The following is a 56,052-nucleotide window of genomic DNA, read 5'->3' on the forward strand; positions in this document are numbered from 1 at the left end:
CCGCGCTACCGCGGTGGCGTGACCCGCTCGGCCACCGAGTGGAACACGCTGTGCCGGGGCAACCTGGATCGCATGGTCACCGACACCCGGCTGCTGCTGATCGAGGGCATCAAGCTGGCGCAGAAGACCTTCACCGCCGCCAAGCAGGCGCTGGGCTGGGCGGTGGACGAACTGGACCAGTTCGTGATCCACCAGGTCAGCCAGCCGCACACCCAGGCCTTCATCAAGAACTTCGGCATCGACCCGAAGAAGGTGATGACCATCTTCGGCGAGCACGGCAACATCGGCCCGGCCAGCGTGCCGATCGTGTTGAGCAAGCTGCGCGACCTGGGCCGCCTGAAGAAGGGCGACCGGATCGCGCTGATGGGCATCGGCTCGGGCTTGAACTGCTCGATGGCCGAGGTGGTCTGGTAGTCGAGCAGGACAAGACGCCGGCCAGGACGTGTTAAATAAATTGGATTTTTAGTACGCGTTTTTGCATCATGTTCGTTCTTCGAACATGAGTGACGCAGCCATGGAAGACGCCTCACGGTTCAAGGCCGAGATCCCCTACAACGATCTCCCGTTGCTGCCTCCGGCGGGGGATATCGAGACGCGGGCGCTGCTCAAGGCCTGCATCGGAGCGCGTACGGCTTTGGCCGAACTGAAACAAGCCACAGCGCTGCTGCCGAATCCCACGGTGTTGATCAACACGATTCCGATCCTTGAGGCACAGGCAAGTTCGGAGATCGAAAACATCGTCACAACGACAGACGAGCTGTTTCGTTTTGCCGACGATCAGGACAAGGCGCAAAAGCCTGCCACCAAGGAAGCCTTGCGCTACCGCAGTGCGCTCTACGAAGGTTTCCAGTCGTTGCGGCAGCGCCCGCTGTGCACGGATACGGCGGTCGTCGTCTGCAGCCGCATCAAGGCGGTGCAGATGCAGATCCGCCGCGTCCCGGGCACGGCGTTGGCCAACGACCAGAGCCAGCAGATCATCTACACCCCGCCGCTGGGTGAAACGCTGCTGCGCGACAAGCTGGCCAACTGGGAACGCTTCATCCATGAATACACCGACATCGATCCATTGATCCGCATGGCGGTCGCGCACTATCAGTTCGAGGCCATCCATCCTTTTACCGATGGCAACGGCCGCACCGGACGCGTGCTCAACTTGCTGATGCTCATCGAGCAGGGCTTGCTCGACCTGCCGGTGCTGTATCTGTCGCGCTACATCATCCGGCACCGCAGCGACTACTACCGCCTGCTGCTGGAGGTGACGCTGCACGGTCGCTGGGTCGAGTGGATCCAGTACATGCTCAGTGCCGTGGCCGAAACGGCGGTGTGGACCACGGCCAAGATCCAAGCGATCCGCGGACTAGAGGCACAAGCCCGCGACTACATCCGCAGTCATGCGCCAAAAGCCTACAGTCGAGAGCTATTGGAGGTGATATTCAACCAGCCCTACTGCCGTATCCAAAACGTCGTGGACTTGGTGAGCGTGACCCGGCAGACCGGAGCCCGCCACTTGAAGGAGTTGGTGGAGATCGGCGTTCTGCAGGAGCAACGCATGGGCAAGGAGAAGCTGTTCCTGCACCCGACATTTCTACGGCTGCTGTCCAGCGACGACAATCGACTGCCTGCATACCGTAGGCCCGTGCGGAACATGGAATCGAGCACATGACCAACAAGTACGACCAGCTCGACCGCCAGACCTTGATCGGTCTGCTGCAGCGGCGCGATGCCGAGCGCCAGTTGGGGCTGGTGTGGGAACGCGATGAGATCGAGGTTGACCAGGCGCTCAACGACGATTTCGTGGCGCTGTCGCTGGACGCCGACCTCAGCCATGGCGCTGCGCCGTGGGAAAACCTGATCATCGAGGGCGACAACTACGACGCCTTGCGTGCCCTGCGCATGACCCACAAGGGCGCGATCCGTTGCATCTACATCGATCCGCCGTACAACACGGGCAACAAGGATTTCGTCTACAACGATCGTTTCGTCGACAAGACCCACCGGTTCCGGCATTCGCTGTGGTTGGAATTCATGTACCGGCGTTTACAGCTGGCCAAAGAGCTGCTGGCCGACGACGGGGTGATCTTCGTCAGCATCGACGACAACGAGTTGTTCCGCTTGGGGATGTTGATGGATCGGGTGTTTGGAGCGAATGAGAGGCTGGCTTGTTTTACTTGGCAGACCGATGGGAATTTCGACAACCAAGCCAAGATCAAGATTGCACATGAGTATGTATTGGCTTATGCGAAGGATTCCGATCTTTTCAAAATGCCGGCTGTCGTTGATCCTAATGTTCCAGATACGAGTAAGCTCTTCCGCTCGGAAATTAGAAATACAATCGTTAAGAATGGGCCCAAAAACCCTGTTTCGGAAATTTTGCTTCCAAAGGGTTTTCCGGCCAATTTTGAGGAGGGCGTAATAGAGGCTCGTAATGACGGACGTTGGCCAAAGATCAAAACAGACATCCGTGTGCTAAATGGATGTACCCAATCAGAAGCTGTAATGAAAAGCGGGTGGGCCAACAAGGGGCTTTGTCAAGAATTCATCGCGAACGGATTCAGGAGTGTCAAAGACTCTAAGGGTCAAGAGACTCGTTTTGAGTTAACTGCGACTGGGGCAATTGAGAACGTCAAAGTCCGTAGTGCTTCTCATGTTGTTTCTGTTTTGCGCAATATGGGGAACACGCAGTTCGATAGTTCCGTTCTTGCGGACATGGGTATCCAATTCACATATCCGAAGCCTGTCACTCTGATTCAATATCTTCTTTCGATAATAGATGACGATGCAATCACCGTGTTAGATTTTTTCGCTGGCTCTGGTACGACAGCCCATGCCGTTACCAAGCTCAACGCTGAAGACGGCGGCCAGCGTAAATTCATCATGGTCAGCAGCACCGAAGCCACGGAAGACGCGCCGGATAAGAATCTGTGTCGCGATGTCTGCGCGCAGCGCGTGCGTCGAGTGCTCAGTGGCTATACCAGCGCTAAGGGGCAGGAAGTGACTGGCCTGGGCGGTGGCTTCGCATACCTGCGCGCCAAGCGCATTCCCAAGCACCGTATGGCGCTGAAGCTGGACCACGCCGAGGTCTGGAGCGCGTTGCAGCTGCTGCACGGATTGCCGCTGTCGCCCTGGACGGGTGACGGTTTTGCCGGCGACGGCGAGCTGGCCTATCTGGCGGACTTCCATGCCGCGCACGTGCAGCGCCTGCGCGATTGGTTGCAGACACGTGTCGCCATGCCCCACGCGGTTTATACCTGGTCGCCGCAGCGGCTGGCCGGCTTACTGGGCGACGCCGCAGCCGAGCTGGCGCTGCTTCCCCTGCCGCAACACCTGCGCGAACGCTTCGGACGTTGACATGCCCATGCCTCTGAAAGATTTCCAGTGTCTGCTCTGCGACGGCATCGTCGCCCAGTTCGGCCAGGTGCGCGCGCTGTACCGGCAGATCGCCGCCGCCGCACCGGAGCGCATTGACGAGGCGCGGCGCAAGGATGCGGTGATCGTGCTGCAGGCGCCGACCGGTGCCGGCAAGACCCGCATGGCAATCGAGGTCCTGCGCCGCGTCTCGACCGAAGAGAAGGTGCTGTGGTTCTGGTTCGCTCCGTTCACCGGCCTGGTGGAGCAATCGCGCGATGCATTGGTCAAGCAGGCTCCGCAGTTGGCATTGTTCGACCTGGAGGTGGACCGTCAGTTGGATGCTGTGCTTGGCGGCGGCGTGTTCGTGGTCACCTGGGCCTCGTTGGCGGCGCGCAACGCCGAGAGCCGCCGCGCTCGCCAGCGTGGCGACGAGGGTCTGTCGATCGACGAGGTAATTGCCCTGGCACGGGATGCGGGATTGCGTATTGGCTGTGTGGTGGATGAAGCGCACCATGGCTTCCAGCGCGCGGCGCAGGCACGGACGTTCTTCTGCGATGTGCTCAAGCCCGATTACGCCCTGTTGATGACCGCCACGCCGCGCGACGCCGACATGGCTGCGTTCGCGCGGGCCACCGGCTACTTCGTCGGCGAGTCGGCGGATTGGGCCTCGGTCAGCCGTGGCGACGCGGTTGATGCCGGTCTGCTCAAGCGCGGAGTGCGCATGGTGCGTTTCATCGCTCGCGATGGCGATACCGCCCAACTGGTGGACTTCGAGCATCTTGCCCTGCGCGAATGCGCACAGACCCACCGCGCCATCCTCAGCAGCTTGGCCGAGGCCGGCGTGGCGCTGACGCCGTTGATGTTGGTGCAGGTGCCCGACGGCAAGGCGGCGCAGGAGGCGGCACGGGCCTATCTGGTCGAGCAACTCGGATTCGACGCGACGGCGGTACGCCTCCATACGGCCGACGAGCCGGATCCGGACCTGTTGTCCTTGGCACAGGATCCGACCGTGGAAGTGCTGATCTTCAAGATGGCGGTGGCCTTGGGTTTCGATGCGCCCCGTGCATTCACCCTGGCCGCACTACGCGGTGCGCGCGATGTGGCGTTCGGCGTGCAGGTGATCGGCCGTATCGTGCGCCGGCATGCGCTGTTGCAGGTGCGGACGGATTTGCCTCCGTTGCTGGAGCATGGGTATGTCTTCCTTGCCAATTCCGAGTCGCAGGAAGGTCTGCTGGAGGCTGGCGCGCAGATCAATACGCTTACCACGCAAGCTCCCGAACTGGGGACGCAGACAGTGGTCACCATGATCGGCGATGGTGCAGCCTTGCAGGTGGTGCGCAGCGGCGAACCGCTGAGCTTGCTGGTGTCGAGTGCCGGCGTGCAGGTGGTGAAGGGTGACGCGGCAAGTGCCGCGGTCGATCAGGCGGCAACCGCGGGCGAGGTGGTGGACATGCTGGCCGGCACGCCGTTTGCCGGAATGACGGGGGCTGCCCAGGCGGCGCTGGAGTTGTTCGGTGGCGAAGGGGCCTGGCCCGCACGGGCCACACCCGTGGCAGACGCGTTTGTCCTTGCCCAGGACAGCATGTATCGATATCCGCGTCGTGCCGATGCTCCAGATCGCTTGCGCGGGGAACAATTGCCTCCGGTCGCGGTAGATTTCGAGGCCCAATTGGTTGCGTACGTCGATTTCTCGGCAGAGGTATTGGCCGACCGCCTGCGCGGGCGAGTGCAGGTGCAACGTCGTGACACCGACTTGTTTGCGGGCGACAGGGTGGCCGACGACGGCACCGACCTATGGGCCACGCTGTCGCCCGAAGCGGTAGCCGACAAGGCAGAGCAGATTCGTCTGCGCTTGGTGGACGCCAATGATCGTGAGTTGTCTATCCGACTGCTGGACAGATTCATTCGTGCCATTGAAGCGTCTGGTTCCGAGATCCCCGACAGCGAAGAGCTGCAGATGCGGCAATTGGACCTTTTGCTGGTTCGGCGCCCGGGGCTGTTGCGCGATGCCTTCAAGCGCCTGCGCATGAGCCAGGTCATGGACGTGGATGTGCCGCTGCTCGCCGAGTTGGTTAGTGCTCAACCGCTTCGTCGCGCAGATCGTGCACTCTATGGCGTCTATCCTGCTGGCCTGAATCAAGACGAATTGGCCATCGCGGAGCGGTTGGATAGCAGCGACCAAGTGAAATGGTGGCACCGCAATCTCCCCAAAACGGGTGTCGGCCTGTACCGCTGGGACGAGGGAAATGGCTTCTACCCGGATTTCGTGGTCTGTCTGGCACAGCGCGCAGCTCCGGGGATCGCGTTATTGGAATTGAAAGGTGAACACCTGTGGGGTGCTCCAACAGAAGTGGACAAAAGTCTGGCTGTGCACCGGGACTATGGTCCAGTGTTCATGGTCGGGCGTAAGCGCGGCGAGCGCGACTTCTTCTACCTGCGGGAGCTGGGCGGACGCCTGCAGAGTGCAGGTTCCTTCGATTTGGATCGGATGCGATTTACATGAACTACCCCGGCTACCCCTTCACCCCGCAGCGCTTCCAGGTCCGCCCGGGGGTGAACATGTCCTACCTCGACGAAGGCCCGCGCGACGGCGAGGTGGTGGTGATGCTGCACGGCAATCCGTCGTGGAGTTACCTGTGGCGGCATCTGGTGAGCGGCCTGGCGGACCGCTACCGCTGCATCGTGCCCGATCACATCGGCATGGGCCTGTCGGACAAGCCGGACGACGCGCCGGGCGCGCAGCCGGGCTACGACTACACGCTGCAGTCGCGCGTGGACGATCTCGATGCGTTGCTGCGGCACCTGGGCATCGATGGGCCGGTGACGCTGGTGGTGCACGACTGGGGCGGCATGATCGGCTTCGGGTGGGCGCTGTCGCACCACGCGCAGGTCAAGCGGCTGGTGATCACCAACACCGCCGCGTTCCCGTTGCCGGCGGCCAAGCCGATGCCGTGGCAGATCGCGATGGGCCGGCACTGGGGTCCGGGCGAGTGGTTCATCCGCACCTTCAACGCGTTTTCTTCCGGGGCGTCGTGGCTGGGCGTGTCGCGGCGCATGCCCGCCGACGTGCGCCGCGCCTACGTCGCGCCCTACGATAGCTGGGCCAACCGCATCTCCACGATCCGCTTCATGCAGGACATCCCGCTGTCGCCGGCCGACAAGGCCTGGTCGCTGCTGGAGCGCTCGGCGCAGGCGCTACCGTCGTTCGCCGACCGCCCCGCGTTCATCGGCTGGGGGCTGCGCGACATCTGCTTCGACCACCACTTCCTCGCGGGCTTCCGCCAGGCGTTGCCGCAGGCCGAGGTGATGGCGTTCGAGGATGCCAACCACTACGTGCTCGAAGACAAGCACGAGGTGCTGGTGCCGGCGATCCGCCGCTTCCTGGACGCGCATCCGCTCTAGGCGCAGGCGTGTGGCCGCCGCGCGGCCGCGGCGTGCGACGGCTCAGGCTTCGTCCGGCAGCGGATTGCGTTCGGCGTCGCCGACGCCGGCCCAATCGCTTTCGGTCAGCGCATGCAGCCCATGCGCCAGCCGCGACTTGTCGCACTGCGCGCTGCGCTCGCCGAATTCCAGCGAGGCCGGCACCGCGGCGCACACCGACGGACGCCGGTCGTGGATGGTGCAGCGGCTGTAGCGGCCGATGTCCGCGTCCAGCGCCACGCAGCGCGGCTGCGCCTGCGAAGTACCGCGCATCACTCGCTCGTGGGTGCGCAAGGGTTCGGTGAGCTCGAACGGCACCCTGCCGCCCAGTGCGGGATCGGCCTCGCTCCAGTGGAAACTGACGCGGAAGTAGGCGCAGCAGGCGCCGCAGGTGAGGCAGGGATGTGCCATGGCAGCCGGGCCTTGCGCGGCGAAAGAGCGGTGGGGGCGCGGCATTCTGACCGAACCGCGCCGCGCCGCAAGCGCGCGCCCGTTCAGGTGCGCGGTCGCGAGGCGACGTGGCGCCGCCAGGGCGCCGGTCGCGCCGAACGCAGGCCGGCCCCGGCAGGCGCTGGCGCATCGGCGATAATCCGGCGATGACCACGCCCACCTCCTGCAACATCGCCGCGACGCTGCCGCGGCTGGCGCGCGAGCGCCCCGACCAGATCGCCATCCGCTGTCCGGGCCGCCGTGGCGCCCACGGCTTTGCCGCCTACGACGTGACCTTGAGCTACGCGCAACTGGACGCGCGCAGCGACGCGATCGCCGCCGGGCTCGGCGGCTACGGCATCGGCCGCGGCACGCGCACGGTGGTGATGGTGCGTCCATCGCCGGAGTTCTTCCTGCTGATGTTCGCGCTGTTCAAGGCCGGCGCGGTGCCGGTGCTGGTGGACCCGGGCATCGACAAGCGCGCGCTCAAGCAATGCCTGGACGAGGCGCAGCCGGAAGCCTTCATCGGCATTCCGCTGGCGCAGCTGGCGCGGCGCCTGCTCGGCTGGGCGCGCTCGGCGAAACGGATCGTCACCGTGGGCCGGCGCTGGGCCTGGGGCGGCACCACGCTGGAGCGGATCGAGCGTGCTGGCCACGGCGCCGGCAGCCAACTGGCGGCGACCGCGGCCGACGATGTCGCCGCGATCCTGTTCACCAGCGGCTCCACCGGCGTGCCCAAGGGCGTGGTCTACCGCCATCGCCACTTCGTCGGCCAGATCGAGCTGATGCGCAACGCGTTCGACATGCAGCCCGGCGGCATCGACCTGCCGACCTTCCCGCCGTTCGCGCTGTTCGATCCGGCGCTGGGGCTGACCTCGGTGATCCCGGAGATGGATCCGACCCGTCCGGCCAACGCCGATCCGGGCAAGCTGCACGACGCGATCGACCGCTTCGGCGTGACCCAGCTGTTCGGCTCGCCGGCGCTGATGCGGGTGCTGGCCGACTACGGGCGGCCGTTGCCGAACGTGCGCTGCGCGACCTCGGCCGGCGCGCCGGTGCCGCCGGAGATCGTGGCCAGGATCTGCAGCCTGCTGCCGGAGGACGGCAAGTTGTGGACGCCCTACGGCGCCACCGAGTGCCTGCCGGTGGCGGCGATCGAGGGGCGCGAACTGCAGGGCACGCGCGCGGCGACCGAAGCCGGCGCCGGCACCTGCGTCGGCGCGGTGGTGGCGCCGAACGTGGTGCGGATCATCGCCATCGACGACGCGGCGATCCCCGACTGGTCGGGTGTGCGCGAACTGCCGGCGGGCACGGTCGGCGAGATCACCGTGGTCGGGCCGACCACCACCGACAGCTATTTCAACCGCGACGCCGCCACCCGCATCGCCAAGATCCGCGAGCGCCTGGACGACGGCAGCGAGCGCATCGTGCACCGCATGGGCGACGTCGGCTACTTCGACGCACAGGGCCGGCTGTGGTTCTGCGGGCGCAAGACCCAGCGCGTGGAAACCGCGCACGGGCCGCTGTACACCGAGCAGGTCGAGCCGATCTTCAACACCCTCCCGTGGTTGCGCCGCAGCGCGCTGGTCGGGGTCGGCGCGGCGGGCGCGCAGCGGCCGGTGCTGTGCTACGAACTGCAGCCGGGCACGGCGCCGCCGGCGACGGCACTGGCCGAGCTGCGCGCGCTGGCGCAGGCCCACGCGCACACCGCGGCCATCGCCGATTTCCTGCGCCATCCCGGGTTCCCGGTGGATATCCGCCACAACGCCAAGATCGGCCGCGAGAAGCTGGCGCTGTGGGCCAGGGACCAGGTGCGCTGAGGCGATCGCGATGCGCGGGCGCTACCGGCTGGACGATCTGCGCATCGACGTGCAGCGGCAGCGGGTCGAGCGCGACGGTGTCGCGCTGGAACTGGGCGGTTTGAGTTTTCGCCTGCTGCACTACCTGCTGCGGCAGGGGCAGCGCGTGGTCGACTTCGACGAACTGATCGCGCAGGTGTGGGCGCCGGCGCTGGTCAACGAGGAAACCGTGACCCAGCGCGTGCGCCTGCTGCGCCAGGCGCTGGGCGATACCTCGCGGCAGCCGCGCTATGTGCGCTCGGTCCGCGGCCAGGGCTATCAGTTGTGCGCGCCGGTGCACGACGAGGACGACGAGGACGACGCAGAGCCGCCGGTGCCCCCGCCGAGGCGGCCGTGGCGCGGCGCGGCGATCGCCGCCGGCGTCGTCATCGGGGTCGGGGCGCTCTGCGCGCTGGCGTGGGCATGGCATGCGCCGTCGCACACAGCCTCGACCCCGCCGCTGCTGCAACGCGCCGAGTACTACGCCAGCATCGGCCAGCGCGACGACAACGAACGCGCGATCGCACTGTACCGGCAGCGCCTGCAGCAGGCGCCGGACGAGGCGCGCACGCTGCTTGGCCTCAGTCGCGCCTACAGCGCACGGGTCTGCCAGTACGGCGCCGACGTGCGGGACGCAGTGCTTGGGCAGCGCCTGGCCACGCAAGTGCTCGCGGCGCAGCCGCGGCTGGCGGCCGCGCATGCCGCGCTCGGTTACGCGCACGATTGCCGCGGCGACTATGCGTCGGCGCTGGTCGCCTACGAGCACGCGTTGCAACTGGATCCGCGGGCCGATGCGGTGCGCGGTTCGGCCGCCTATCTCTACGAGCGCAAGGGCCAGCTGGCGCGGGCGCTGGCCGCCAACCTGCAGGTGCGCGATCCGGCACGGGTGCGCTTCCTGCCGATCCAGGTCGCCAGCAATCTCGACCTGCTTGGCTACGTCAGCGCCGCCGAGGCGCGCTATCGCGACAGCTTCCAGCTGTATCCGGACAGCGCCTTCTCCAACCTGGCCTGGCCCAGCTTCCTGTTCGCGCACGGCCGCATCGCCGAGGCGCAGGCGGCGCTGGACGAGGCGTTGCGGCGCGGCACCGACTACGCCGGCCTGTGGCTGCTGCAGGCGGAACTGGCGCTGGCGCAGGACGATCCGGCGCGTGCGCGGCAGGCAAGCCTGCAGGCGCTGCGGCTGCGCCCGCACAGCAGTCTGGCGCAGACCGTGGCATGGACGCTGGACGCGCAACCGCGGCCGGCGCCGGCGGCGCTGCGCGCGCGGGCGCAGGACCTGCTGCGCGGCCTCGCGCGCGGCGCCGATCCGATGGATGGGCTGGACGCGGCGCTGTCGCTGCAACTGGCCGGCGACCCGGCCGCGGCGGTGGAGGCGGTGCGCCTTGCGCAGGCGGCCGGCTACCGCGATGCCGGCTACCTGCGGGTATCGCCGCTGTTGGCGCCGCTGCGCGCGCAGCCCGGCTTCGCCGCCGTGTTGGCACGCAACGCCGCCGCCATCGCCGGCGAACGCGCGCAGGTGCGCCGCGCCGGCCTGTTGCCGAAGGAAGCCGGCGCGGCTACGGCAGCGCCTTGAGCACGTAGTCGGCGAGCAGCGCCTGCGACTGCGGATGCATCTTCGGCGTGTTGTACGCGCTGCGGGTGATCACCACCACCAGGCGTTCCTCGGGCAGCACGAACACGTAGTTGCCGCCGTTGCCGGACATCGCCCACACCCCCCGTTCCACGCCGCGCACCGGGAACCGGAAGCGCCACAGCAGATAGCCGTAGTCCGCGTCCTCGCGCGCTTGCGCGTGCACCGTGGTCATCGCCCGCACCCAATCCGCCGGCAATACCTGCTGCCCATGCCAGCGGCCCTGGTCCAGCAGCAACTGGCCGAACTTGGCCAGGTCGCGGCTGCGGTAGCGGGTGCCGCCGCCGCCCATGCCCACGCCCTCGGCGGAGCGGCCCCAGTGGACGTCGGTGATACCGAGCGGCCGCTCCAGCGCCTGCGCAGCGAAGTCTTCCAGGCGCTGCCCGGTGGCTTTCTCCAGCAGCGCGCCGAGCAGGAAGCTGCCGGCGGTGCAGTAGGAAAAAGCGCGGCCGTACGGGCTGTCCTCGGGGCGGCGCATCCACGGCGCGTAGCCCTTGATCGGCAGGTCCAGCGCGAACTGGGTCCAGTCGGCGCTGACGTACATGCGTTCCTCGTTGCCGCTGGAGAAGGCGTTGTCGTCGTCGCATTCCAGTTGCGAACTCATCGTCAGCAGGTCCTCGACGGTGAGCGCGCGCTTGCGCGGATCCGGCTGTTGCCAATGGCGGTCGCCGAAGTATTTGTAGACCCTGGCCTGCGTGCCGGGCAGGCGGCCGCGGTCGATCGCCGCGCCGACCAGCAGCGCGGTGATGCTCTTGGTCGCCGAGCGGGTGTCGTGCAGGGTCTGCCGGTCGGCGCCGCCGAAATAGCGTTCGTAGACCAGCGCGCCGTCGCGCGCGACCAGCACGCTGCTGGTGCCCGGCGCCTTGCCCTCGGCGATGGCCCGCGCCAGGGCCTCCAGCACGGCGATGTTCCAGCCTGTGGCCCTGGCGCCGGCGGTCGGCCAGCCGTCGTCCAGCGCCGGCGGCGCGTCGGCGTTGATGCCGGGTGGGACGGCGGCAGCGGCGTGACCAATCGCCACGAGGAAGGCCAGCAGGGGGCACAGCAGGGACGGGACGCGGGGCATGGTCGGACTCCGGATCGGGATGGTCCGCCTACAGCGCCAGCATCGCGCCTGAAGTGCCTGATGGAACGATGAAGAATGATGAAGTCGCATCGGATCAAGGGCTTGCGCCGCGCTTCGGCACGCCGCGCGCGCGCCCGGATCGCGTTCGCGCGCGGCCCCGGCTATCGTGTGCGCCCCAGTGCGATCGGTGCGGCGCGATGAAGATAGTGGTGACGGGCGGTGGTGGGTTCCTTGGCCAGGCGCTGTGCCGCGGGCTGGTCGCGCGCGGGCACGAGGTGCTCAGCTACAACCGCGGCCACTATCCCGAACTGCAGGCGCTGGGCGTGGCCCAGGTGCGCGGCGACCTGACCGATGCGCAGGCGCTGTACCACGCCGTGGCGGGGGCCGGGGCGGTGTTCCACAACGCGGCCAAGGCCGGCGCCTGGGGCAGCTACGACAGCTACTACCAGCCCAACGTGGTGGGCACCGAGAACGTGCTCGCCGCCTGCCGCGCGCATGGGGTCGGTCGCCTGGTCTACACCTCCACGCCGAGCGTGACCCACCGCGCCACCCATCCGGTCGAAGGCCTGGGCGCCGAGCAGGTGCCGTATGGCGAGAACTTCCAGGCGCCGTACGCGGCGACCAAGGCCATCGCCGAGCGCGCGGTGCTGGCCGCCAACGACGCGCAGCTGGCCGTGGTGGCGCTGCGGCCGCGGCTGATCTGGGGGCCGGGCGACAACCAGATCCTGCCCAAGCTGGTCGCGCGCGCGCGGGCCGGGCGCGTGCGCCTGGTCGGCAGCGGCGACAACCTGGTGGATTCCACCTTCATCGACAACGCCGCGCAGGCGCACTTCGATGCGTTCGAGCATCTGCATGTCGGCGCGGCCTGCGCCGGCAAGGCGTACTTCATTTCCAACGGCGAGCCGCTGCCGATGCGCGACCTGCTGAACCGGCTGCTGGCCGCGGTCGGCGCGCCGCCGGTGACCAAGCACCTGTCGTTCAAGGCCGCCTATCGCATCGGCGCGACCTGCGAGACGCTGTGGCCGCTGCTGCGCCTGCGCGGCGAACCGCCGCTGACCCGCTTCCTGGCCGAGCAACTGTGCACGCCGCACTGGTACAGCATGGAACCGGCGCGCCGCGACTTCGGTTACGTGCCGCAGGTCTCGATCGCGCAGGGCTTGCAGCGGCTGGCGTCATCATGGGGCCGCGACACTGCCGTCACTTCCTGACGACCCGCGGTTTCCGAAGATGGCTGCGCGCCGATTCGGCACGACAACTTTCGGACCTTGCCATGCTGCATTACGCCATCATCTTCTTCGTCATCGCCATCATCGCCGCCGTGCTGGGTTTCAGCGGCATCGCCGGTGCGGCGACCAACATCGCCTGGATCCTGTTCGTGGTGTTCCTGATCCTCGCGGTGATCTCGATGTTCCGTCGCGGCAAGGTGTAGTTCACCGCCCGCGCTGCATCCCGAACGGCCCGCGGCCCCGGTGTTTTCCGGGGCCGTGGGCCGTTCGCTTTCGCGCGTTCCGTGAGGAGCCGGCGCCGGACGCGGGCGTTACTCGCCCGGCGCCGACAGCGCCACCGCGCTGCGCAGCGCCGCATCCTGCGCATGACGTTCCAGGGCCAGTTCGACCAGGCGCGTGATCAGTGCGCGATAACTCAGCCCGCTGGCCTGCCACAGCTTCGGATACATGCTGATGCGGGTGAAGCCGGGCAGGGTGTTGAGTTCGTTGATCACGATGCGGCCGTCCGCGCACAGGAACACGTCCACCCGCGCCAGGCCGGCGCATTCCAATACCCGATAGGCGCGCAAGGCGACCGCGCGGATGCGCTCCTGGGTGGCGCCGTCGATCGCCGCGGGCACCACCACCTCGGCGCCGCTCTCGCTGATGTACTTGGTCTCGTAGGAATAGAAGGCGTCGTGCACCACCACCTCGCCGCACACGCTGGCCTGCGGTGTGTCGTTGCCGAGCACCGCGCATTCGATCTCGCGTCCTTCGATCGCCGATTCCACCAGGGCCTTGTGGTCGTACGCCAGGGCCAACCTCAGCGCGGCATCGAAGCCGGCCGCGTCGTGCACCTTGCTCACGCCCACCGAGGAGCCCTGGTTGGCCGGCTTGACGAACAGCGGCAACCCGAGCTGCTTCGCCAAAACGGCGAAATCGGCCTGCGCCGCATCGGCGCGGCGGATGCAGGCGAACGGCGCGACCTCCAGCCCGGCGTCGCGCAACAGGCGCTTGGCCACGTCCTTGTCCATCGCCAGCGCCGAGCCCAGCACGCCGGAGCCGACGAACGGCAGCCCGGCCATGCGCAGCAGGCCCTGCAGCGAGCCGTCCTCGCCGAGCGTGCCGTGCACGATCGGGAACGCCACGTCGAGTCGTTCCAGCGCCTGCGCCGGCTGCAGCGCGCGCAGCGGCTGCGACGCATCGCCGGGGATCACGGCCACGCCGCGGCCGCTGGGATGCAACGCGATCCGCGCCGGGTCGTCAGCGTGCAGCAGGAAGCCGTCGCGGTCGCTGGCGTGCCAGTGGCCCTGCTTGTCGATGCCGATCAGGGTGGCGTCGAACCGGTCCGGGTCGAGCGCATCGACGATGTTGCGCGCCGATTGCAGGGACACCTCGTGTTCGGCCGACTTGCCGCCGAAGATGATACCGACGCGGATCTTGCGCATGCCTGTCCTCGCCCTCCTGGCGTGACGGTGGGGCGCCTAGCATGCCGCTTTTCCCCAGCGCGGCCCAGTCCGCGGATCCGTCGCATGGCGCCGTGCCGCAGCCTTGTAGAATGCGCCCATGTCGCCCTCTCCCCTCGATGCCCTCAAGCCCCTGGCCGGCCGTGCGCTGGAAGCGGCGCTCAACCGCGCGCTGGCGCTGGATCCCGACACCCGCGACGCCTTGCGCGGCCTGGACGGCCAGCGCGTGGCGCTGACCCTGGAGGCGCCGGCGCTGGCCTTGCAGATCCGCGTGGACGGCACGCGCCTGCAGGTCGGGCCGGTGGATGCGGCGCAGGAGCCTGACCTGGCGGTGCGCAGCACCCTGGGCGGGCTGTTCGCGCAATTGCCGTTCCTGGCCCAGGCGCGGCGCGGCGCCACGCCCGGCGGGCGGGTGCGCGTGTCCGGCGATGCCGAACTGGCGCGGCGTCTGCAGCAGTTGGCGGCGCGCTTCGATCCGGACTGGCAGCGGCCGTTCACCCAGGTGTTCGGCGATGTGCTCGGCGTGCAGTTCGCCAATGCGGCGCGGTCGGCGCTGCAGCAAGCGCAGCGCAGCGCGCAGGACCTGGCGCAGAGCGCGGCCGAATTCGTCACCGAGGAATCGCGCGACGTGGTCGCGCGCGCCGAGCTGGAGGCGTTCTACGACGACGTGGACGCGATCCGCGACGACGTCGAGCGGTTGGCTGCGCGGGTGACGCGCTTGCAGCCGGGGCGCGGCGCATGAAGGCGATGTTCCGTGCCAGCCGCATCGGCCGGGTGATCCTGCGCTATCGCCTGGACGATCTGCTCGACGGCACCCCGGCCGAGCGCTGGCTGCGCCTGGCCAAGCCGTTCGTGCCGCGCGCCAGCCCCGATATCGCCGCGCAGTCGCGCGGCGCGCGGCTGCGCCTGGCGCTGCAGGACCTGGGGCCGATCTTCGTCAAGTTCGGGCAGATTCTGTCCACCCGCCGCGACCTGATGCCGCCGGACGTGGCCGAGGAGCTGACCCTGCTGCAGGACCGGGTGCGCCCATTCGATGGCGAGGCCGCGCGGCGCATCGTCGAGCAGGCGTTGGGGCGGCCGATCGCGGCGGCCTTCGCCAGCTTCGATACCGAGCCGCTGGCCTCGGCCTCGATCGCGCAGGTGCACGCGGCGACGCTGCATGACGGCCGCGAAGTGGTGGTCAAGGTGCTGCGCCCGGACATCGAGCGGCAGATCGACGCCGACATCGCATTGCTGAAATCGGCCGCCGCGCTGGTCGAACGCACCCATCCGCGCGCCGACAAGATCCGCCCGCGCGAGGTGGTGGCCGAGATCGAGACCACCCTGGCCGCGGAACTGGACCTGCAGCGCGAAGGCGCCAACGCCAGCGTGCTGCGCCGCTTCTGGCTGCACTCGGACGACCTGTACGTGCCGGAGGTGATCTGGACCCACACCGCCGAGCGCGCGCTGACCCTGGAGCGGGTGCGCGGCATCCCCTCCGACGACATCGCCTCGCTCGACGCCGCCGGCATCGACCGCAAGGCGCTGGCGGCCAAGGGCGTGCGCGTGTTCTACACCCAGGTGTTCCGCGACAACTTCTTCCACGCCGACGCGCACGCCGGCAACATCTGGGTCGACAGCGACCCGGCGCGGCGCATCAATCCGCGCTTCATCGCGCTGGACTTCGGCATCATGGGCCAGCTCTCGCAGGAAGATCAGTACTACCTGGCCGAGAACTTCATGGCCATCTTCAACAAGGATTACCGGCGCATGGCAGAGTTGCACGTGGAGGCGGGCTGGATGCCGTCCAACGTGCGCATCGACGAGCTGGAGGCGGCTGCGCGCTCGGTGTGCGAGCCGTACTTCACCCGGCCGCTGTCGCAGATCTCGCTGGCCGAGGTGCTGATCAAGCTGTTCCGCGTGGCCCAGCGCTACCAGCTGACCCTGCAGCCGCAGCTGATCCTGCTGCAGAAGACCCTGCTCAACATCGAAGGCGTGGGCCGCCAGCTCGATCCGGAACTGGACATCTGGGCGGTGGCGCGGCCGGTGCTCGAGCGCATCCTGCTGGAGCGCTACAGCCCGCAGCGCGCGCTGCACGAGCTGCGCAAGCGACTGCCGGAAATCATGACCCATGCGCCGGACATGCCGCGCCTGGTGCACGGCTGGCTGCGCCAGCAGGTCGAGGGCCGCCACGAACTGTCGATGCGCTCGCGCGACCTGTTCGAACTCAACGCGATCCTGCTGCGCATGCAGCGGCGCGTCGTCACCGCGATCACCGGCGTGGGACTGCTCACCGTCGGCACGCTGCTGTATGCGCTCGACGCCGGTGGGCCGCAGTTGGGCGGGGTGTCGCTGTGGGCGTGGATCAGCGGCGGCGTCGGCGCGATGAGCCTGCTGTCGGCGTGGTGGCGGCGCTGACGATGGCCGCGCCCGGGCACGGGCCGCTGCACGCGGTGCGCGCCGAACTGGCGGCGCTGGGGCCGCGCCACGACGCGCAGCAGCCGGATCGCGCGCAGCGCCTGCTCAACATCACGCCCGACACCGGCGCCTTGCTGGCGGTGCTGGTGCGCGCCGGCGCCGCGCGGCGTGTCCTGGAGATCGGCACGTCCAACGGCTATTCCACGCTGTGGCTGGTCGAGGCGGCGCGCGCGATCGGCGGCGCGGTGGTCAGCATCGAGTACGCGGCGCACAAAGTGGCGCTGGCCCGACAGACCTTCGCCCGCGCCGGCGTGCAGGAGACGATCGAACTGGTGCAGGCCGATGCGGGGACGTGGCTGGCCGAAGTCGGCAGCGATGCCTTCGATCTGCTGTTCCTGGACGCCGAGCGCAGCCTGTATTGCGCCTGGTGGCCGCAGCTGCGCCGCGTGCTGCGCCCGGGCGGCCTGCTGGTGGTCGACAACGCCACCTCGCATGCGGCGGAGATGGCACCGTTCGCCGCGCTGCTGCAGGCCGATCCCGGCTTCACCTGCGCCACGGTCCCGGTCGGCAACGGCGAGCTGCTGGCAGTCAAGGACGGCTGAGCTGGGAATCGCGCGATGCGGCGGTGCACGCCGCGTCGCCGCCGCGCCGAGCGAAGGCCGCTGCGACGTGCAAGCGATTGCCACGTGTTCGGCACGCTATGCCCGCGCGGACGCAGGCACGCATTGTGGCCAGGGGACGCGGCGCGGATAATCCCGCGGTGAGTATTTCCCCAGATTCCCTGAGTATCCTCCACCAGGATCCGTTCCTGGCCGTGGTCGACAAGCCGGCCGGGCTGATGGCCCATGACAGCAAGCTGGCCCGCGGCGAGGACGACTTCCTTGCCGACCGGCTGCGCGCGCAACTGGGCCGTCCGATCTTCCTGGTGCACCGGCTCGACCGCGCCACCAGCGGCTGCCTGCTGCTGGCCTTCGACCGCGACACCGCCAGCGCGCTGGGCAAGGCGCTGATGGGCGGCGAGGTGGACAAGGACTATCTGGCGATCTGCCGCGGCTGGCCGGCCGAGGAACGCTTCGTGGTCGACCACGACCTGGACGGCGGCCCCGGCAAGCCGCTGAAGAAACCGGCGCAGACCCGCTTCGAGCGCCTGGCCTGCGGCGAGCTGCCGGTGCCTTCGGGCGCGTTCGCCACCTCGCGCTACGCGCTGTTGCGCTGCAGCCCGGTGACCGGGCGCTTCCGCCAGATCCGGCGCCACCTCAAGCACCTGTCGCACCACCTGATCGGCGACACCAGCCACGGCGACGGCCGCCACAACCGCATCTTCCGCATGCAGGGCGTGCATCGCATGCTGCTGCATGCCGAGCGCCTGGCGTTCCCGCATCCGGACGGCCGCCGGATCGAGGTATGCGCGCCGCTGGATGCCGAGTTCGCGCGCGCGTTCGGCCTGTTCGGCTGGGACCCCGGCGTCACGCGCCGGGGGTGACGCCCTGCCGGGTCAGCGCGCCGGCGGCGAGGGCGGCACGTCGACCGCGGGGGCTTCCCTGGGCGCGGCGGGGCTGGATTCGCGGATGATCCGGTCCAGGTCGCGGTCCAGGTCGGCCATGGCCGGCTGCAGCAGCTTCTGCAGCGCGATCATCACGTTCTGCATCAGCGCCGGGGTCTTGTCGAGCAGGCTCTGGCCGGCCGGGCTCTCGTAGAACTCGGCCATCGCCAGCACGTCCTGCTTGGAGAAGGACTGCTTGTACAGGTCCACGTACAGCGGCCGCAGCTTCGACCACGACAGCACGTCGCGCACGGTCTGGCGGCTGCGCTCCTGGATGCGGCGTAGCTGATCGGCTTCGGCGGGGGTGACCTGGCGGCCGCGGAACGCCTCGTCGAACTGCTTCTGCTGCATCGCCTCCATTTGCGGCAGCATGCCGTCGATCATGCTCTGCGCGCGCGAGGCGGCCAGCAGGCGATTGACGTCGGCATCGCTGGGCGGCTCGGCCAGCGCCGCGCCGGCGGTCAGGCCGAGCAGCAGCACCAGGGCGAGCCGGCGTAGGCGGGAAAGGGATCGGATCGGGTTCATCGCGCGTCCTGCAGGAGATATGAACGTAGCTGGGGTGTGTCGCCACTCCCGGAGTATGCCGCGTTGGGTCTGGGAGGCGCCACGGCGGCGTTGCACGGCGCAGCGCCTGGGGCCGTCAGGTCAAGCCGCGCGGGGTCGGTGTGGCGCCGGCCAGGCCCAACCCGAAGGGCCGCGGTTGCGCGCCCGTGGCGGCGTCATCCCTCGGGCGTGGACGGAGGTCCACGTCCTTGTTCTTCCTTGCCACAGGTGCGCGCAACCGCGGCGCGGCATGCTCGGGGAGTGGGGACACGCCCTAGATACGGCAATCGCGCCGCGCCGCCGCGCTCCGGCCGGTCGGCGCCGCGGGCGTACCGGCCGCGCAGGTCGCTCCCCGCCTGCGCCCCCGGGTCGCCGCCGCCGCCCAGAGCGCACCGATCGCGCGCGGCGCCTGTGTCCAAGCCGTCGCGACGGATGCCCTACAATCCGCGCATGAGTAACGGGGCCATCCACATCTCGAGCAGCCTGTCGATTCCGGAAAGCGAAATCGTCGAGCGGTTCGTGCGCGCCAGCGGCGCCGGCGGACAGAACGTCAACAAGGTGTCCACCGCGGTGGAGCTGCGCTTCGACCTGGCCGGCTCGCCGTCGCTGCCCGAGCCAGTGCGGGCGCGCCTGCTGGCGCGGCGCGACCGCCGCATCACCGCCGAGGGCGTGCTGGTGATCGACGCGCAGCGCTTTCGCACCCAGGACCGCAACCGCGACGACGCACGGCAGCGCCTGGCCGAGTTCATCGCCGCCGGGTTGTCGGTGCCCAAGCGGCGTATCGCCACCAAACCCTCGCACGGCGCCAAGCTGCGGCGTCTGGACGCCAAGCGCGAGCGCAGCCAGATCAAACGAGGCCGCTCGCCCGGCCGTTGGGAGTGACCTTTGAGCGAACGCGATTACCGCCTGCCTGCTGCGCCCCCGAACATGCCGATGGTCAAGCCCAGCCGCTTCATGCGCTGGCTGGGCCGCACCGCGTTGCGCCTGACCGGCTGGCGGGTGGTGGGTGAGTTCCCGGACGTGCCGAAGCTGGTGATGATCGTCGCCCCGCACTCGTCCAATTGGGACGGGTTCCTGGGCTTCGCGGTCAAGTTCGCGGTCGGCTTCGAGGTGCGCGTGCTCGGCAAGACCCAGCTGTTCTGGTGGCCGCTGGGGCCGCTGCTGCGCAGGCTCGGCGGCATCCCGCTGGACCGCAAGTCCCCGCGAGGGGTGGTCGAGCAGGCGGTGGCGCTGATCCGCGCCGCGCCGCGCATGTGGTACGTGATCACCCCCGAGGGCACGCGCAAGCGGGTGGAGAAGTGGAAGGCGGGCTTCTGGAAGATCGCCCATGGCGCCGAGGTTCCGATCTTCCCGGTGTACTTCGACTACCCCAGCCGCACCGTCGGCCTGGGCGCGCTGTTCCACACCAGCGACGACATGCAGGCCGACATCGCCGCGATCCGCGCCTGGTACCGGCCGTGGCGCGGCAAGCATCGCGATACGTTGTGAGCCGGCCGGGGTACGCGTGCGGCTTCGTGTAGGAGCGGCTTCAGCCGCGACAGAACCTCATCCTTGAACATCCTGTCGCGGCTGAAGCCGCTCCTACAGGGGCGCGCGGGCATGTGGGCAAGATGGTGTGGGAGCGACGTCAGTCGCGACGGGCTTTACCGGTAGAGCCCCGTCGCGACTGACGTCGCTCCCACACGTTTCTCTTCGATCTGGAACAGGCCAAACGCGCGCCGCGACCGATGCCTGCACCGATCGCCGCGCGCGCTACAACGCGCTACCGCCGAACTTGTGCGTGTACTGCAGATACAGGCTGCGGCCCACGGTGTCGAACCAGGACACGTCGTAGTACGGATAGCCGGTATAGCTGCGGTCCCGCGGCGGCATCTTGTCGAACAGGTTGGTCGCCGCCAGCGACAGCTGCGCGTGGTCGCTGAAGCGGTACTGCACCGAGGCGTTGTAGCGGTAGGTGGCGCCGATCCATGGGCTGTCGCCGCTGTCCGGATCGAAGCTCTGGTCGTAGGAATCGGAGCTGGGCAGGCGCCCCAGCCGCTCGCCATGCAGCGTCGCCGACCAGGCGTTGCGTTCCCACGACACGCTGGCGCTGGCCTTGGTACGCGGGATGTCGTAGCCGCTGTTGACCGCGAACTCGTCCACCATCGCCTCGCCGGCATACACCTGGATGTCGTGGCGGCGCACCCAGGTGTAGCTACCGCCGAAGCGGAAGGTGCCGATGCCGGTGTCCAGCCGGTAATGCGCGCTCAGGTCGATACCGCTGGTGCTCTCGCGGGCGATGTTGATCGGGTTGACCAGCACCCCGTACAGGTCGCCGTCGGCACTGCGGGTGACCCGCGCCAGCGCCTGCTGGCAGGTGGTCGAGGCCGCGTCCAGTTCGCCCAGCCGGCAGGCGGATTCGTCGCGCAGCACCTGGTCCACGCGCAGGTCCTGCACCTGGTCGCGCATGTCGATGTCGAAGTAGTCCACCGACAGGTCCAGTTCCGGCAGCGGCGACCACACGAAGCCGGCGGTCCACGAGGTGCTGGTTTCCGGATCCAGTTTGCGGTTGCCGCTGCGGCCGCGGATGATCGCTTCCTCGTTGTAGCTGCAGTCGGCGATCGCCACGCCCGGTTCTTCGGTGGCGCAACGGTAGTAGTCCACGCCGGCGGTCTCGTCGTTGCCGGGGCCGGCGTAGACGTAGTGCAGGTCCGGCGCGCGGAAGGCGGTGCCGTAGGAGCCGCGCAGCAGCAGCGTGTCCAGCGGCCGCCATTCCAGCCCGCCGCTGTAGGTGAACTTGCCCAGGCTGCGGCCGGAGAAGCGGTACTGGTCGTAGCGCCCGGCCAGGCTCAGCGACACGGTGGACAGCACCGGCAGGCGCAGTTCGCTGGCCAGCGCCCAGCGGTTGCGGCTGCCGTGGCCGTCGGAGTCCTTCCAACTGTAGTAGTAGTACTGCGTGGCCAGCGGATCCGGGCGCAGGTCGTAGCCCTGGTTGCCGAATTCGGCGGTGGCCGACAGGCCCGCGTCGCCGCCGGGCAGGGCGAACAGGCTGGTGTTGGTCACGGTGAACGCGGCGGTGTCGGTGCGCGAGCGCGGCTGGTACACCGTGCGCTGGGCGATGCTGTCGTACTCGGCGCGGCTCAGCGGCGTGTACAGGCGTTGCGGGTCGGCGTTGAAGATCGGCAGCCCGGAATCCTCGTCCACGCCCAGCTGCGGGCCGAGGAACAGCGCGTTGGCGCGGTCGGCGACGATCTGCGGCCAGCTGATCGTGGCCTGGTACTGCGAATGGCTGAGGCTGGCCTCGTAGTCCCAGTCGCCGCCCAGCTTGCCCTTGAAGCCGGTGGTCAGGCTGAAGGTCTTCTGCCGGGTACGGATGGTGCCGGCATTGAGGCCGCCCATTTCCTCCGGGCTGAACTGGCGTCCCCAGGCCTCGATCTGGTCGGTGGCCTGGTTGTAGAAATAGCCTTCCTCGTTGCCGTCCGGCGCCATGTAGCCCCATTGGGTGACGTCGCGGAACAGCGACAGCTCGTGGTAGCCCACCTGCAGGTCGGCGAACCATTGCGTGCCGCCGTCGAAGGCGTAGTTCAGCGAGGCGACGGCGTTGATGCCGCGGCGCTTGTTGAGGATGGTGCCGTAGCCGATGGAGGCGGCGCTGCCGCAGAACTCGCCATAGCCGGGACGCGAGGCATAGCCGGTGCTGCCGCGGTTGAGGCCGGAGACCGCGGCGCAGGTGTCGGCGCCCGGGTCCAGGTAGTTGTCGTCGTAGTCGGTGCGCAGGAAGGTGCGGCGCGGCACCTGCGCGCGCGGCGTCGGCCCGTCCAGGGTGCTGTCCTGGCGGCTGCGTTCGTAGGCCCACAACGGATTCTGCGCCACCACCTCGGCGCCGAACACGGCATTGAACGCACCGCGCGAGACGCCGCTGCTGATGCTGAGGTTGAAGCTCTCGCCGCCGCCGCTGACGTCGCCGAAGCGGTAGTCCACGGTGGTGCCGTCGGCCTGCTGCTTGAGGATGAAGTTGACCACGCCGGAGATCGCGTCCGAGCCGTAGATCGCCGAGGCGCTGCCGGTCAGGATCTCGATGCGGTCGATCATGCCCAGCGGGATGTTGGAGATGTCGGTGAAGTTGCTGCGACCCTTGAACGGCATCGGGAAGTCGGCGATGCGGCGGCCGTTGACCAGCACCAGGGTGTGGTTGGGGCCGAGCCCGCGCAGGTCCACCTGCTGCGCGCCGGGCGAGAAGTCGGCGCCGCTGGCCGACTGCGGGCTCTGCGTCTCGCCGCCGTTCTGGGTCATCGCGCGCAGCACGTCCGGCACCGAGGTGAAGCCGTTGGCCTTGATCTGCTCGGCGCTGATCACGCTGATCGGCGCCGGGCCTTCCACCTGCGCGCGCGGAATGCGCGAGCCGGTGACCTGCAGGGTCTGCAGTTCGGCGACCGGGGTGGCCGGCGCGGCGGCGGGCCGTACCTCGTTGACCGGCTGCGCGCGCGGCGTCGCTGGTGCCTGGCGTTGCACCAACCAGGCGCCGGACGCGTCGCGCTGGGCGACGAAGCCGCTGCCCTGCAGCACGCGCTGCAGCGCCTGCGCGGTGTCCAGCCGGCCCTGCGCGCCGGCGCTGCGCGCGCCGTCGAGCTGGTCGGCGCGGTAGATCAGCTGCGCGCCGGACTGCCGCGCCAGCGCCTCCAGCGCCGCGCGCAGCGGGCCGGCGGGAACGTTCACCTGGCTGGCGGTGGCCTGGCCGTCGGCGGCGGGTTGCGCCTGCGCGGCGCAGGCGGTCGCACAGGCCATGCTCAGCAGCAGGACACGCATCGGATGTCGCATCGGTTGTTCTCCCCTAGCACAGGCGCAGGGCACGCCCCCGCTAGTCAGGACGAACGACGCGCGCAAATCCCCCCTCGCCGTGTCCGGACCGGAACGAGGTCGATCATCGAAGAGCGGAGGCCGAGGGATGCAGAGGGCGTCGGCAAGGAGCGTCGCGCATGGCTCAGCGGCTGTGCAGCAGTACCCGGTCGCCGCGGCGCTCGGCGCGGATCGGGAAGCCCTGCTCGAGCAGGCGCACGAACGCCTCGGCGTTGGACCAGCGGAAATTGCCGCCCACGCGCAGCGCGCCGGCCTGCGCATCGGCCACCTGCAGCTTGACCGTGTTGTAGCGGTTGAACTCGGCCACCGCCGCCTGCAGCGGGGTGTCGTCGAAGGTCAGGTAGCCGCTGCGCCAGTCCAGCAGGCGTTCGGCCTCGGCCACGGCCACGCGCCGCACCAGCACCCCGTGCGGGCCGGCCAGGGCGACGCTGCCGGCCGGCAGCAGGGTCGGCGGCGCCTGCGGATGCGTCGCCGATTCCAGCCGCACCGTGCCTTCGGTGACCACCACGCGCAGCGCCTCGGCATCGCGGCGCACCGCGAAACGGGTGCCGACCGCGACCACCCGGCGCGCGCCGTCGGCGACCACGAACGGCCGCGCCGGATCCTTGCTGACCTCGAAGAACGCCTCGCCGCGCTGCAGGTCGATCCGCCGCTGCGTGCGCGACAGCGCCACCGCGATGCGGCTGTCGCTGCTCAACGTGGCGCGCGAGCCATCGGCCAGCGCCAGCGGGCGCAGGCTGCCGGTGGCGCTGGCGTAGGCGACCGGCGCCACCGCGAGGGTGTGGCGCCAGCCCAGGCCCAGCACGCCGCCGAGCAACAGCAGCGCGGCCAGCGCCGCGGGCCAGCGGCGGCGCGCGCGTGCCGGCGGCCGCGGCGCGAAGCGCAGCCGGGCCGGATCGAGCGCCGCCTCGGGGCCGTCGCTGTCCGCCATGCTGGCGCGCGCCTCGCCGTCGGCACCGGCCAACCCGCGCCAACTGCCGCGCGCCGGAATCCGGCCGTCGCGCTGGCCGGCGCCCAGCGCCTGCAGCCGCGCGCTTTCCTGCCAGGCCGCCTGCAGCCGCAGGAAGGCCACCCGGTGCGCGGTGGCCGCGCCCAGCCAGGCGTCCAGCCGCGCCTGCTGCCGCGGCGACCAGTCGCCGCGGTCGCGGCGCGCCAGCCAGGCCGCCGCGCGCAGTTCAATCCGCCTGCTGTCCATCCTGCGCTCGTGCCTGCCGCGGCGCCGCGGACGCCTGCGCGCCGTCGTCGCCATGAAAATGATCGGCCAGCAGGCGCATGCCCTTGGCCACGTGCTTTTCCACGGTCTTCTCGCTGATGCCCAGGCGCATGGCCACCTCCCGTTGCGACAGTTCCTCCACCCGCCGCAGCCAGATCACGCGGCGGCAACGGTCGGGCAGGCGGTCGAAGGCGGCCGCCAGCCGTCCCAGGACCTGCCGCCCGCCGCACCAGCGTTCCGGCGACAGCTCGTCTACCAGGACGTGCATCGACTCCAAATCACCCACTGCCTCGATCGACACCACCCGGCTGCGGCGCAGCCGGTCGGTCATCAGGTGCCGCGCGGTGGCGAACAGGAACGACTTGGGCTGGCTCGGCCGCGCCTTGCCGGCGGCCTCGTAGACCCGCACGTAGATCTCCTGGCGCAGGTCGTGCCATTCGTCGCGATGCGGCCAGCAGCGCCGCAGGTAGCCGCTCAACGCCTGCTCGTGGACGAGGATCTCGTGGACGAACCAATCGTCGAGGGAAGCGGACATGCATCCCACATTAGCCGATCGCCCGCCGGAGTGGCAGCGCCCGCGCGCGGCGACCGCCGCCTCTCGTGGGAGCGACTTCAGTCGCGACGCGGCCCCCCCCAGGCCGCCGACAGTGCGAGCCCAGTGCAGGAGTCTGGACACGCGTCGGCTGCACTCCGACGCCAATTGCAGCGCTCTGCCGCAAAAGCAAACCGTCGGGGATCTGCGATGGCGCCGATGCCGCGACTGCATGCGTGCCCTGGCATCGCGGCGATGGCGTTGCGCCGGGCGAAACTCCGCAGCGTTGGCCTGCGCGGTCCCTGCAGGCAGTCGTGGATCGCGACGCAGGCGGTCCGCAGGTGCTGCCATGGCCGCAGCGAACGCCGCCGGGGCGACCAGGGCTTCCGCGGCATCGCGAGGCGGACCCGGCGTGCGCGTGCGCGAGTGCCGCCGATCGGACTAGCCTTTGTGGCCGATCTTCAGGCGTCATGCTCTGGAGGGCAGCGGTTCCCGCCGTGGCTCGCCCCGACCACGCCGCGTCGGCGTGGCTGCCGCGCGGAGGGAAACCGCGCCGCCGTTCGTCCCCTTTTGTGCAACCGGCCGCCAGGCTCGGTTCCCGTCCGCCCTTCGAGGAGATCCGCATGACCCGTTTCGTCGGCACGTTCCGGCCCTGGATGGTGGCGCTGCTGGGCCTGTGCCTGGCCGTGCCCGCCGCCGCGCGCGACTACCGCCAGTACATGATCGGCGACCCGGCCGCGCCCACGCCCGGCCCGGTCGCGCCGGGGCTGCTGCTGATGGGCGGCGGCGACCGCAACTACGACGCGCTGCGCTGGTTCATGGCCAAGGCCGGCCACGGCCACGTGGTGGTGCTGCGCGCCTCGCAGGCCAACGAAGTGGCCGAGGAGTTCTACCGCGACGTCGGCGGCGTGGCCTCGGTGGAGACCTTCGTGTTCAGCGGCCGCGGCGCCTCCAGCGACCCGGCGTTGTTGCGCAGCCTGGCCCGCGCCGACGGCATCTTCATCGCCGGCGGCGACCAGTCGCGCTACGTGCGCTACTGGAAGGGCACGCCGGTGGCGGCGGCGCTGGACGCGCACGTGCGCGCCGGCAAGCCGCTGGGCGGCACCAGCGCCGGCCTGGCGATGCTGGGCGAGTACCTGTACGGATCGATGGACGGCGGCAGCATCACCAGCCCGGCGGCGTTGGCCGATCCGCTGGGGCCGGCCACCACCATCGAGACCGACTTCCTGCATCTGGACCTGCTCAAGCGGGTCGTCACCGACACCCACTTCAAGGAGCGCGACCGGCTCGGCCGCCTGTTCGCGTTCCGCGCCAAGGCGGCGACGCTGGCGCCGAAGGGCGCGCCGCTGATCGGCCTGGGCGTGGACGAGAGCGCGGCGTTGGCGGTGGAGGGCGACGGCACCGCCCGCGTCTACGCCACCGACCCGCATGCCGGCGCCACCGTGGTCGCCGGTCCGCTGCAGCCCACGCCGCCGGGGCAGCCGCTGCAGGCCGCGCGCATCGAGACGGTCGGCGTCGGCCCCGGCTCGACCTTGCACCTGCCCGACGGCCGCGTCGACGCGCCGGTGTTCCACCGCTACTACGCGGTGCGCGATGGGCAGATGCGCGAGATTCCCGCCACCACCCTGGTGATCCATGGCGGCGCCGGCGTCGAGCGCGCCAGCAGCAGCGCCGCCGACCTGGCCGAGGCGCGCGCGGCGATGGAAACCGCGCTGCGCACCGGACAGGCGCTGCTGGCGCAGGGCAAGCCGGCCACGGACGCGGTCGCCGCGGCGATCGCGGTGCTGGAGGATTCGCCGCAGTTCAACGCCGGCAAGGGCGCGGTGTTCACCCACGACGGCCGCAACGAACTGGACGCGGCGATCATGGACGGCGCCAGCGGCAAGGCCGGCGCGGTGGCTGGCGTGCACCGGGTGAAGAACCCGATCCGGCTGGCGCGCGCGGTGATGGACCAGTCCGAGCATGTGATGCTGGTCGGCGACGGCGCCGAGGTGTTCGCGCGCCAGCATGGCGTGACCCTGGTCGATCCGTCGTACTTCCGCACCGAGAAGCGCTGGAAGCAGCTGCAGCAGGCGCTGAAGGAAGAGGCCGGCAAGCAGGCGCATGCGGACCTGGAGACCGCCAAGCACTTCGGCACGGTTGGCGCGCTGGCGCTGGACCTGCAGGGCAACCTGGCGGCCGGCACCTCCACCGGCGGCATGACCAACAAACGCTACGGCCGCGTCGGCGACTCGCCGATCATCGGCGCCGGCACCTACGCCGACAGCCGCTGCGCGGTCTCCGGCACCGGCTGGGGCGAGTACTACATCCGCGCGGTGGCGGCCTACGACATCTGCGCGCGGGTCAAGTACGCCGGGCAGAGCCTGGCGCAGGCGGCCGAGACGGTGATCGACCAGCAGATCCCCAAGGCCGGCGGCGACGGCGGCGCGATCGCGCTGGCCGCCGACGGCAGCGTCGCCTTCCCGTTCAACACCGAAGGCATGTACCGCGGCTGGATCGGCGCCGACGGCGTGCCGCACGTGGCGATCTTCAAGGACGAGGCGCTGCCGCTGCCCGGGGCGCCGTAACTGGCGCGGGCACGTTCCTGTCGCGGCTGAAGCCGCTCCTACACGGGCGCCGGGTGCCCTGTAGGAGCGGCTTCAGCCGCGACAGCATCCGTCCGCAAAGCGCCCGCCCCGGCCGCCACGACGCGCGGCGCCATGTCCGTGCCGTACCCACCCCAGATCCAATGGCACATGCCTGCCCGGCGCAAACCGGGTAGCGTGCGCGGCTGCCCCGCCACCATGTCCTTCGTCAGGAGTTCCACCCCATGTCGCGTACTGTCGTTCTGGCCGCCGCCATCAGCTTGGCGCTGGCCGCCTGTTCCGGTAAGGAGTCCACCCCCGTGCCCGCCGCCCCCGCCGCCTCGCAGAGCCCCGCTCACGCCGCCGCCAACCCGCTGCTGAGCGCCAGCACGCTGCCGTTCCAGGCGCCGCCGTTCGACAAGATCAAGGACGCCGACTACCTGCCCGCGTTCGAAGAAGGCATGAAGCAGCACCTGGCCGAGATCCGCAAGATCGCCGACAACGCCGAGCCGGCCACCTTCGCCAACACCATCGAGGCGATGGAGCGCAGCGGCGAAACCCTGAACCGGGTCCAGCGCATCTTCTTCGGCCTGGTCCAGGCCGATACCAACGACGAGCGGCAGAAGATTCAGGAAACGGTGGCGCCGAAGCTGGCCGCGCACCAGGACGAGATCAGCCTGGATCCCAAGCTGTTCGCGCGGATCAAGACCATCTACGACCAGCGCGACACGCTGAACCTGGAGCCGGAGCAGAAGCGCCTGGTCGAGCGCGACTACGAAGAGTTCGTGCGCGCCGGCGCGCAGCTGTCCGACGCCGACAAGGCGACGCTGCGCAAGCTCAACGTCGAGGAAACCACGCTGGCCACCCAGTTCCACACCAAGCTGGTCGCGGCCACCGCCGCCGGCGCGGTGGTGGTGGACGACAAGGCCAAGCTCGACGGCCTGTCCGAGGGCGACGTCGCCTCGGCCGCGCAGGACGCGGCGGCGCGCAAGCTCGACGGCAAGTACCTGCTCGCGTTGCAGAACACCACCCAGCAGCCGGTGCTGGCCTCGCTGAAGGACCGCGACCTGCGCACCCAGGTGATGGCGGCCTCGCAGTCGCGCGCCGAGAAGGGCGACGCCAACGACACCCGCCAGACCATCCAGCGCCTGGCCCAGCTGCGCGCGCAGAAGGCCAAGCTGCTCGGCTTCGACAGCTATGCCGCTTACAGCCTGGGCGACCAGATGGCCAAGACCCCGGACGCGGCGCTGAAGCTGCTCACCGACACCGTGCCGGCCGCCACCGCCAAGGCGCGCGCCGAGGCGGCCGAGATGCAGAAGGTGATCGATGCCCAGAAGGGCGGCTTCAAGCTCGCTTCGTCGGATTGGGACTTCTACGCCGAGCAGGTGCGCAAGGCCAAGTACGACCTGGACGAGTCGCAGATCAAGCCGTACTTCGAACTGGACAACGTGCTCAAGAACGGCGTGTTCTACGCCGCCACCGAGCTGTACGGCATCACCTTCAAGGAACGCACCGACATTCCGACCTACAACCCGGACATGAAGGTGTACGAGGTGTTCGACCAGGACGGCACCTCGATGGCGCTGTTCTACACCGACTACTACAAGCGCGACAGCAAGTCGGGCGGCGCGTGGATGGACGTGTTCGTCGAACAGGACGGCCTGACCGGCGCCAAACCGGTGGTCTACAACGTCTGCAACTTCACCAAACCCGCGCCCGGCCAGCCGGCGCTGCTCAGCTTCGACGACGTTACCACCATGTTCCACGAGTTCGGCCATGCGCTGCACGGCATGTTCTCCAAGGTGAAGTACCCCTCGATCGCCGGCACCGCCACCTCGCGCGACTTCGTCGAGTTCCCGTCGCAGTTCAACGAGCACTGGGCCTCGGATCCCAAGGTGTTCGCGCACTACGCCAAGCATTACCAGACCGGCGCGCCGATGCCGGCCGAGCTGGTGGAGAAGATCAAGAAGGCGCGCACCTTCAACCAGGGCTATGCGACCACCGAGTACCTGTCGGCGGCGCTGCTCGACCTGGCCTGGCACACCCTGCCGGCCGATGCGCCGCTGCAAGACGTGGACAAGTTCGAGGCCGACGCGCTGAAGAAGTTCAAGGTGGACGTGGCCGAAGTGCCGCCGCGCTACCGCACCACCTACTTCGACCACATCTGGGGCGGCGGCTACTCGGCCGGCTACTACGCCTACTTCTGGGCGGAAGTGCTCGACGACGACGCCTTCGAATGGTTCAAGGAGAACGGCGGCCTGTCGCGCAAGAACGGCGACACCTTCCGCGCCAAGATCCTCTCGCGCGGCAACACCGTCGACCTGGCCACCCTGTACCGCGATTTCCGCGGCAAGGATCCCAGCGTCGAACCGCTGCTGGAAAATCGTGGGCTGAAGAACTGAGCTCACTTCGCTGCAGGCGGTGATTGAGAACGGGATGGCCATGCGGCCATCCCTTTTTTTGTTGAAAGCATCTGGCATCCGGTCGTGCTTCTGAGCTTCCTGCACGTCAGTGAATGGCGCTCCTGTGCGCCCTCTGGCGGCCATGATTTTTGAGCTGCCTACAGGGCAACGAATAGCCGCGCGTAGTTGGCATGCAAGCGATGCAGTTCCTGAGCTGCCTACACGGCATTGAACGCGCAGTGTCCGGTCGCAGATTAGGGGTGCGGTTTCTTAGCTGCCTACACGGCAGTGAACTTGGCGGGCGGGGGGTGTGATCTGGCTCCGGTTTTCCGAGGTGCGCTCCCGCTGGCTATGCAACTGTCCGTTGCTCAGCAAGCGGTCGAGTGCTTTGGGCGGAGCGGCGATGCATTCAGCGTGTGCCACGCCCGCACCACATCGGTCAAGGTCAAGCGGCGTCCGGCAATGAGCGCTTGCACCGAACGCAGCAACACCGCCTCACGCAGCGCATGTAGGCGGCCAAGTGATTCGGACAGACACTTCTGCAATACTCCGCTGGCGCGCTTGGTCGTCAGTCCTTTTTGGTTTCGCCACCTCGAAGACTGTGCCATGCGCGCGCTCACTTCCGGCCTGAAACCACGTAAGGCGCTGACCTCGCGATGTAAGACGCGGGGATACCCCGGACTCTGACCCCCAATTGTTAGAACTGAAACGAAAGCCGGTAGGTTGGTGGCGGACATTCAGCCACAAGGAGGCCCAGCTTGCGCTTGCTGATTCGCAGTGTGTTTTCTCTGGCGGTATCGTTGGGCTTGCTTGCCTGTGCGCAGACCCCAGCGGATGCCAAACGCCCTCAGGAGAAGAGCATGGACGAACGCCCAGCCAGTGCTGCAGAGCTGCGCGCCGAGCAGGACAAGGCTGCGGCGAGTGCGGATCGCGCAGCCGATGAGGCTAGTGCGGTGGCTAATCCAGTCATTGGCGCTACGGGTGCCTTTGCCCCTTTGCCGCAAGGTCCTGAGTTAACGCCGAGCGCCTTGCTCCAAGTCGTTCTTCAGGTGGCGAGGTCCCTACAGTCCCAGCCCGATATGACGCCGGAAAACGTCGCCAAGATCATGAGGATGGAACTCCAGCCAGATACCGAGGGCCGGCGGATCGGCGCTCAAGGGCCGCTCGGGTCAGGTCGGTACGAGATCGCTGTTTGGAAGCCCTACGCCCGCCACCCTGGACATACCATCGAGATCAGGGTTCGCCCGTCGGAGGCTTGCGTGCTCGCATTCAAGCCACTGCACGACCAGTTGATTGCAGCGGGGTTCGGTGTCAGCAAGAGCGCTCCGAGCTTCAAGCCCGAGGTCTACTTCGATCGAGCGGTCGCCGGCAATCTAGGCTTGTATGTCATCGCTCGCACGGACCAGCGCGAGGAGCCCCGCTGCGTCTCCCTGTTGACTCTGGAAATGGAGCCGCGCGATGGCTGACCAGCGCGATATCGACAGGCTACTGAATGGTCTGGAAAAGCAGCCGGGACTTCCGCCAGGAGCGGTTAGCGACGTCCGGGAGGCGATTGCTACTTCTCCCTACCTCACTTCGGTCATGACCCAGGCCATCGACTTGGGGACGTTGCGCCGACTGGAAGTGTCCAACGAACCTAACGAAAGCGGGCATTACGACGCCAAAACAGGCACTGTCAGCATTAATACAGCGATTTTCGAGCCGACATATCGCCAGCGCCGGTTGGACATGATCGCGGGGACGGTGGGGCATGAAACCGGGCACGCCTTGATGGCGCCCTCGGCCGAACGCGCGTTGCACGCATTCGCCTTCAAGCTCGACTCTGCGCTCAAAGAGGCAGCGCAATACGGGGATCCGGTCGTCGAGGCAACGCCTATGTCGAGGGAATACATGGCGTCTGGAAGGCAGAACGAGGCCTTGGCCGAGTTAATAAGCATGAATGCCGTGGTCAGCCGCGTCACCACGACAACCGGAGAGGTCAACCGGAGTGAGCTGCTACGCCGCTTGGAGCCTACAACGGCATGTGTAAAGGATGGCGAGCTTGCGCCGGGCATACACCTGGATCCCCGTGGTCTGCAGCGGGTCGAGAACGGGATCAGCAGTCCCGCCATCGAAGCGGTCGCCATCTGCCATTTCGATAAAAGCGACAGAAGCCTTGGAGCGCAGGGTACGTCCAATTATTCGGGCTACTACGCAGCCTATACGGTCAGTGCCGGCGCACAGATATGGCGCGAGCGCGCTGCTTCCGCGGCCCACACCATGCCACAGCTGGGTTACGACTTGGCGGAACTCGGCGTTGACAAGCCGCAACTGGAGGCGGCCGGGCTCGACCTGGGGGGCGAGAACAAGACGTTCGGTTTCGTGGATGCATCCCACGGTCGCCAGGAACAAGTCGAAGTGCGTCAACTCGGGCGGCCCCGCCAAAGACCGGAGATAGCGCCCGCGGTTCCTTCGCCGGCTTCACCTGTTTTGGCGGACCAGTCCGAACATGCTGACCACGGCACCTATCGGCGGATTCATGAGTGGGTGCGGGGGACAGGGAACTGGAACGACGAAGAGAGCCGCAACGTGACCGCTGCACTTTATAAGCAGCAGGCTGAGGATCCTTTGGTAAAACGGGTAGACCGGATCACCGGCGCGCTGGGCAAGGACGGGACTGAGAGCGTGTTGGCGATGTATGCGCCGTTTGGCGACAAGTTGCCATTCTTCCATGCCCGTGTGGATGGACGGGAAGCGGCGCAACAGCCGGCCGAGCAGAGTCTTGTCCAGGCCGAGCAGATCAAGGTGGAGCAGGTCCGCCAGCAGCAGGTGGAGATGAGGCAACAGCAGACTGCGCAGCAGGTGGGCCCAAGCCGGCCTCTGTGATAGCCGCTTGTCAGCGTGGTTGCGGCGCGGGAAAGTGCACTCTGACCCTGATGCATCGACCCTGATGCATCCCTGGAAAATCGTGGGCTGAAGAACTGAGCGCACTTCGCTGCAGGCGGTGATTGAGAACGGGATGGCCATGGCCGTCCCGTTTTTCGTTGCGGCGGAGGTCAAGCAGTCCGTGCTGCGCAGAAGATCCTAGCGCTCCGACAGATCGGTCGCCACGTGCGGTGCGCGCGTCATGCGTCCAGCCACCTACCGACAATCTCCAGGCTCCAGCCTCCAAGCGGCTCCGCGGGCGAACGATGGTCTGGGGGCGAGGCGAAACACAGGCGGATGCCGGCTGGATGCACTGTGGGAGGGGCTTCAGCCCCCGACAGCCGCCCTAGTCAACGGTGCGTCCGTGTCCGCGGACTGATGGCCAATCGCCACCCATGCCTTCCGTCACTGGCGAGCCACGCGACCATGCGCGCACTGTCGTGCTGGCATCGCCACGATGCATTCCTGCCCGACTTCCCCAGGTGCCGCATGACCTCGATCGCTCCGCAAGACTCCCGCCTGCAACGCGCCGTGCGCTGGACGCGCAAGGAACTGCTGCCGATCGCGGTGATGCTGTTGCTGCTCACCGCCGCACGGTCCTCGTTCGCCAATCACTACGTGGTCCCGAGCGGCTCGATGCAGCCGACCCTGCAGCCTGGCGACCGCGTTGCGGTCGACATGAGCGCCTACGGCCTGCGCGTGCCGTTCACCGATTGGCGCGTGCTCGAGCGCGGCCACCCGCAGCGCGGCGATGTGGCGGTGTTCGACTCGCCACGCGACGGCACCCGCCTGATCAAGCGCGTGGTGGCGGTGGCCGGCGACCGCGTGGACATGCGCGATGGCCACCTGTGGATCAACGGCCAGCCGTTGCAGATCGGCCACGAGGGCGACAAGGAGCTGTTCGGCGACCGCATCGCGCAGCTGGACCTGGACGACGGCGGCGGCCCGGATCTGTACGACGTGCGCGTGCCGCCCGGCAAGCTGCTGGCGGTCGGCGACCATCGCGGCGATAGCCTGGACGGCCGCTTTTTCGGCTTCGTCGATGCCGACAGCGTCTACGGCAAGGCGCTGGCGGTGTACTACCGCCGTGGCGAAGGCCTGGAGTGGACGCGGTTGTGACCCGCGGCGCCGGCGCCGGATCGCCCCGTCGCCAGGGCGCGCGTCGCCGTGGTCAGAACGCGACCCCGGCGAGCGTGCACGACACCTCCCACAGCCGCGCGGCCACCTGCGGATCGCGCGCCCGCCGGCCGATCCTGGCCGGCGCCGGGTCGCCTTTCAGCTCGAACAGGCCGTCCGGCCCGTAGTACCCGCCGCCCTCGGCCTGCGGCGCGGTCGCGGCGTAGAGCGTGGGCAATGCCCCGGCGGCGGCGGAATGGCTGATCCACGGGGCCAGTAGCCGGGTCGCCACGCCGGCCGCGCTGCGGCGCCCGGCGCCGTCCGGGCCGTTGGCGATCAGCGCGGTCTGCGCGATGCCGGGATGCGCGGCGGGCGCGCGGATGCCCCAGCCCTGTGCGTCGCTGCGCCGCTGCAGTTCCAGCGCGAACATCAGCATCGCCAGCTTGGACTGGGCGTAGGCCTGCCAGGGCCGATACGGGCGCTCGCTCTGCAGGTCGTCGAAGTTGATGCGGCCGGTGTGGTGCGCCAGGCTCGACAGGTTCACCACCCGCGCGCCCGGCGCGGCGCGCAGCAGCGGCAGCAGCCGCGCGGTCAATGCGAAGTGGCCGAGGTAGTTGCTGCCGAACTGCAGCTCCAGGCCGTCGGCGGTGGTCTGCCGTTGCGGCGGCGCCATCACCCCGGCGTTGTTGATCAGCAGGTCCAGCCGCGGGGAGCGCGCCGCGATCCGCTGCGCGAAGGCGGCCACCGAGGCCAACTGCGCCAGGTCCAGGGCTTCCACGCGCACGTCGGCCGCCGGATGCGCGGCCAGCACCGCCTGCCGCGCGGTCTCGCCCTTGGCCGGGTTGCGTGCGGCCAGCACCACGCTGGCGCCCGCGCCGGCCAGCGCCAGCGCGGTTTCGTAGCCCAGCCCGCCCGGGCTGGCGCCGGTGACGATCGCCAGCTTCGCGCGCTGCGGCGGCAGCTCGGCCAGGGTCCAGCGGCTCATGGCGCCACGTCCTGCGCCGGTGCGCGCCACCAGCGCTCGTCGTTCGCCGGCTGCGCCATGTCCACCCGCTCGCCCATGCGCGGCGTCGCCAGCGGCACGCCGGCGGTCGCGGCCAGCGCGACGATGCGCTCGAACGGTTCGTGCCAGGTGTGCAAAGCGAGATCGAAGGTGCCGTTGTGGATCGGCAGCAGCGTGCGCCCGCGCACGTCCAGGTGCGCCTGCAGGCTCTGCTCCGGCTGCATGTGCACGTGCGGCCATTGCACGTCGTAGGCGCCGGTTTCCATCAGGGTCAGGTCGAACGGCCCCAGGCGCCGGCCGATCGCCTTGAAGCCGTCGAAGTAGCCGCTGTCGCCGCTGAAGAAGATCTTCAGCGCGCGCTCCTGGATCGCCCACGAGCACCACAGCGAGCGGCCGCTGTCGAACAATCCGCGTCCGGAAAAGTGCTGCGACGGTGTCGCGGTCAGCGTCACCCCGTCCACCGTGGTCGATTGCCACCAGTCCAGTTGCCGCACCTTGGCCGGGTCCACGCCCCAGCGCAGCAGCAGGTCGCCCACGCCCAGCGGCGTCACGAACACGCCGACGCGATCGGCCAGGCGCACGATGGTGGCGCGGTCCAGGTGGTCGTAGTGGTTGTGCGAGAGGATCACCCCGGCGATCGGCGGCAGCGCGTCCAGCGCGATCGGCGGCGCGTGGAAGCGCCTCGGGCCGGCAAAGGCGAACGGCGAGGCGCGCTCGGAGAAGACCGGGTCGGTCAGCCAGAAGCCGCCGCGCAGCTTCATCAGCACCGTGGAGTGGCCGAGCCGGAACAGGCTCTGCTCCGGTGCGGACAGCAACTGCGCGCGGGTCAGCGGCAGCACCGGCAGCGGCGCCGACGGCACCGTATTTGCCGGCTTGTCGAACAGGAATTGCCACATCAGGCGCAGCGTCGGGAAGAAGCCCAATGACGCGGTCGCGGTGGAGACCGCATTGCGGAAGCGGCCTCGGTGGTATTGCGGCGAGTCGGCGTAGGACGGCGGGCGGCACGGTTGGCAGGCGGAAGCGAGCACGGCGGGGCTCCATCGGGGGAAGGGCATCCGGCGGACACCGGAAGAATTACACTGCACAGTGTAGTTTCCTTTTCTGGAAAGTAAACCGCCCGGTGTAAAATGCCCGCATGCCCAGTTCATCCGCCCCCGCGCCGCGCCCGGCGCGCCTGACCGAGCGCAAGCGCCAGGCCATCCTGGAGGCGGCGATCGCCGAGTTCCGCAGCCAGGGCTTCGACGCCACCAGCATGGACCGCATCGCCGCCAGCGCCGGCGTGTCCAAGCGCACCGTCTACAACCACTTCCCGAGCAAGGACGCCTTGTTCGCCGAGATCCTGCAGCGGCTGTGGCAGCGCAGCGCGGACATGCTCAGCGTGCCGTATCGGCCGGATCGACCGCTGCGCGACCAGTTGCTGCAGTTGCTGCAGCAGAAACTGCGGCTGCTCGACGACCCCGACTTCATCGACCTCTCGCGCGTGGCGATCGCGCGCGGCGTGCACTCGCCCGAGCGCGCCCGCGAACTGATCGCGCAACTGGGCAGCAAGGAAGAGGGCGCCACGCTGTGGATCCGCGCGGCGCTGGACGATGGCCGCCTGCAGCCGCTGGACCCGGCGTTCGCGGCGCAGCAGCTGGAGGCGCTGGTCAAGGGCTTCGCGTTCTGGCCGCAGATCGCGATGGGCCAGCTGCCGCTGAGCGCCGCGCAGCAGGCGCAGGTGGCGGAGTCGGCGGTGGAGATGTTCCTGCAGCGCTACGCGCGCGGCTGAGCGCTACGCGCGCGCGGCGATGCCGGTGCGCAGCCGCGCGGGGCGTCCGCCGCCAGGCGCGGGTCAGACTTCCGACCACACCGCCAGTTCGTAGCCGTCGGGATCGGCGAAATGGAAACGGCGCCCGCCGGGGAAGGCGAACAGCGGCCGCACGATGCGGCCGCCGGCCGCCTCGATGCGCGCCTGGGTGTCGGCCAGGTCGTTGGAGTACAGCACCACCAGCGCGCCGCCGGGCTGCGCGGTGCCGTGGAAGAAGCCGCCGCTGAGGCGGCCGTCGCGGAACTCGCAGTAGTCCGGTCCGTAGTCCTGGAAGCTCCAGTCGAAGGCCTGGCCGTAGAAGGCCTTGGCCGCGGCGATCGAGGCGACGGCGAATTCCAGATAGTCGATGCGGTGCTGTTGCTCGGCGCGGGACATGGGCGGCTCCTGGGGAAGAGCCGACAGTATCCATCGCGCGGATGGCGCCGGCTTGGCGAAAACGGCCATTGCGTCGCCGCGCGACATGCCCGGGCGATCCCGGCGATGATGGATGTGCGGCGGTGTCGCGCAACGAGGGAGCAATGGCATGGACATCCAGGCACTGGCGCGTCGGATCTTCGATGCACAAGCCTTCAGTCGCCTGCTTGGCGCGCGGCTGGGCGCGATCAGCGAGGGACAGGTCGAGATCGTGATCGACATGCGCGACGAACTGCGCCAGCAGCACGGCTTCGCGCATGGCGGCGTGCTGAGCTACCTCGCCGACAATGCGCTGACGTTCGCCGGCGGGCTGGCGCTGGAAGGCGATGCGCTGACCGCCGAGTTCAAGATCAACTACCTGCGTCCGGCACGCGGCACCCGGCTCATCGCCCGCGCGCAGACGCTCGGGCAGGGCAAGCGCCAGGCGGTGTGCCGCTGCGATATCGTCTCGGTCGAGGAAGACAGCGAACGTCTGTGCGCAGTGGCGCAGGGCACCATCGTCGCCGCACCCTGAACCGTGTCACGTTGCCGATCCTTGCGCGCGCCTGCGCCGTGCCAGGCTGCGCGGGCGCTGATCGCGCTGCGTGCGAACGCACCGCGCCGGATTCATTTCGGCAGCAGCGTCTGGACGAACGCGATGGCCTCGCGCAGCAGGCGCGCGGCGAGCGCGTCATCGGCGAAGGTTTCCGGAGCCACGCGAATCCGGCCGGCCATCGCCCGGCTGCGCGAGCGCATCGGCTCGATCCCGGGCAGTGCCAACGCCCACGCGTCGTTGCCTTTGCCGAGCCGCACCAGCACGCCATCCTCGCGCGCGCCGCACAGCAGATGGCCGTGCAGCAGCCAGACCCAGCCACCGAACATCGGCTTCTCGGTCAGATCCGGCCGCGCGCCAAGCGCGTCGCGCAGCATGTGTTCCAAGCCTGCATCTCTGGCCATGTGGCACTCGGGTCATCGTGTCTGGCGGCACGGTAGCAGGCTGGGAATTCGGGATTCGGGATTGGGGAGTCGTAAAAGAGGGGAGCCGTGGCGGAGAGGCTTTTGCTCTTGCGAATCCCTAATCCCCAATCTGCGGCCCGTGGCGCCCGTTTCGAAGCAATTTCAGAGGCACGTGCCTGTAGGAGCGGCTTCAGCCGCGACGCGTTCCCGATAGCGCCCGTCGCGGCTGAAGCCGCTCTACAGCGTGCTTTTCGTCGTTCGCGGACCCTGTCAGCGCGCGTGCCGCCGCACCAACTCGCGCGGGCTGAGGCCGGTCAGCTGGCGGCTGTCGCGGACCAGATGCGGGGCGTCGCCGTAGCCGGCGTGCAGGGCGGCGGCGGTCAGCGTGGGATGGTCGGTGGCCAGGCGCAGGAAGCGTTGCAGGCGCAGGATGCGCTGGAGGGTCTTGGCGCCGTAGCCGAACGCGTCCTGGCAGCGGCGTCGCAGCGCGCGCTCGCTGATGCCCAGGTCGCGCAGCAGGTCGGCCAGGCGTGGCGCATCGTCGCCAGCCAGTCGCGCGAAGACCCAGGCCATCGCCGCGTCGGTGGCGAGCGGACGGCTGGCGCACAGCGCATGCAGCACCGCCAGCGGCTCGGCGCCGTCCTCCAGGCGCGCCTGCCAGTCGCGGCCGCGGCCATCCCACAGCGCCTCCAGCGCGATGCGTTGGTCGGCGATGGCGTGCAGCGGCACGCCCAGCAGGCCCGTGCCCGCACCAGCGGCCAGGCGCACGCCTGTCAACACGCTGCCCGGCGCCAGCGTCGCGTCGCTAGCGCGGCGGTCGGGCCCGGCGACGAACAGCGCGCGCCCGTCCCAGATCAGGTCCACGCAGCCGTCGGGCAGCACCTGTGTCGGCGACGGATCGGCATCGCCCTGGCGGAAGCGCCAGCTGCAGCGCAGGCGGTCGCGCAGTGCCGGCGGTGCGTCGAGTTCGGCGTAGCGGGAGGGCAGGGACACGTGCGGTCGAGATACGGCGGGCGGCCGGTGAAGGTAGCAGAAGGTGCCGCTGCCTTCGCCGATGGCGCCGCCGTGGTCAGCGCTCCGACGGCCCGCTCTCGTCGTAGCCGCGCGGGGTGAACAGGTCCGGCTGGATCAGTTCGATGAAGGCGCGCGCCTGTGCCGACAGGTACTTGCCCTTGCGCACCACCACGCCGTAGCTGCGGGTGGGGAAGTAGTCGCCCAGCGAACGCGTGGCCAGCTTGGCGCGGTCGGCGTCGGTGACGCAGATCGAGCTGACGATGGAGATGCCCATGCCCATCGCCACGTACTGCTTGATGACCTCCCAGCCGCCGACTTCCAGCGCCACCGTGTACGGCACGCGCGCCTGCTGGAACACCAGGTCGACCAGGCGGTAGGTCACCTGGCGCTTGGGCGGCAGGATCAGCGGATACGGCGACAGGTCGTCCAGGGTCAGCTTGGACTTGCTCGCCAGCGGATGGTCGCGCGGGGCGATCAGCAATTGCTCGAAGCGGTACACCGGCGCGTAGCTGAGGTCGGCCGGCACGTCCAGCATCGAACCCACCGCCAGGTCCACCGCATCCTCGCGCAGCAGGTCGGTGCCGTCGGCGCTGATCGCGTTGTGCAGGGTCAGGCGCACCTCGGGATGGCGGGCGCGGAAGTTCTCCACGATTTTCGGCAGCAGGTACAGGATGGTGGAACTGTTGGCGGCGATGTTCAGCTCGCCCGCGTCCAGTCCGCGCGCCTTCTCGCGGAAATCGGCCTCCAGCCGGTCCAGGCTCTCCACCAGCGGCTGCGCCATCTCGTACAGCAGCTGGCCTTCGCGGCTGGGGATCAGGCGCCGCCCGCTGCGCTCCAGCAGCACCACGCCCAGTTCGCGCTCCAGTGCCTGCAACTGCAGGGTCACCGCCGGCTGGCTGACGAACAGCGCCTCGGCGGCCCGTGAGACCGAGCCCAGGCGCACCGTCTGGCAGAACGCGCGCAGCGGCTTGAGCCGGTCGGATTTGTAAGGAAATCGAGGGGTTGCGGCGTCGCGCATAGGCATGGCGTGACAACTATAAGGCAAGCTTATTTAATGCATTGACAAAACTGCATTGTCAAATAGTTGCTGCGGAAGCACGGTAGGGGCCCGGAAATACCGAGGAACCCCACCATGTCCGCCGCCGCCTTCGCCACCACTCCCGCCGCCCCCGAGCGGCCCACCCCGGGCATCACCCTGACCGCCGCCCTGGCCGGCCAGGACGCCCTGCTGCCGCCGGCGGCGCTGGCCCTGCTGGTGTCGCTGCACCGCGCGATCGAGCCGGAGCGCCAGGCGCGGCTGGCGGCGCGGCGCGAGCGCCAGGCCTATTTCGACGGCGGCGGCCTGCCGGACTTCCGCGCCGACACCCAGGCGATCCGCGATGGCGACTGGCGCGTGGCGCCGCTGCCGGCCGCGCTGCAGGACCGCCGCGTCGAGATCACCGGCCCGACCGATCCGAAGATGGTCATCAATGCGCTGAACTCCGGCGCCAAGGTGTACATGGCCGACTTCGAGGACTCGACCGCGCCGACCTGGCGCAACCTGGTCGCCGGGCAGCGCGCGCTGGCCGAGGCGGTGGCCGGCACCCTGACCTTCACCGCGCCGCCGGCGCGCGACGGCAGCCCGGGCAAGCGCTACGCGCTCAAGCCCTTTGATGAGCAGGCGGTGCTGATCGTGCGCCCGCGCGGCTGGCACCTGGACGAGAAGCACGTGCTGGTCGATGGCCAGCCGCTGGCCGGCGGCCTGTTCGACGCGGCGCTGTTCGCCTTCCACAACGGCCGCGCGCTGCAGGCCAAGGACCGCGGCCCGTACCTGTACCTGCCCAAGCTGCAGTCGATGGAGGAGGCCGCGCTGTGGGAGGCCGCGCTGTCGCACATCGAGGCGATGCTGGGCCTGCCGCAGGGCCAGATCAAGGTCACCGTGCTGATCGAGACGCTGCCGGCGGTGTTCGAGATGGACGAGATCCTGCATGCGCTGCGCGAGCGCATCGTCGGCCTGAACTGCGGGCGCTGGGACTACATCTTTTCCTACCTGAAGACCTTCCGCCGGCATCCGGACCGGGTGCTTCCCGAGCGCGGCCAGGTGACCATGACCCAGCCGTTCCTGAAGGCGTATTCGGAACTGCTGATCCGCACCTGCCATCGCCGCGGCGCGCATGCGATGGGCGGCATGGCCGCGCAGATCCCGATCGGCCACGACGAGGCGGCCAACGAGCAGGCGATGGCGCGGGTGCGGGCGGACAAGCTGCGCGAAGTCAGCGCCGGCCACGACGGCACCTGGGTGGCGCACCCGGCGCTGATCCCGATCGCCCGCGCCATCTTCGACGAGCACATGCGCACGCCGAACCAGCACGCGGTGCGGCGCGAGGACGTGCAGGCCGACCGCGACACCCTGATCGCGCCGTCCGCCGGCACCATCACCCGCGCCGGCTTCGAGGGCAACATCGAAGTGTGCGTGCGCTACCTGGCGGCGTGGCTGGACGGCAACGGCTGCGTGCCGATCCACCACCTGATGGAGGACGCCGCCACCGCCGAGATCAGCCGCAGCCAGTTGTGGCAGTGGCTGCACGTGGGCGGCCTGCACCTGGACGACGGCACCGCGATCGACTTCGCGCTGTTCGACACCTGCATGCGCCAGTTGCCCGCGCGCCTGGGCGAGCGAGCGCTGCTGCCCGGCGGCAATCGCCTCGACGATGCGATCGCGTTGCTGGACCGGCTGACCCGCAGCGACGAACTGGCCGAATTCCTGACCTTGCCTGCCTACCAGATGATCGACTGAAGCCGGGATTGGGGAGTCGTGAGAGCGGCTTGCCTGCGCCCGACGATTTCCAGGCTTTCTTTCGACACGACGTTCCACCGTTTCATCGCTGCATCCATTCCGAGGAGAACGCAAGATGAGCACCACGTTGCAGACCGCCGAACAACTCCAGCACGTCTGGGACACCGATCCGCGCTGGGCCGGGATCGCCCGCAACTACACCGCCGCCGACGTGGTGCGCCTGCGCGGCACGGTGCACGTGGAGCATTCGCTGGCCCGGCTCGGTGCCGAGAAGCTGTGGAGGTACCTGCACGAGAAGGACTTCGTCAACGCGCTGGGCGCGCTGACCGGCAACCAGGCGATGCAGCAGGTCAAGGCCGGGCTCAACGCCATCTACCTGTCCGGCTGGCAGGTGGCCGCCGACGCCAACCTGGCCGGGCAGATGTACCCGGACCAGTCGCTGTACCCGGCCGACTCGGTGCCGGCGGTGGTCAAGCGCATCAACAACACCCTGCTGCGCGCCGACCAGCTGCACCACGCCGAAGGCAAGGACGAGATCGATTTCCTGCAGCCGATCGTGGCCGACGCCGAGGCAGGCTTCGGCGGGGTGCTCAACGCCTTCGAGCTGATGAAGGCGATGATCGAGGCCGGCGCGGCCGGCGTGCATTTCGAGGATCAGTTGGCCTCGGTGAAGAAGTGCGGGCACATGGGTGGCAAGGTGCTGGTGCCGACCCGCGAGGCGATCGAGAAGCTCAACGCCGCGCGCCTGGCCGCCGACGTGATGGGCGTGCCGACCCTGCTGGTGGCGCGCACCGATGCCGAGGCCGCCGACCTGGTGACCAGCGACATCGACCCCAACGATCGCCCGTTCACCACCGGCGAGCGCACCGTCGAAGGCTTCTTCCGCACCAACAAGGGCCTGGACCAGGCGATCAGCCGCGGCCTGGCCTACGCGCCCTACGCCGACCTGATCTGGTGCGAGACCGGCAAGCCGGACCTGGAGTTCGCGCGCAAGTTCGCCGAGGCGATCCACGCCAAGTTCCCCGGCAAGCTGCTGGCCTACAACTGCTCGCCCAGCTTCAACTGGAAGAAGAACCTGGACGACGCCACCATCGCCAAGTTCCAGCGCGAGATCGCCAGCTACGGCTACAAGTTCCAGTTCATCACCCTGGCCGGCTTCCACGCGCTGAACTACTCGATGTTCAACCTGGCGCACGGGTATGCGCGCCGGCAGATGAGCGCCTTCGTCGAACTGCAGGAGGCCGAGTTCGCCGCCGCCGACCGTGGCTTCACCGCGGTCAAGCATCAGCGCGAGGTCGGCACCGGCTACTTCGATGCGGTGACCCAGGCGATCCAGCAGGGCCAGTCCTCCACCACCGCCTTGAAGGGGTCGACGGAGGAGGAACAGTTCCACGGCGAAAAGGCCGCCTGACCTGCAGCCAGGCCGCCGTTGTCGCCGTCCCCGAGGGAGGGGAGAGCCCGGGTTCGCCCGGGCTTTTTTTTGTCCGTGCGCGAGGCATGCGCGACGGCCGAGGTGGCGGCCGCGCAAGGCGCGCTTGTCTACCAAGTGCGACAACACGGCGACGCGTCGGGGAGACGGGCCGCCGACCGCGCAATTCCCACCGATATGCGTTCTCCGGAATACGCGAGACCGGCTGTGATGCACCGCGAATGTGGCGCCCGGATGCTATGCTTTCTTCACGATGGCGTACGCGCCAGGAGCCACTGGGGGCCGGATGAGCCGCGACAGCGCCGCATCCAACATACGCGAGAAAATTCCGACGGTCGGTCCAGGCGCTCCCAAACCCAGCGAACTGGCGGTGCTGACTGCGGCGGAGTTGCGCCTGTTTTCCGAGTTCGGCCGCGCGCGCAGCGTGCGCGCCGGCGACGTGCTGTTCCGTCGCGGCGATGGCGGCAGCGCCATGTTCGTGATCAGTAGCGGTGTGATCGATCTGGATTTTGGCGAGGACCTGGTGGTCAAGCATCTCGGGCATGGGGAGTTCTTCGGCGAACTGGGCTTGTTGATCGGCAACCACATGCGCAGCGCCGATGCGATCGCCGCCAGCGACGGCGTGCTGGTCGAACTGGACCACGACGATTTCCAGCGCCTGGTGGAGCGCGACCCGGGCCTGGTCGCCTACTTCCTGCGCCGGACCATCATGCGCGTGGTGATGAACGAGCAGACCCTGATCCGCCAGTTGCGCCGCCGCAACCACGATCTGGAAGCGGCGCTGGACAACCTCTACGCCACCACCCACCAGCTCACCCAGACCGAAGAGCTGGTGCGCACCGACGAGCTGACCGGCCTGCACAATCGCCGCGGCCTGATCCTGCGCCTGCAGGAATGCCGGCGCGACGGCCGTTCGCCGGGGCCGGGCCTGCTGCTGATCGACTGCGATCGCTTCAAGCACATCAACGACGAGCACGGCCATCTGGTCGGCGATCGCGTGCTGCAGAACGTCGCCAACATCCTGCGCTCGGTCGCCGGCCAGGACGACATCGCCTGCCGCCTTGGCGGCGACGAGTTCTGCCTGCTGGTGGCGACCGGCAACGTGGAAGACCTGCGCCGAATCGGCGAGTTCGTGATCGCCACCGTGCAGAACCTGCTGGGCGTGCCGCATCCGCTGCCGCACATCTGCCCGGTCAGCATCGGCATCAGCCGGGTCGATCCGCAGACGGACTGGAACGACTGGTACGCCAATGCCGACGCCGCGCTGTACGAGGCCAAGCGCCTCGGCGGCAACCGTCTCTACTGGCACGACCTCGCCTCCCCACCCGACTGACGCGCGCCACCGCGAGCCGCCCATGAACGACGCCCACTCCCCGCAACCCGAGGTCCCGCAGCTGCGCACCCTGCTGCTGACCGACCTGTGCGATTCGATGGCGCTGGTGGAGCGGCTCGGCGACGCCAACGCCGCCGAGCTGTTCAAGCGGCACGACGCGCTGGTGCTGGAACTGCAGCAGCGCTGGCGCGGGCGCCTGATCGACCGGTCCGACGGCCTGCTGCTGCTGTTCGAGCGCCCGATCGACGGCCTCGGCTTCGCCCTGGACTACAGCCGCGGCCTGCGCGAACTGGGCGCGCAGCGCAAGCTCGACCTGAAGGTGCGCGCCGGCCTGCACGTGGGCGAGGTGCTGACCTGGCGCAACAGCGATGCCGCGGTGCAGGTGGGGGCCAAGCCGCTGGAAGTGGAGGGCCTGGCCAAGCCGACCGCGGCGCGGCTGATGACCCTGGCCCGGCCCGGGCAGATCCTGCTGTCGGCGGTGGCCGAGTCGCTGACCCACCGCGCCGCGCGCGAACTGGGCGAGCGCGGCGAGCGCCTGTTGTGGAAATCGCATGGCCGCTGGCGCTTCAAGGGCGTGCCGACCGCGCAGGAGATCTACGAGGTCGGCGAAATCGGCCACACCCCGCTGCGCGCGCCGAAAGCGACGCCGAAGGCATGGCGCGACATTCCGCTGTGGCGGCGGCCGGCGGCGCTGCTGGCCGAGGCGATGCTGACCTTGGTGGTGGTGGTGGCGCTGCTGTTCTTCGGCCGTTCGGAACCGGCAATCGCGTTCGCCGAGCGCGACTGGATCGTGGTCGGCGATCTGCGCAACCTCACCGGCAATGCGACCCTCGATGCCTCGCTCGACCAGGCGTTCCGGATCAGCCTGGAGCAATCGCGCTACGTCAATCTGCTCAGCGACCTCAAGGTGCGCGACACCCTGGGCCGGATGCAGCGCAGCCCGGACAGCAAGATCGACCGCGCGCTCGCCTCGGAGATCGCGCTGCGCGACGGCGCGCGCGCGGTGATCCTGCCGACCGTCGCCGAAGTGGGCGGACGCATCCGCGTCACCGTGGAAGTGGTCGACCCCGCCACGCAGGCCACGGTGTATACCGAGACGCAAACCGGCCGCGGCCTGGAGTCGGTGCTGGCGTCGGTCGATGGGGTCAGCGGCCAGCTGCGGCGCCAACTCGGCGAAGCCATCCAGTCGGTCGAACAGGCGTCCAAGCCGTTGCCGCAAGTGACGACATCCAATCTTGATGCGTTGCGCGCATACGCACTGGGCCTCGAGGCCACGGGCAGCGCCAACTGGAAGCAGGCCGAACAGAATTTCCGTGTGGCGATCAACCTCGATCCGCAGTTCGCCTTGGCCTATGTCGGCATCGCCCGCGTGCTGATGGCGACGTCCGATCGCGCCGCGGCGTTGCCGTATTTGCAGAAGGCGCTGGCGTACAAGGCGCGCCTGCCGGCGCGCGACCAGCTCTATCTCGACGCCTATTCGGCGGAACTCGGCGACAGCCCCGCCGCATTGGGTGGGTGGCAGCAACTGGTGCGTCTGTATCCCGACAGCTTCTCCGGCCATGGCAATGCGTTCTGGCATCTGTTCCAGGCCAATCGGTTCGCCGACGCATTGCCGCACGCCATCGCCGCCGATACCGCGCAGGATCCGTACCGGTCGGTCGCCATCGACGACATCGGCCGCATCTACCTTGTCCAGGGAAAGCTGGAGCAAGCCAAGGCGCAGTTCACCCAGATCGCGCTGCAGGACAAAAGCGGGCCGGGCCGGCGCCTGGCCAACGTGCTGGCGCTGCAGGGCGATTACGCAGGCGCCGAGGCGCGACTCCGCGCCATTCCCAAGAGCGGCTATGCCGACGACGACATGGTGCCGCGCCTGGACCTGGTCGCGCTCATGGTGGACCAGGGCAAATGGACCGAGGTCGCCACCGAGCTCGACGCCGCGATCAAGGCCAGCGGCCCGGCCAACGAGTTCACCCAGGCCCAGTTCGGCTTCGTGCAGTTGTCGGTGCAGGCGCTGACCGAACCTTCCGGCACGGTGCTGCCGCGACTGCGGCAATGGCAGAACGCGCAACTGCAAAGGCAGGCGCGTGCGCTTCCTGGCGAGCCGTATGCCAGCGATCGTGCAGGGCTCATTCTCGCCGCCGCCTATCTGGCACAGCGCCTTGGCGACGACGCGTTGTCCGCGCGCGCGCTGCAGGTGGTCGGCCCGTGGGTGGACGGTGCGTCGGTCCCGACACTGGGCAAGCTGGCGCGCATCGTCCAGGCGGGGCAGCACCGCCTGCGCGGCGAGCATGCGCAGGCGTTGGCTCTGCTGGCTCCACGCGATGACGATTTGCTGCAGACACGGGTCGCGCTGTATCACGCCTTGCAGGACGCGGGCGAGCATCGCCAGGCGCTGGCGCAGGCGGACTGGATCGGCCAGCACCGCGGCCTGGCCTATGGCGAGGCCTCGCTGTCGCAGTCGTTGCAGGCCTTGAATGTCGCCGATACGCGGATGGCCGATCGCTGGGCCGCGCAAGCCCTGTCGGATCTGGACAGGGCTGCGGATGCGCGGCGGCGACTCGATGTGCTGTTCGCCGCCTGGCCGAGCGCCGCGATGCCGGCTTACTTGAGAGAAACGGTCGAGGCGACCTTGCCGGCTTCGAAGCAGAAGACGACGTGATGGTTGCCGTCCACCGTCAGGTGGCTAACCAGTTCCTTGCGCGCCTTGGCGATTTCTTCCTTCGACGCCAGCTCCTGCGAGGTCATGCAGTAGAACGGGGCGCCCGGCTTGGGCGGCGCCGGATCCGCGGCCAGTGCCTGGTCGGCCGGCGTGTAGCCGAGGCTGGCAAGGGCGGCGACCGGATTTTCCTGGAAGCTGGCGCGGAACGCGTCGTCGGTGCTCAGCAACTCCAGCAGGCGGTCGGCGATGTCGGCGGGCAACGGATCGTGGCGCGGGGTAGTCATGGTGATGTCATCTCTCAGTAAGGTGATGGACGGACGGTGCGGTGCGTGACTCGCATCCACACACTCTATCGGCATAATCGCCTATCAATTGAGCCGGTCTTCCTGCATGCGCGTCCGCCGTTGCTTCCATCTATTCCTCGAACCGCGCGAGGTCAGCCGCTTCGACATGGCATCGCTGCTCGCCGGCGGCAGTGGTCTGGTGCGCGAACGCCAATGGGTGGCCCTGGCGCCGCATCTGGACCACGAGGTGGAAGTGGATGCGCCGGAGCGCGAACTGCTGGGCTTGCTCAGCGCCGGCGACTGGACCGACGCGCAGGCCTTGCCGCCGGATTGCGCCGCCGCGTGCGCGCGTTTGCTCCGGATCGGCCTGCTGCTATGCGATGCCGACGCGGCGCAGCCGGATTTCGCCGAACGCGATGCCGCCATGCGCGCGGCGTATTGGTGGGGTCCGGCGGCGTTGATGCACCGGCTCGGCCGCTGGCAAGGCAGCGACAGCGTCGTGGCGATGGAGGCCAATGGGTTGACCACGGTTGCCGGTCTGTACGAGAAGCTCGGCGCGCCGCCGGCGGAAGTGGGGGAGCGTTGCGCGCCTGCCGCGCGCCTGCCGCTGCCGCGCGAGCAGGAAGACGACTTCGATGCGTTACTGGCGCGGCGCGCCACCTGCCGCAATTTCGACACCGCGCGGCCGCTGCCGCTGGCCGCGTTCGCGCAGCTGATACAGCGTGTCTTTTCGGCGCGCGCCAGGGTGGTCGCCGATGGCGTGGCCGCCTTCCTGAAGAAGAACGCTCCCTCCGGTGGCGGGCTGCATGCCACCGAGGCCTACCTGATCGTGCAACGTGTCCAGGGCCTGGCCCCCGGCCTGTATCACTACCATCCAGTCGATCACGCCTTGGAGCCGCTACCGGCGCCGGACATCGCATTGGACGCGTTGGCGCGGACCGCGGTGGCCGGCCAGTACTGGTTCGCCGACGCGCCGGTGTTGGTGGTGATGGCGCCGCGCTATGCGCGCATGTACTGGAAGTACCGCCACCATCCCAAGGCGTACCGTGCCTTGCTGCTGGACGTCGGGCATCTGTCGCAGTTGCTGTACCTATGCGCGACACAGGCGCAGTGGGGCGCGTTCGTGACCTCCGCGATCAACGAGGTGGATATCGAACAGGCATTCGGTATGGACCCCCTGCGCGAAGGGCCGCTGGTGGTCTGCGGCTTCGGCTGGCGAGCGCCGGCCCTGGCCACCGCCGAGTTCGATCCGGCGGGTACGGTCTGGCAAGCCAGCGGCGCATGAGTGCAGGCTAGGCAGCCAGGGACAGGGGCGAGGAATCAGGGACGACCGCGCCGTCGCGTCGGTCTCCCTGTGCTCCCTGCGACGCTCGAACTCGCGCATCGGCGGTGGTGTGGCACCAGCGGGTTTCATCTGGCTGCGCTGTGGCGGTGAGCAACTTCATTCCGTCGGCGGATGCGCCTGTGGCAGGCGCGTCGTGATGTTCGCGTAGCGCCTGACGCGGCGCATCGGCGCATCGGCAGGCGGTGGTCCGGCGATTTGCCGCACGCGTCCATGCGCTGGTCCAGGTCGTTGGGCATCGCGTCGGTACGTTTCTCCATGGCGTCGGCACCGCCGGCCGGCGCGGCGACCAACGCGTCTCGGGTGAGCATGTTGGTCATCTCCTCCGGCGGTGGCCCTGGGATCCGCGTCGAACGCCTTGCCGAACGCTTGCTGCTGCCAGCGGCCCTTTCAAGCGATTGCTCCAGGGATGCCGGGAGGACGGCAGCGTGGTGCCGCAAGCGTGTTCCTGGGGATTACGCAGGCCTCTTCCAGTAGTCGAGCAACGGACCATGCGCGCCGGCGACCGGGTCGCTGGCCGGGAATGGCACCCGTGCGATGCGCTCCAGCATCCCGGCGCTGGGCGCTTGCCGGCAGATGTCCCAGTCCTGCCCGGCGGGATAGGCGCCGACGACCAGGAAGTCGCTGCTGGACCTGAGGCAGCAGTGGCCGGAGCCGGCCGGCAGCAGGAGGGCGTCGCCGGTCGCCAGCTCCGCTTCGGGGCCGTCAGGGCCGCCGAGGACCAGACGCGCGGTGCCGCGGGCGACGCCCAGGACTTCGTGCGCGGTGGAATGGTAGTGATGGTAATCGTAGACACCGTCGCGCCACTGCGGCGGCCAGCCATGCTCGGCGAAGCGGCGCTCGAAGGCCTCGGCGTCGCCGGCGCGCTCCACCGCGCGATACAGCAGGACCGGCAGGAACGGATGGTTGGGGACCCAGTCGTGTGGCGGCAACAGCCAGGGGTGCACGTGCATCCGGGACTCCTCGCGGCAGGACGGCATGGAATGACGGCCGGCGGGCGGGCGCCGTTGCGGATCATGCCGTTATGCTGCGTGGGCATGGCGTCATTGCATCGCGCACAGCATGCCGGCGCGCTCGGCCGCGCACCGCACGGAACGCGCTGGGGCGATGCCACGGCGTGACCCGGGGCTGGCCGCGGCGGCGAAGTGCGTCCGCGGCCAGCCCCGGGTCACACCGGCCGCGGTGAGCCCTGGTTCCGCACGTCCATGGCGGGCCGCGCCTGGCAGATAGCGGAACCGAGCCACGGCGGGCGCCGTCCGTCGCGCGGCAGGCCGCGGCTCACACATCGCTCACCATTTGCGCGCAGAATGTGACCATTGGATTGCGCGACGTGGAGCGCCGGCGAATGAACGACTTACGCATCGACCATGTCGACGATGCCCTGTCCGCATTGGACCAAGTCGATCCGCAGCGCAAGGCGGCGCTGTGGCAATGGGCGTATCTGGAGTTGCTGCACGAGACGCTGAGCGCCATGCATCAGCTTTCGCATCGGATCGGCATCGCCGAACTGGTCGCCGATGCCTGGCTGGCGCCGGTGGACGTCATCGCGCTGGAACAGCCGCTCCTGGACCGCGCGATGCTGGCCGATCCGCGCGTGCAGGTGTTCGCCCTGGCGCTGGCCGACGCCTCCTCGCGCCAGGTGCGTGCGCAGCTGTGGCGCAGCGGCTATGCCAGTGCGGTGCAGGCCACGCGGCAGGGGATGCAGTCGCTGGCCGGCAAGCACCGCATCGACGCGCAGGCGCTGGCGCCGTCCTTGCCTGCGTAACGTAGCGTCCGAAGCAAACAACGCCCTGGCTGGGCGTGCCCGCGTCGTTGCTCCACGCCACCGCTGCGCTGCGCGCCGCATACTGACGCGCCCGGCACGCGGCGTTCACCCGTTTCCAACGCCGTCGCGGAGAGCCTGGGACGCATGGCCGCCCCCTCCCGCCATTCCGCCTCGCCATCGCGCCCGCCACCCCGGTCCAGCGCGCCTCCGGTCGGCACCTCGGAAGCCGCGGCCTGGTGGTCGCAGTTGCGTGCCAGCGTGCCGCGTGGGTGGCGCGTGGCGGCGGCGTTGCTCGTCCTGGCGATGGGTGGGCTGCTGTACTGGTCCATCCATGCTTGACCTCCTGTCGGCCTCGAATGGAGCCCCCCGCATGGCGCCGTTCGCCGCACACGCGCATGTTCGCCGCTGCAACGTCCGCGCGCATCCGCCGGACGGGCACGAGGCGGCGACGCATGCCTGGATCGCCGCCGAAGTGGCGCGGCTGATGCGCCTGCCGCTGCACGACCCGGGCAGGGCGGGCAGCGCCTTCTACATCCCCGACGACACGCTCACCGCGGCGCAGGCGCAGCACCTCGGCATAGGCTCTGCCGCAGACCTGCTCGGTGGCGTGGTTCCGCACGCGTTCGTCGCGACCAAGGCGATCAGCCATCCGCTGGTCGCCGACGACGCGGCCGCGCCAGCGGGATGGCAGCACACGCTGGGCACGGCGCTGGCCGAAGCGACGTTGCCCGGCTACACCGCGTTTTCGGCGGCCGACGCGTTGGTGGCCTATGCGCGCTTGTGCGGCGACGGCCAAGTGCGCCTGAAACTGCCCAGCGGCATCGGCGGACACGGGCAGTTGCTGCTGCGCGATGCCCAGGCGCTCGAGGCCGCCGTGGCCGCGGTGCCGGCGGCGGAACTGGCGCAACAGGGCGTGGTACTGGAGCGTCACCTGGACCGCTCCACCACCTTCAGCGTCGGCGAAGTGGACTGCGCCGGCATGACCATCGCCTATTACGGCACACAATCGAGCACCGACGACGGCCGCGGCGGCGAAGCCTACGGCGGCTCGCAGCTGTTCGTGATGCGCGGCACCCTGGAGGCGCTGCTCGCGCGCACGCTGCCGCCATCGCAGCGCGAGGCGATCGCCAAGGCATGTCACTACGACCGCTGCGTCGCTCAGGCCTATCCCGGCTTCTACGCGTCGCGCCGCAACTACGACGTGATCGAGGGCCTGGCCGAGGACGGCACGCGTCTGTGCGGCGTGCTCGAACAGTCCTGGCGAATCGGCGGGGCTACGCCGGCGGAGCTGGCCGCGGTGGACGCGTTCCAGCGCGAGCCGGCGCTGCAAGCGGTGGTCGCGGCCAGCGTCGAGCGCTACGGCGCGCTGGCGTTGCCCGCCGAGTGCGAGGTCTACTATCTCGGCGAGGATCCGCGCGTGGGCCGGCTGACCAAGTACCGCTACGCGCACGCGGACGACTGACGATGGAAACCACACTCTCCAGCATCGACATCGCGGTGGACGGCGCCGCCTTGAGCGGCACCCTGCTGACCCCGACCAACGGCCTGCCCGGCGTGCTGTTCGTGCATGGCTGGGGCGGCAACCAGCACCACAACCTGGTGCGTGCGCGCGAAGCGGTGGGCCTGGGCTGCGTCTGCCTGACCTTCGACCTGCGCGGCCACGAAGGCCTGGCCTCGATGCGCGGAACGGTCACCCGCGCGCAGAATCTGGACGACATCAAGGCCGCCTACGACCGCCTGGCGGCGTCGCCGCAGGTGGACCCGGAATCGATCGCGGTGGTGGGCTTGAGCTACGGCGGCTATCTTGCCACGCTGCTGACCCTGGAGCGGCCGGTGGAGTGGCTGGCGCTGCGGTCGCCGGCGCTTTACAAGGACGCGCACTGGGACGGCCCGAAGGTGGCACTGAACCGGGATCCGGAGCTGATGGCGTACCGGCGCAGCGTGGTGGCGCCGGCCGACAACGTCGCGCTGGCCGCATGCCAACGCTTCCGCGGCGACGTGCTGCTGGTCGAGGCCGAGCAGGACGTGATCGTGCCGGGGCAGGTGCTGAAGAACTATGCCGCGGCGTTCTCCAATGCGCGCTCGCTGACGTCGCGAACGATCCAGGGCGCCGACCACGCGCTGACCCGGAAGGAACACCAGGCCGAATACACCCGCTACCTGATCGACTGGCTCACCGAGATGGTGGTCGGGCGCCGCGTGGCGCTGGCCAAGAACGTGGTCGAACGTCGCAAGCAAAGCCTCAAGCATGTGCAGGGCGAGGCGGCGACCTCGCCCGGACAGGGCTCCAGGGAGTTCCAGGGCGACCTGCAAGCCAAGGAGCGCACGTCCGAGGCGACGCCGTCGCGCTGAGACTGGGCGTCACGTCGGCGCATCGGCCGACGCGACGCCGCGGCAGCGGCGCGGCGCGCGGTGGTCGCCGCGCAGGTGCAGGTGCGGTTCGCCGCCCCGCTCAATGATGGTCGACGGAGTGCTCCAGATGATGCCAGGCATGGCGCACCAGCCAGCGCGCTTCGTCCCATGGCACCGACAGCGATGGCGCGAGTTGGTGATAGGACTCCTGCAGCACCCGGTACAGCTGTGCCTCGTTGGCGCGCGGATAGGCCAGATAGACCTCGTAGCCCATCTTCAGCAGCAGCGCGTAATCGGAAAAATCGCGGTGGCCGAGACGGCCGTTGGCATGGGCATGCTGCCAGTAGGCCATTTCGGCATCCAGGTTCACGGCCGAACGGGTGCGGGCAGGACGAGCGAGCGCGGAAACGGTCTGCATGGGTAGGACTCCTCGCGAGGCCACCCCCTGTCGGGCCGATCCTAGCGGATAGTTCCGCGTGGTTTGCGTCGACGCCAGCACAATTACGTGCATCGCATGCCGGTCGCCTCGCGGGGCGGAGGCGTCGCGGCGGGTGCGTCTCCGCCGCGTTGCGAACGCGCCGTGCGCGTGCGTGGAACGCAGCGCGTGCATCTCAAGCGGTGTGCGACGCATCTGTACGCTCCCGGCCGCCATGCGCCGACCTCCAGCCGCGCCGCGTGCGCGCTGCGATTGCGCTTGGAGCCGGCGGCTCGACACGGCCCTGCTCCAACCAACATTCATGGCGCTGCCGCGCAGGGCTACGCGAACCACGACAACCGTTCGTAGCAGCTGCGCCCGCGGTAAGCGGGCGCCTCTCCGCATCGTGCGCGCAGAGGGCGCGACGCACGGGTGTCGGTTCATTCGCGGGTCTTCGGTAGGGAAGCGACCGCATCCGGCAGCCGCCACTGGACAATTTCCAATCAATGTAACTATCATGATTACATGAAACGAAACACGCAGCTTTCCGACGTGCTGCACCTGCTGGTGCACATGGCGCAGCACGCCGAGCCGATGACGTCCGAACAGATGGCGGCCTGTCTGCAGAGCCACCCGGTCGTGGTGCGCCGCCTGTTGGCGCGGTTGCGCCAGGCGGGTCTGGTCGACTCCAGCCGTGGCCATGGCGGCGGCTGGCAACTGGCGCGCGCGCCCGACGCGATCAGCCTCTACGACGTCTACCTCGCGCTGGGCGAGCCGTTGCTGCTCGGGCACGGCGTACGCGGCCCGCATCCGGATTGCGCGATCGAACGCGCGGTCAACGACGCGCTGGACGACGGCTATCGCCAGGCGCAGGCGGCCCTGGCCGCGCAACTGCAGGCGTTGACCCTGCGCAAGCTCGGCCAGCGCGTGCAACGCGCCCGCAAGGAGGAGACGTCCCATGCAGCATGACGCCGTGGTCGTCGGTGGCAGCTTCGCCGGCCTGTCGGCCGCCCTGATGCTGGCGCGCGGGCATCGCCAGGTGCTGGTGGTCGACGCCGGCCTGCCGCGCAATCGCGACGCCGCGCATTCGCATGGCTTGATCGCACTCGACGGCATGCCCGGCAGCGACGTGCTCGCGCAGGCCAGGGCGCAGCTGCTGGCCTATCCCACCGTCGCATGGTGGGACGGCCAGGTCGAGGATGCGACGCCGCTGCCGGGCGGCTGGGAGGTGGCCCTGGCCGACGGCCGCCGCGCCAGCGCGCGCGGCCTGGTGCTGGCCACCGGCGTCGCCGACGACCTGCCGGACCTGCCGGGCGTGGCCGAGCGTTGGGGCCGCACGGTCATGCACTGCCCCTACTGCCACGGTTACGAACTGGGCCGGCAGGCGCGCATCGGCGTGCTCGGCAACGGCACCGTCCTGTCGGCGGAACAGGCCCTGCTGCTGGCCGACTGGGGGCAGGTCACGCTGTTCGCGCAAGGCATGGCGCTGGACGATGCCGAACTGCTGGCCAGGCTGGACAGGAGAGGCGTGCGGTTGGAAACGCGGCGCGCGGTCGCGCTGGAGGGCGAGGGCACGGCGATCGACGGCATGCGCCTGGACGATGGCGCGCGCGTGGCGATCGAGGCGCTGTTCCTGGGTGTGCCGATGCGCATGGCCAGCCCGTTGGCCGAACGCCTGGGCTGCCGGTTCGATGCAGGCCCGCTCAGCCCGTTCCTGAAAGTGGACGAGAGGAAGCAGACCAGCGTGCCCCGCGTCTACGCGGCCGGCGACGCGGCGCGCATGTTCGGCAACGCGACCCTGGCCTCGGCCGACGGCGTGCTCGCCGGGATCGGCCTGCATCACGCGCTGATCGCCGAAGACAGCCAGCCGGCGTCCGTCATCGCGGCATGAAAAAGGCCGTCCGCGAACGGACGGCCTGCCCCTGGCATCAGTCGCCGCGATCGCCGCGGCCTCAGCCCTTCACGCACAGCACCTGGCGCAGGGTGTGCACCACTTCCACCAGGTCGCTTTGCGCCGCCATCACCGCGTCGATCGACTTGTACGCCGCCGGCGACTCGTCGATCACCGCCGCAT

The 56,052-nt window shown here is 69.1% G+C and carries 49 protein-coding genes and 1 pseudogene (2 of these 50 running past the window's edge); 33 read left to right on the forward strand and 17 right to left on the reverse strand.

From position 1 onward, the window contains the following. The 5 genes from AB3X07_RS01510 to AB3X07_RS01530 all read left to right on the forward strand — a co-directional run. Nucleotides 1-414, forward strand: partial view of a 3-oxoacyl-ACP synthase III gene (locus AB3X07_RS01510; RefSeq protein WP_369942122.1) — the 3' portion only. It extends 603 nt beyond the left edge of the window; the window shows 414 of its 1,017 coding nt (coding positions 604-1,017); its start codon lies off the left edge, out of view; it ends in the stop codon at nucleotides 412-414. An 85-nt stretch (nucleotides 415-499) separates the two neighbouring features. Beyond that, entirely contained in the window at nucleotides 500-1,663 is a 1,164-nt protein-coding gene (gene fic / locus AB3X07_RS01515) for a protein adenylyltransferase Fic (RefSeq protein WP_369942124.1), read from the forward strand. Further along, the gene (locus tag AB3X07_RS01520; RefSeq protein WP_369942126.1) at nucleotides 1,660-3,348 is read left to right on the forward strand and encodes a site-specific DNA-methyltransferase; all 1,689 of its coding nucleotides are present in this window, start codon (nucleotides 1,660-1,662) and stop codon (nucleotides 3,346-3,348) included. The genes fic and AB3X07_RS01520 overlap by 4 nt, the downstream gene beginning before the upstream one ends. Nucleotide 3,349: 1 nt before the next feature. After that, complete coding sequence (locus AB3X07_RS01525) at nucleotides 3,350-5,851, forward strand: DEAD/DEAH box helicase (RefSeq protein ID WP_369942128.1); 2,502 nt, start codon at nucleotides 3,350-3,352, stop codon at nucleotides 5,849-5,851. After that, nucleotides 5,848-6,750 carry an alpha/beta fold hydrolase gene (locus tag AB3X07_RS01530; protein ID WP_369942130.1) on the forward strand — a complete coding sequence of 301 codons (903 nt, stop codon included), beginning with the start codon at nucleotides 5,848-5,850 and terminating at the stop codon, nucleotides 6,748-6,750. Before AB3X07_RS01525 ends, AB3X07_RS01530 begins: the two co-directional genes overlap by 4 nt. Nucleotides 6,751-6,792: 42 nt before the next feature. Here the strand turns inward: AB3X07_RS01530 and AB3X07_RS01535 are convergent, their stop codons facing one another. After that, nucleotides 6,793-7,179, reverse strand: coding sequence for a YkgJ family cysteine cluster protein (locus tag AB3X07_RS01535; RefSeq protein ID WP_369942132.1), 387 nt, complete (start codon nucleotides 7,177-7,179; stop codon nucleotides 6,793-6,795). 185 nt (nucleotides 7,180-7,364) lie between these two features. Between AB3X07_RS01535 and oleC the strand changes: the two genes are divergently transcribed. Further along, nucleotides 7,365-9,017 carry an olefin beta-lactone synthetase gene (gene oleC, locus AB3X07_RS01540; RefSeq protein ID WP_369942134.1) on the forward strand — a complete coding sequence of 551 codons (1,653 nt, stop codon included), beginning with the start codon at nucleotides 7,365-7,367 and terminating at the stop codon, nucleotides 9,015-9,017. 10 nt (nucleotides 9,018-9,027) lie between these two features. Further along, nucleotides 9,028-10,608: a winged helix-turn-helix domain-containing protein gene (locus tag AB3X07_RS01545; protein ID WP_369942136.1), complete on the forward strand. Its 1,581-nt coding sequence runs from the start codon at nucleotides 9,028-9,030 to the stop codon at nucleotides 10,606-10,608. Here the strand turns inward: AB3X07_RS01545 and AB3X07_RS01550 are convergent. Next, nucleotides 10,592-11,728 (reverse strand): serine hydrolase domain-containing protein, encoded by a 1,137-nt coding sequence (locus AB3X07_RS01550; RefSeq protein WP_369942138.1) that lies wholly within the window; start codon nucleotides 11,726-11,728, stop codon nucleotides 10,592-10,594. The two genes, AB3X07_RS01545 and AB3X07_RS01550, sit on opposite strands and share 17 nt — an antisense overlap. A 197-nt stretch (nucleotides 11,729-11,925) precedes the next feature. Here AB3X07_RS01550 and oleD point away from each other — a divergent pair, with 197 nt between their 5' ends. After that, nucleotides 11,926-12,936, forward strand: a complete 1,011-nt coding sequence (gene oleD / locus AB3X07_RS01555) for a 2-alkyl-3-oxoalkanoate reductase (protein WP_369942140.1) — start codon at nucleotides 11,926-11,928, stop codon at nucleotides 12,934-12,936. 62 nt (nucleotides 12,937-12,998) lie between these two features. Beyond that, complete coding sequence (locus AB3X07_RS01560) at nucleotides 12,999-13,157, forward strand: DUF1328 domain-containing protein (RefSeq protein ID WP_003468167.1); 159 nt, start codon at nucleotides 12,999-13,001, stop codon at nucleotides 13,155-13,157. 108 nt (nucleotides 13,158-13,265) lie between these two features. Here the strand turns inward: AB3X07_RS01560 and ddlA are convergent, their stop codons facing one another. Then, the gene (gene ddlA / locus AB3X07_RS01565) at nucleotides 13,266-14,381 is read right to left on the reverse strand and encodes a D-alanine--D-alanine ligase (protein ID WP_369942142.1); all 1,116 of its coding nucleotides are present in this window, start codon (nucleotides 14,379-14,381) and stop codon (nucleotides 13,266-13,268) included. Between the two features lie 118 nt (nucleotides 14,382-14,499). On the opposite strand from ddlA, the gene AB3X07_RS01570 reads away from it, so the two are divergent. The 4 genes from AB3X07_RS01570 to AB3X07_RS01585 all read left to right on the forward strand — a co-directional run bounded on the left by AB3X07_RS01570 (nucleotide 14,500) and on the right by AB3X07_RS01585 (nucleotide 18,279). After that, the gene (locus tag AB3X07_RS01570; protein WP_369942144.1) at nucleotides 14,500-15,141 is read left to right on the forward strand and encodes a ubiquinone biosynthesis accessory factor UbiJ; all 642 of its coding nucleotides are present in this window, start codon (nucleotides 14,500-14,502) and stop codon (nucleotides 15,139-15,141) included. Further along, complete coding sequence (gene ubiB, locus AB3X07_RS01575) at nucleotides 15,138-16,796, forward strand: ubiquinone biosynthesis regulatory protein kinase UbiB (protein ID WP_369942146.1); 1,659 nt, start codon at nucleotides 15,138-15,140, stop codon at nucleotides 16,794-16,796. The genes AB3X07_RS01570 and ubiB overlap by 4 nt, the downstream gene beginning before the upstream one ends. A gap of 2 nt (nucleotides 16,797-16,798) precedes the next feature. Further along, nucleotides 16,799-17,398, forward strand: a complete 600-nt coding sequence (locus AB3X07_RS01580) for an O-methyltransferase (protein ID WP_369942148.1) — start codon at nucleotides 16,799-16,801, stop codon at nucleotides 17,396-17,398. A 98-nt stretch (nucleotides 17,399-17,496) separates the two neighbouring features. Next, entirely contained in the window at nucleotides 17,497-18,279 is a 783-nt protein-coding gene (locus AB3X07_RS01585; protein ID WP_369942150.1) for a pseudouridine synthase, read from the forward strand. Nucleotides 18,280-18,291: 12 nt separating this feature from the next. On the opposite strand, the gene AB3X07_RS01590 is transcribed toward AB3X07_RS01585, so the two are convergent. Continuing rightward, complete coding sequence (locus AB3X07_RS01590) at nucleotides 18,292-18,864, reverse strand: DUF2059 domain-containing protein (RefSeq protein ID WP_369942152.1); 573 nt, start codon at nucleotides 18,862-18,864, stop codon at nucleotides 18,292-18,294. 468 nt (nucleotides 18,865-19,332) lie between these two features. Here AB3X07_RS01590 and arfB point away from each other — a divergent pair, with 468 nt between their 5' ends. Together arfB and AB3X07_RS01600 are read left to right on the forward strand one after the other, a co-directional pair. After that, entirely contained in the window at nucleotides 19,333-19,764 is a 432-nt protein-coding gene (gene arfB, locus AB3X07_RS01595; protein WP_369942154.1) for an alternative ribosome rescue aminoacyl-tRNA hydrolase ArfB, read from the forward strand. A gap of 51 nt (nucleotides 19,765-19,815) precedes the next feature. Further along, nucleotides 19,816-20,370 carry a lysophospholipid acyltransferase family protein gene (locus AB3X07_RS01600; protein WP_369944616.1) on the forward strand — a complete coding sequence of 185 codons (555 nt, stop codon included), beginning with the start codon at nucleotides 19,816-19,818 and terminating at the stop codon, nucleotides 20,368-20,370. 264 nt (nucleotides 20,371-20,634) lie between these two features. Here the strand turns inward: AB3X07_RS01600 and AB3X07_RS01605 are convergent, their stop codons facing one another. The 3 genes from AB3X07_RS01605 to AB3X07_RS01615 form a co-directional block, all read right to left on the reverse strand. Continuing rightward, entirely contained in the window at nucleotides 20,635-23,667 is a 3,033-nt protein-coding gene (locus AB3X07_RS01605) for a TonB-dependent receptor domain-containing protein (protein ID WP_369942156.1), read from the reverse strand. 175 nt (nucleotides 23,668-23,842) lie between these two features. Then, on the reverse strand, nucleotides 23,843-24,913 hold the full coding sequence (locus AB3X07_RS01610) for a FecR family protein (protein WP_369942158.1): 1,071 nt from the start codon (nucleotides 24,911-24,913) through the stop codon (nucleotides 23,843-23,845). Then, a complete protein-coding gene (locus AB3X07_RS01615; RefSeq protein ID WP_369942160.1) occupies nucleotides 24,894-25,466 on the reverse strand; it encodes an RNA polymerase sigma factor in 573 nt (190 codons plus the stop codon). The genes AB3X07_RS01610 and AB3X07_RS01615 overlap by 20 nt, the downstream gene beginning before the upstream one ends. A gap of 815 nt (nucleotides 25,467-26,281) precedes the next feature. On the opposite strand from AB3X07_RS01615, the pseudogene AB3X07_RS01620 reads away from it, so the two are divergent. The 6 genes and pseudogenes from AB3X07_RS01620 to lepB form a co-directional block, all read left to right on the forward strand. Then, nucleotides 26,282-26,803, forward strand: a pseudogene (locus AB3X07_RS01620) (cyanophycinase); the annotation flags it as partial. Nucleotides 26,804-27,064: 261 nt separating this feature from the next. Next, complete coding sequence (locus AB3X07_RS01625) at nucleotides 27,065-28,030, forward strand: isoaspartyl peptidase/L-asparaginase family protein (RefSeq protein WP_369944618.1); 966 nt, start codon at nucleotides 27,065-27,067, stop codon at nucleotides 28,028-28,030. 242 nt (nucleotides 28,031-28,272) lie between these two features. Further along, entirely contained in the window at nucleotides 28,273-30,429 is a 2,157-nt protein-coding gene (gene dcp, locus AB3X07_RS01630; protein ID WP_369942162.1) for a peptidyl-dipeptidase Dcp, read from the forward strand. Nucleotides 30,430-31,187: 758 nt separating this feature from the next. Further along, nucleotides 31,188-31,895 (forward strand): hypothetical protein, encoded by a 708-nt coding sequence (locus tag AB3X07_RS01635; protein WP_369942164.1) that lies wholly within the window; start codon nucleotides 31,188-31,190, stop codon nucleotides 31,893-31,895. Continuing rightward, nucleotides 31,888-33,294: an XVIPCD domain-containing protein gene (locus AB3X07_RS01640; RefSeq protein WP_369942166.1), complete on the forward strand. Its 1,407-nt coding sequence runs from the start codon at nucleotides 31,888-31,890 to the stop codon at nucleotides 33,292-33,294. The genes AB3X07_RS01635 and AB3X07_RS01640 overlap by 8 nt, the downstream gene beginning before the upstream one ends. A 528-nt stretch (nucleotides 33,295-33,822) precedes the next feature. After that, on the forward strand, nucleotides 33,823-34,452 hold the full coding sequence (lepB, locus tag AB3X07_RS01645; RefSeq protein ID WP_369942168.1) for a signal peptidase I: 630 nt from the start codon (nucleotides 33,823-33,825) through the stop codon (nucleotides 34,450-34,452). A 52-nt stretch (nucleotides 34,453-34,504) separates the two neighbouring features. Here the strand turns inward: lepB and AB3X07_RS01650 are convergent, their stop codons facing one another. Further along, nucleotides 34,505-35,434, reverse strand: a complete 930-nt coding sequence (locus tag AB3X07_RS01650; protein WP_369942169.1) for an SDR family oxidoreductase — start codon at nucleotides 35,432-35,434, stop codon at nucleotides 34,505-34,507. Further along, nucleotides 35,431-36,480, reverse strand: a complete 1,050-nt coding sequence (locus AB3X07_RS01655) for an MBL fold metallo-hydrolase (protein WP_369942171.1) — start codon at nucleotides 36,478-36,480, stop codon at nucleotides 35,431-35,433. The genes AB3X07_RS01650 and AB3X07_RS01655 overlap by 4 nt, the downstream gene beginning before the upstream one ends. Nucleotides 36,481-36,587: 107 nt before the next feature. Here AB3X07_RS01655 and AB3X07_RS01660 point away from each other — a divergent pair, with 107 nt between their 5' ends. Then, the gene (locus AB3X07_RS01660; protein ID WP_369942173.1) at nucleotides 36,588-37,220 is read left to right on the forward strand and encodes a TetR/AcrR family transcriptional regulator; all 633 of its coding nucleotides are present in this window, start codon (nucleotides 36,588-36,590) and stop codon (nucleotides 37,218-37,220) included. Nucleotides 37,221-37,283: 63 nt separating this feature from the next. Here AB3X07_RS01660 and AB3X07_RS01665 read toward each other — a convergent pair whose 3' ends face one another. Then, on the reverse strand, nucleotides 37,284-37,634 hold the full coding sequence (locus AB3X07_RS01665; RefSeq protein ID WP_369942175.1) for a VOC family protein: 351 nt from the start codon (nucleotides 37,632-37,634) through the stop codon (nucleotides 37,284-37,286). A 148-nt stretch (nucleotides 37,635-37,782) separates the two neighbouring features. On the opposite strand from AB3X07_RS01665, the gene AB3X07_RS01670 reads away from it, so the two are divergent. Then, entirely contained in the window at nucleotides 37,783-38,187 is a 405-nt protein-coding gene (locus AB3X07_RS01670) for a PaaI family thioesterase (protein ID WP_369942177.1), read from the forward strand. A gap of 92 nt (nucleotides 38,188-38,279) precedes the next feature. Here AB3X07_RS01670 and AB3X07_RS01675 read toward each other — a convergent pair whose 3' ends face one another. The 3 genes from AB3X07_RS01675 to AB3X07_RS01685 all read right to left on the reverse strand — a co-directional run bounded on the left by AB3X07_RS01675 (nucleotide 38,280) and on the right by AB3X07_RS01685 (nucleotide 40,647). Then, nucleotides 38,280-38,582, reverse strand: coding sequence for a TfoX/Sxy family protein (locus AB3X07_RS01675; RefSeq protein WP_369944620.1), 303 nt, complete (start codon nucleotides 38,580-38,582; stop codon nucleotides 38,280-38,282). A gap of 297 nt (nucleotides 38,583-38,879) precedes the next feature. Beyond that, nucleotides 38,880-39,602 (reverse strand): helix-turn-helix domain-containing protein, encoded by a 723-nt coding sequence (locus AB3X07_RS01680; protein WP_369942178.1) that lies wholly within the window; start codon nucleotides 39,600-39,602, stop codon nucleotides 38,880-38,882. 76 nt (nucleotides 39,603-39,678) lie between these two features. Then, nucleotides 39,679-40,647: a LysR family transcriptional regulator gene (locus AB3X07_RS01685; RefSeq protein ID WP_369942180.1), complete on the reverse strand. Its 969-nt coding sequence runs from the start codon at nucleotides 40,645-40,647 to the stop codon at nucleotides 39,679-39,681. Between the two features lie 108 nt (nucleotides 40,648-40,755). Here AB3X07_RS01685 and aceB point away from each other — a divergent pair, with 108 nt between their 5' ends. From aceB to AB3X07_RS01705, 4 genes are all read left to right on the forward strand, one after another. Then, on the forward strand, nucleotides 40,756-42,399 hold the full coding sequence (gene aceB, locus AB3X07_RS01690; protein ID WP_369942182.1) for a malate synthase A: 1,644 nt from the start codon (nucleotides 40,756-40,758) through the stop codon (nucleotides 42,397-42,399). A 115-nt stretch (nucleotides 42,400-42,514) separates the two neighbouring features. After that, complete coding sequence (aceA, locus tag AB3X07_RS01695; RefSeq protein ID WP_369942184.1) at nucleotides 42,515-43,810, forward strand: isocitrate lyase; 1,296 nt, start codon at nucleotides 42,515-42,517, stop codon at nucleotides 43,808-43,810. A 304-nt stretch (nucleotides 43,811-44,114) separates the two neighbouring features. Then, a complete protein-coding gene (locus AB3X07_RS01700) occupies nucleotides 44,115-45,161 on the forward strand; it encodes a sensor domain-containing diguanylate cyclase (protein WP_369942186.1) in 1,047 nt (348 codons plus the stop codon). Between the two features lie 22 nt (nucleotides 45,162-45,183). Beyond that, nucleotides 45,184-47,820: a putative peptide modification system cyclase gene (locus AB3X07_RS01705; protein ID WP_369942188.1), complete on the forward strand. Its 2,637-nt coding sequence runs from the start codon at nucleotides 45,184-45,186 to the stop codon at nucleotides 47,818-47,820. On the opposite strand, the gene AB3X07_RS01710 is transcribed toward AB3X07_RS01705, so the two are convergent. Further along, a complete protein-coding gene (locus AB3X07_RS01710; RefSeq protein WP_369942190.1) occupies nucleotides 47,763-48,104 on the reverse strand; it encodes an NHLP-related RiPP peptide in 342 nt (113 codons plus the stop codon). The genes AB3X07_RS01705 and AB3X07_RS01710 overlap by 58 nt on opposite strands. A gap of 106 nt (nucleotides 48,105-48,210) precedes the next feature. On the opposite strand from AB3X07_RS01710, the gene AB3X07_RS01715 reads away from it, so the two are divergent. Beyond that, nucleotides 48,211-49,389 carry a putative peptide maturation dehydrogenase gene (locus AB3X07_RS01715; RefSeq protein WP_369942192.1) on the forward strand — a complete coding sequence of 393 codons (1,179 nt, stop codon included), beginning with the start codon at nucleotides 48,211-48,213 and terminating at the stop codon, nucleotides 49,387-49,389. Between the two features lie 512 nt (nucleotides 49,390-49,901). Here the strand turns inward: AB3X07_RS01715 and AB3X07_RS01720 are convergent. Beyond that, on the reverse strand, nucleotides 49,902-50,399 hold the full coding sequence (locus tag AB3X07_RS01720; RefSeq protein WP_369942194.1) for a cupin: 498 nt from the start codon (nucleotides 50,397-50,399) through the stop codon (nucleotides 49,902-49,904). Nucleotides 50,400-50,791: 392 nt separating this feature from the next. Between AB3X07_RS01720 and AB3X07_RS01725 the strand changes: the two genes are divergently transcribed. From AB3X07_RS01725 to AB3X07_RS01735, 3 genes are all read left to right on the forward strand, one after another. Further along, a complete protein-coding gene (locus tag AB3X07_RS01725) occupies nucleotides 50,792-51,211 on the forward strand; it encodes a hypothetical protein (protein ID WP_369942196.1) in 420 nt (139 codons plus the stop codon). Nucleotides 51,212-51,581: 370 nt separating this feature from the next. After that, nucleotides 51,582-52,673 (forward strand): DUF3182 family protein, encoded by a 1,092-nt coding sequence (locus tag AB3X07_RS01730; protein WP_369942198.1) that lies wholly within the window; start codon nucleotides 51,582-51,584, stop codon nucleotides 52,671-52,673. A 2-nt stretch (nucleotides 52,674-52,675) separates the two neighbouring features. Continuing rightward, nucleotides 52,676-53,563 (forward strand): alpha/beta hydrolase family protein, encoded by an 888-nt coding sequence (locus AB3X07_RS01735; protein ID WP_369942199.1) that lies wholly within the window; start codon nucleotides 52,676-52,678, stop codon nucleotides 53,561-53,563. Nucleotides 53,564-53,663: 100 nt separating this feature from the next. Here AB3X07_RS01735 and AB3X07_RS01740 read toward each other — a convergent pair whose 3' ends face one another. Further along, complete coding sequence (locus AB3X07_RS01740) at nucleotides 53,664-53,981, reverse strand: hypothetical protein (RefSeq protein WP_369942201.1); 318 nt, start codon at nucleotides 53,979-53,981, stop codon at nucleotides 53,664-53,666. Nucleotides 53,982-54,503: 522 nt separating this feature from the next. On the opposite strand from AB3X07_RS01740, the gene AB3X07_RS01745 reads away from it, so the two are divergent. Together AB3X07_RS01745 and AB3X07_RS01750 are read left to right on the forward strand one after the other, a co-directional pair. Next, complete coding sequence (locus tag AB3X07_RS01745; protein WP_369942203.1) at nucleotides 54,504-54,947, forward strand: Rrf2 family transcriptional regulator; 444 nt, start codon at nucleotides 54,504-54,506, stop codon at nucleotides 54,945-54,947. Beyond that, nucleotides 54,937-55,869, forward strand: a complete 933-nt coding sequence (locus AB3X07_RS01750; protein WP_369942204.1) for an NAD(P)/FAD-dependent oxidoreductase — start codon at nucleotides 54,937-54,939, stop codon at nucleotides 55,867-55,869. The genes AB3X07_RS01745 and AB3X07_RS01750 overlap by 11 nt, the downstream gene beginning before the upstream one ends. A 61-nt stretch (nucleotides 55,870-55,930) precedes the next feature. On the opposite strand, the gene AB3X07_RS01755 is transcribed toward AB3X07_RS01750, so the two are convergent. Then, on the reverse strand, nucleotides 55,931-56,052 hold the end of the coding sequence (locus tag AB3X07_RS01755) for an RtcB family protein (protein ID WP_369942205.1). Its footprint extends 1,099 nt past the window's final position; 122 of the gene's 1,221 nt are visible here — the last part of the coding sequence; its start codon lies beyond the right edge, outside the window; its stop codon occupies nucleotides 55,931-55,933.

The sequence above is a fragment of the Xanthomonas sp. DAR 35659 genome, assembly GCF_041242975.1.
GTDB classification, from domain to species: domain Bacteria; phylum Pseudomonadota; class Gammaproteobacteria; order Xanthomonadales; family Xanthomonadaceae; genus Xanthomonas_A; species Xanthomonas_A medicagonis.

Coding starts and splice junctions, on each gene's coding strand:
- oleD (WP_369942140.1), top strand. CDS start 11,926: ATGAAGATAGTGGTGACGGGCGGTGGTGGGTTCCTTGGCCAGGCGCTG.
- AB3X07_RS01610 (WP_369942158.1), bottom strand. CDS start 24,913: ATGGACAGCAGGCGGATTGAACTGCGCGCGGCGGCCTGGCTGGCGCGC.
- AB3X07_RS01545 (WP_369942136.1), top strand. CDS start 9,028: ATGCGCGGGCGCTACCGGCTGGACGATCTGCGCATCGACGTGCAGCGG.
- AB3X07_RS01705 (WP_369942188.1), top strand. CDS start 45,184: ATGAACGACGCCCACTCCCCGCAACCCGAGGTCCCGCAGCTGCGCACC.
- AB3X07_RS01665 (WP_369942175.1), bottom strand. CDS start 37,634: ATGTCCCGCGCCGAGCAACAGCACCGCATCGACTATCTGGAATTCGCC.
- fic (WP_369942124.1), top strand. CDS start 500: ATGAGTGACGCAGCCATGGAAGACGCCTCACGGTTCAAGGCCGAGATC.
- aceB (WP_369942182.1), top strand. CDS start 40,756: ATGTCCGCCGCCGCCTTCGCCACCACTCCCGCCGCCCCCGAGCGGCCC.
- AB3X07_RS01660 (WP_369942173.1), top strand. CDS start 36,588: ATGCCCAGTTCATCCGCCCCCGCGCCGCGCCCGGCGCGCCTGACCGAG.
- arfB (WP_369942154.1), top strand. CDS start 19,333: ATGAGTAACGGGGCCATCCACATCTCGAGCAGCCTGTCGATTCCGGAA.
- AB3X07_RS01710 (WP_369942190.1), bottom strand. CDS start 48,104: ATGACTACCCCGCGCCACGATCCGTTGCCCGCCGACATCGCCGACCGC.
- AB3X07_RS01560 (WP_003468167.1), top strand. CDS start 12,999: ATGCTGCATTACGCCATCATCTTCTTCGTCATCGCCATCATCGCCGCC.
- AB3X07_RS01580 (WP_369942148.1), top strand. CDS start 16,799: ATGGCCGCGCCCGGGCACGGGCCGCTGCACGCGGTGCGCGCCGAACTG.
- AB3X07_RS01600 (WP_369944616.1), top strand. CDS start 19,816: ATGGTCAAGCCCAGCCGCTTCATGCGCTGGCTGGGCCGCACCGCGTTG.
- AB3X07_RS01530 (WP_369942130.1), top strand. CDS start 5,848: ATGAACTACCCCGGCTACCCCTTCACCCCGCAGCGCTTCCAGGTCCGC.
- AB3X07_RS01750 (WP_369942204.1), top strand. CDS start 54,937: ATGCAGCATGACGCCGTGGTCGTCGGTGGCAGCTTCGCCGGCCTGTCG.
- AB3X07_RS01685 (WP_369942180.1), bottom strand. CDS start 40,647: ATGCCTATGCGCGACGCCGCAACCCCTCGATTTCCTTACAAATCCGAC.
- AB3X07_RS01550 (WP_369942138.1), bottom strand. CDS start 11,728: ATGCCCCGCGTCCCGTCCCTGCTGTGCCCCCTGCTGGCCTTCCTCGTG.
- AB3X07_RS01615 (WP_369942160.1), bottom strand. CDS start 25,466: ATGTCCGCTTCCCTCGACGATTGGTTCGTCCACGAGATCCTCGTCCAC.
- AB3X07_RS01700 (WP_369942186.1), top strand. CDS start 44,115: ATGAGCCGCGACAGCGCCGCATCCAACATACGCGAGAAAATTCCGACG.
- AB3X07_RS01675 (WP_369944620.1), bottom strand. CDS start 38,582: ATGCTGCGCGACGCGCTTGGCGCGCGGCCGGATCTGACCGAGAAGCCG.
- AB3X07_RS01640 (WP_369942166.1), top strand. CDS start 31,888: ATGGCTGACCAGCGCGATATCGACAGGCTACTGAATGGTCTGGAAAAG.
- AB3X07_RS01605 (WP_369942156.1), bottom strand. CDS start 23,667: ATGCGTGTCCTGCTGCTGAGCATGGCCTGTGCGACCGCCTGCGCCGCG.
- AB3X07_RS01725 (WP_369942196.1), top strand. CDS start 50,792: ATGAACGACTTACGCATCGACCATGTCGACGATGCCCTGTCCGCATTG.
- AB3X07_RS01715 (WP_369942192.1), top strand. CDS start 48,211: ATGCGCGTCCGCCGTTGCTTCCATCTATTCCTCGAACCGCGCGAGGTC.
- AB3X07_RS01525 (WP_369942128.1), top strand. CDS start 3,350: ATGCCCATGCCTCTGAAAGATTTCCAGTGTCTGCTCTGCGACGGCATC.
- AB3X07_RS01720 (WP_369942194.1), bottom strand. CDS start 50,399: ATGCACGTGCACCCCTGGCTGTTGCCGCCACACGACTGGGTCCCCAAC.
- AB3X07_RS01730 (WP_369942198.1), top strand. CDS start 51,582: ATGGCGCCGTTCGCCGCACACGCGCATGTTCGCCGCTGCAACGTCCGC.
- AB3X07_RS01735 (WP_369942199.1), top strand. CDS start 52,676: ATGGAAACCACACTCTCCAGCATCGACATCGCGGTGGACGGCGCCGCC.
- AB3X07_RS01625 (WP_369944618.1), top strand. CDS start 27,065: ATGCGCGAGATTCCCGCCACCACCCTGGTGATCCATGGCGGCGCCGGC.
- AB3X07_RS01745 (WP_369942203.1), top strand. CDS start 54,504: ATGAAACGAAACACGCAGCTTTCCGACGTGCTGCACCTGCTGGTGCAC.
- aceA (WP_369942184.1), top strand. CDS start 42,515: ATGAGCACCACGTTGCAGACCGCCGAACAACTCCAGCACGTCTGGGAC.
- AB3X07_RS01585 (WP_369942150.1), top strand. CDS start 17,497: ATGCCCGCGCGGACGCAGGCACGCATTGTGGCCAGGGGACGCGGCGCG.
- AB3X07_RS01650 (WP_369942169.1), bottom strand. CDS start 35,434: ATGAGCCGCTGGACCCTGGCCGAGCTGCCGCCGCAGCGCGCGAAGCTG.
- ddlA (WP_369942142.1), bottom strand. CDS start 14,381: ATGCGCAAGATCCGCGTCGGTATCATCTTCGGCGGCAAGTCGGCCGAA.
- ubiB (WP_369942146.1), top strand. CDS start 15,138: ATGAAGGCGATGTTCCGTGCCAGCCGCATCGGCCGGGTGATCCTGCGC.
- oleC (WP_369942134.1), top strand. CDS start 7,365: ATGACCACGCCCACCTCCTGCAACATCGCCGCGACGCTGCCGCGGCTG.
- AB3X07_RS01570 (WP_369942144.1), top strand. CDS start 14,500: ATGTCGCCCTCTCCCCTCGATGCCCTCAAGCCCCTGGCCGGCCGTGCG.
- AB3X07_RS01670 (WP_369942177.1), top strand. CDS start 37,783: ATGGACATCCAGGCACTGGCGCGTCGGATCTTCGATGCACAAGCCTTC.
- AB3X07_RS01535 (WP_369942132.1), bottom strand. CDS start 7,179: ATGGCACATCCCTGCCTCACCTGCGGCGCCTGCTGCGCCTACTTCCGC.
- dcp (WP_369942162.1), top strand. CDS start 28,273: ATGTCGCGTACTGTCGTTCTGGCCGCCGCCATCAGCTTGGCGCTGGCC.
- AB3X07_RS01590 (WP_369942152.1), bottom strand. CDS start 18,864: ATGAACCCGATCCGATCCCTTTCCCGCCTACGCCGGCTCGCCCTGGTG.
- lepB (WP_369942168.1), top strand. CDS start 33,823: ATGACCTCGATCGCTCCGCAAGACTCCCGCCTGCAACGCGCCGTGCGC.
- AB3X07_RS01520 (WP_369942126.1), top strand. CDS start 1,660: ATGACCAACAAGTACGACCAGCTCGACCGCCAGACCTTGATCGGTCTG.
- AB3X07_RS01740 (WP_369942201.1), bottom strand. CDS start 53,981: ATGCAGACCGTTTCCGCGCTCGCTCGTCCTGCCCGCACCCGTTCGGCC.